The 57671-nt window shown below is 49.2% G+C and carries 41 protein-coding genes (1 of these 41 only partly in view); 18 read left to right on the top strand and 23 right to left on the bottom strand.

What is annotated here, in order from left to right:
• From BGO59_RS08365 to BGO59_RS08335, 7 genes are all read right to left on the bottom strand, one after another.
• Nucleotides 1-266: the 5' portion of a hypothetical protein gene (locus BGO59_RS08365; RefSeq protein WP_293683108.1), read on the bottom strand. 73 nt of this gene lie to the left of the window's left edge; 266 of the gene's 339 nt are visible here — the first part of the coding sequence; its start codon is at nt 264-266; its stop codon lies beyond the left edge, outside the window.
• Between the two features lie 53 nt (nt 267-319).
• A complete protein-coding gene (locus tag BGO59_RS08360) occupies nt 320-2464 on the bottom strand; it encodes an FAD-binding protein (protein WP_293683106.1) in 2145 nt (714 codons plus the stop codon).
• Nucleotides 2465-2571: 107 nt separating this feature from the next.
• On the bottom strand, nt 2572-3156 hold the full coding sequence (locus tag BGO59_RS08355; protein WP_293683104.1) for a Crp/Fnr family transcriptional regulator: 585 nt from the start codon (nt 3154-3156) through the stop codon (nt 2572-2574).
• Between the two features lie 33 nt (nt 3157-3189).
• Entirely contained in the window at nt 3190-4107 is a 918-nt protein-coding gene (locus BGO59_RS08350) for a helix-turn-helix transcriptional regulator (RefSeq protein WP_293683103.1), read from the bottom strand.
• Nucleotides 4108-4117: 10 nt separating this feature from the next.
• Entirely contained in the window at nt 4118-5398 is a 1281-nt protein-coding gene (ilvA, locus tag BGO59_RS08345; protein WP_293683102.1) for a threonine ammonia-lyase, read from the bottom strand.
• Between the two features lie 590 nt (nt 5399-5988).
• Nucleotides 5989-6762: an alpha/beta hydrolase gene (locus BGO59_RS08340; protein WP_293683101.1), complete on the bottom strand. Its 774-nt coding sequence runs from the start codon at nt 6760-6762 to the stop codon at nt 5989-5991.
• Nucleotides 6763-6925: 163 nt separating this feature from the next.
• Nucleotides 6926-7387, bottom strand: coding sequence for a GNAT family N-acetyltransferase (locus BGO59_RS08335; RefSeq protein WP_293683100.1), 462 nt, complete (start codon nt 7385-7387; stop codon nt 6926-6928).
• A gap of 230 nt (nt 7388-7617) precedes the next feature.
• Here BGO59_RS08335 and BGO59_RS08330 point away from each other — a divergent pair, with 230 nt between their 5' ends.
• Nucleotides 7618-9144, top strand: a complete 1527-nt coding sequence (locus BGO59_RS08330; protein ID WP_293683099.1) for an aldehyde dehydrogenase family protein — start codon at nt 7618-7620, stop codon at nt 9142-9144.
• Nucleotides 9145-9214: 70 nt separating this feature from the next.
• On the opposite strand, the gene BGO59_RS08325 is transcribed toward BGO59_RS08330, so the two are convergent.
• Nucleotides 9215-12754, bottom strand: a complete 3540-nt coding sequence (locus BGO59_RS08325) for an SdrD B-like domain-containing protein (protein ID WP_293683098.1) — start codon at nt 12752-12754, stop codon at nt 9215-9217.
• A gap of 388 nt (nt 12755-13142) precedes the next feature.
• Here BGO59_RS08325 and BGO59_RS08320 point away from each other — a divergent pair, with 388 nt between their 5' ends.
• Nucleotides 13143-13730, top strand: coding sequence for an outer membrane beta-barrel protein (locus BGO59_RS08320; protein WP_293683097.1), 588 nt, complete (start codon nt 13143-13145; stop codon nt 13728-13730).
• Between the two features lie 54 nt (nt 13731-13784).
• Here the strand turns inward: BGO59_RS08320 and BGO59_RS08315 are convergent, their stop codons facing one another.
• On the bottom strand, nt 13785-14396 hold the full coding sequence (locus BGO59_RS08315) for an outer membrane beta-barrel protein (protein WP_293683096.1): 612 nt from the start codon (nt 14394-14396) through the stop codon (nt 13785-13787).
• A 153-nt stretch (nt 14397-14549) separates the two neighbouring features.
• Here BGO59_RS08315 and BGO59_RS08310 point away from each other — a divergent pair, with 153 nt between their 5' ends.
• The gene (locus tag BGO59_RS08310; RefSeq protein WP_293683095.1) at nt 14550-15125 is read left to right on the top strand and encodes a hypothetical protein; all 576 of its coding nucleotides are present in this window, start codon (nt 14550-14552) and stop codon (nt 15123-15125) included.
• A gap of 44 nt (nt 15126-15169) precedes the next feature.
• On the opposite strand, the gene BGO59_RS08305 is transcribed toward BGO59_RS08310, so the two are convergent.
• Complete coding sequence (locus BGO59_RS08305) at nt 15170-16219, bottom strand: sensor histidine kinase (protein WP_293683094.1); 1050 nt, start codon at nt 16217-16219, stop codon at nt 15170-15172.
• Complete coding sequence (locus BGO59_RS08300; protein ID WP_293683092.1) at nt 16216-17265, bottom strand: sensor histidine kinase; 1050 nt, start codon at nt 17263-17265, stop codon at nt 16216-16218. The genes BGO59_RS08305 and BGO59_RS08300 overlap by 4 nt, the downstream gene beginning before the upstream one ends.
• 389 nt (nt 17266-17654) lie before the next feature.
• Here BGO59_RS08300 and BGO59_RS08295 point away from each other — a divergent pair, with 389 nt between their 5' ends.
• From BGO59_RS08295 to BGO59_RS08280, 4 genes are all read left to right on the top strand, one after another.
• A complete protein-coding gene (locus BGO59_RS08295; RefSeq protein ID WP_293683090.1) occupies nt 17655-18335 on the top strand; it encodes a response regulator transcription factor in 681 nt (226 codons plus the stop codon).
• A complete protein-coding gene (locus BGO59_RS08290) occupies nt 18335-19717 on the top strand; it encodes a HAMP domain-containing sensor histidine kinase (protein WP_293683088.1) in 1383 nt (460 codons plus the stop codon). Before BGO59_RS08295 ends, BGO59_RS08290 begins: the two co-directional genes overlap by 1 nt.
• A 101-nt stretch (nt 19718-19818) precedes the next feature.
• Nucleotides 19819-20763, top strand: a complete 945-nt coding sequence (locus BGO59_RS08285) for a hypothetical protein (protein WP_293683086.1) — start codon at nt 19819-19821, stop codon at nt 20761-20763.
• A gap of 44 nt (nt 20764-20807) precedes the next feature.
• On the top strand, nt 20808-21956 hold the full coding sequence (locus BGO59_RS08280) for an endonuclease/exonuclease/phosphatase family protein (protein WP_293683084.1): 1149 nt from the start codon (nt 20808-20810) through the stop codon (nt 21954-21956).
• A 52-nt stretch (nt 21957-22008) separates the two neighbouring features.
• On the opposite strand, the gene BGO59_RS08275 is transcribed toward BGO59_RS08280, so the two are convergent.
• Nucleotides 22009-22536: a CopD family protein gene (locus BGO59_RS08275; protein WP_293683082.1), complete on the bottom strand. Its 528-nt coding sequence runs from the start codon at nt 22534-22536 to the stop codon at nt 22009-22011.
• Nucleotides 22537-22717: 181 nt separating this feature from the next.
• On the opposite strand from BGO59_RS08275, the gene BGO59_RS08270 reads away from it, so the two are divergent.
• The 3 genes from BGO59_RS08270 (at nt 22718) to BGO59_RS08260 (ending at nt 25190) form a co-directional block, all read left to right on the top strand.
• On the top strand, nt 22718-23323 hold the full coding sequence (locus BGO59_RS08270; protein ID WP_293683080.1) for a hypothetical protein: 606 nt from the start codon (nt 22718-22720) through the stop codon (nt 23321-23323).
• A gap of 112 nt (nt 23324-23435) precedes the next feature.
• A complete protein-coding gene (locus BGO59_RS08265; RefSeq protein WP_293683078.1) occupies nt 23436-23924 on the top strand; it encodes a ferritin-like domain-containing protein in 489 nt (162 codons plus the stop codon).
• 309 nt (nt 23925-24233) lie between these two features.
• Nucleotides 24234-25190 (top strand): nitrilase family protein, encoded by a 957-nt coding sequence (locus BGO59_RS08260; RefSeq protein WP_293683076.1) that lies wholly within the window; start codon nt 24234-24236, stop codon nt 25188-25190.
• 141 nt (nt 25191-25331) lie between these two features.
• Here BGO59_RS08260 and BGO59_RS08255 read toward each other — a convergent pair whose 3' ends face one another.
• From BGO59_RS08255 to BGO59_RS08225, 7 genes are all read right to left on the bottom strand, one after another.
• Nucleotides 25332-26495 (bottom strand): Gfo/Idh/MocA family oxidoreductase, encoded by a 1164-nt coding sequence (locus tag BGO59_RS08255; protein ID WP_293683074.1) that lies wholly within the window; start codon nt 26493-26495, stop codon nt 25332-25334.
• Nucleotides 26496-26553: 58 nt separating this feature from the next.
• On the bottom strand, nt 26554-27585 hold the full coding sequence (locus BGO59_RS08250; RefSeq protein ID WP_293683072.1) for a TIM barrel protein: 1032 nt from the start codon (nt 27583-27585) through the stop codon (nt 26554-26556).
• Between the two features lie 133 nt (nt 27586-27718).
• Nucleotides 27719-28954 (bottom strand): hypothetical protein, encoded by a 1236-nt coding sequence (locus BGO59_RS08245; RefSeq protein ID WP_293683070.1) that lies wholly within the window; start codon nt 28952-28954, stop codon nt 27719-27721.
• Between the two features lie 95 nt (nt 28955-29049).
• Nucleotides 29050-29823: a DUF1080 domain-containing protein gene (locus BGO59_RS08240; protein WP_293683068.1), complete on the bottom strand. Its 774-nt coding sequence runs from the start codon at nt 29821-29823 to the stop codon at nt 29050-29052.
• Between the two features lie 148 nt (nt 29824-29971).
• Nucleotides 29972-32674: a c-type cytochrome gene (locus tag BGO59_RS08235; protein ID WP_293683066.1), complete on the bottom strand. Its 2703-nt coding sequence runs from the start codon at nt 32672-32674 to the stop codon at nt 29972-29974.
• A gap of 280 nt (nt 32675-32954) precedes the next feature.
• Nucleotides 32955-34481: a RagB/SusD family nutrient uptake outer membrane protein gene (locus tag BGO59_RS08230; protein ID WP_293683064.1), complete on the bottom strand. Its 1527-nt coding sequence runs from the start codon at nt 34479-34481 to the stop codon at nt 32955-32957.
• 66 nt (nt 34482-34547) lie between these two features.
• Nucleotides 34548-37763, bottom strand: a complete 3216-nt coding sequence (locus BGO59_RS08225; RefSeq protein ID WP_293683062.1) for a TonB-dependent receptor — start codon at nt 37761-37763, stop codon at nt 34548-34550.
• 245 nt (nt 37764-38008) lie between these two features.
• Here BGO59_RS08225 and BGO59_RS08220 point away from each other — a divergent pair, with 245 nt between their 5' ends.
• The gene (locus BGO59_RS08220; protein WP_293683060.1) at nt 38009-39025 is read left to right on the top strand and encodes a GntR family transcriptional regulator; all 1017 of its coding nucleotides are present in this window, start codon (nt 38009-38011) and stop codon (nt 39023-39025) included.
• A gap of 133 nt (nt 39026-39158) precedes the next feature.
• On the opposite strand, the gene murQ is transcribed toward BGO59_RS08220, so the two are convergent.
• On the bottom strand, nt 39159-39959 hold the full coding sequence (gene murQ, locus BGO59_RS08215) for an N-acetylmuramic acid 6-phosphate etherase (protein ID WP_293683058.1): 801 nt from the start codon (nt 39957-39959) through the stop codon (nt 39159-39161).
• A gap of 125 nt (nt 39960-40084) precedes the next feature.
• Here murQ and ilvD point away from each other — a divergent pair, with 125 nt between their 5' ends.
• From ilvD to ilvC, 4 genes are all read left to right on the top strand, one after another.
• Nucleotides 40085-41785, top strand: coding sequence for a dihydroxy-acid dehydratase (gene ilvD / locus BGO59_RS08210; RefSeq protein WP_293683056.1), 1701 nt, complete (start codon nt 40085-40087; stop codon nt 41783-41785).
• Nucleotides 41786-41864: 79 nt separating this feature from the next.
• Nucleotides 41865-43610, top strand: a complete 1746-nt coding sequence (ilvB, locus tag BGO59_RS08205) for a biosynthetic-type acetolactate synthase large subunit (protein WP_293683054.1) — start codon at nt 41865-41867, stop codon at nt 43608-43610.
• A 70-nt stretch (nt 43611-43680) separates the two neighbouring features.
• A complete protein-coding gene (gene ilvN / locus BGO59_RS08200; protein ID WP_080054284.1) occupies nt 43681-44214 on the top strand; it encodes an acetolactate synthase small subunit in 534 nt (177 codons plus the stop codon).
• Between the two features lie 75 nt (nt 44215-44289).
• Nucleotides 44290-45333 (top strand): ketol-acid reductoisomerase, encoded by a 1044-nt coding sequence (gene ilvC, locus BGO59_RS08195; RefSeq protein WP_293683049.1) that lies wholly within the window; start codon nt 44290-44292, stop codon nt 45331-45333.
• 79 nt (nt 45334-45412) lie between these two features.
• On the opposite strand, the gene BGO59_RS08190 is transcribed toward ilvC, so the two are convergent.
• Together BGO59_RS08190 and BGO59_RS08185 are read right to left on the bottom strand one after the other, a co-directional pair.
• Nucleotides 45413-46438: a YCF48-related protein gene (locus BGO59_RS08190; RefSeq protein WP_293683047.1), complete on the bottom strand. Its 1026-nt coding sequence runs from the start codon at nt 46436-46438 to the stop codon at nt 45413-45415.
• Complete coding sequence (locus tag BGO59_RS08185; RefSeq protein WP_293683045.1) at nt 46428-47237, bottom strand: Rossmann-like and DUF2520 domain-containing protein; 810 nt, start codon at nt 47235-47237, stop codon at nt 46428-46430. Before BGO59_RS08185 ends, BGO59_RS08190 begins: the two co-directional genes overlap by 11 nt.
• Before the next feature lie 317 nt (nt 47238-47554).
• On the opposite strand from BGO59_RS08185, the gene sprA reads away from it, so the two are divergent.
• The gene (gene sprA / locus BGO59_RS08180) at nt 47555-55210 is read left to right on the top strand and encodes a cell surface protein SprA (protein WP_293683043.1); all 7656 of its coding nucleotides are present in this window, start codon (nt 47555-47557) and stop codon (nt 55208-55210) included.
• 8 nt (nt 55211-55218) lie between these two features.
• Here sprA and BGO59_RS08175 read toward each other — a convergent pair whose 3' ends face one another.
• Nucleotides 55219-55563, bottom strand: a complete 345-nt coding sequence (locus tag BGO59_RS08175; RefSeq protein WP_293683041.1) for a MerR family transcriptional regulator — start codon at nt 55561-55563, stop codon at nt 55219-55221.
• Nucleotides 55564-55645: 82 nt separating this feature from the next.
• Here BGO59_RS08175 and BGO59_RS08170 point away from each other — a divergent pair, with 82 nt between their 5' ends.
• Both BGO59_RS08170 and BGO59_RS08165 read left to right on the top strand, forming a co-directional pair.
• A complete protein-coding gene (locus tag BGO59_RS08170) occupies nt 55646-56455 on the top strand; it encodes an SDR family oxidoreductase (RefSeq protein WP_293683039.1) in 810 nt (269 codons plus the stop codon).
• A 99-nt stretch (nt 56456-56554) separates the two neighbouring features.
• A complete protein-coding gene (locus tag BGO59_RS08165; RefSeq protein WP_293683037.1) occupies nt 56555-57610 on the top strand; it encodes an aldo/keto reductase in 1056 nt (351 codons plus the stop codon).
• Nucleotides 57611-57671 lie beyond the last annotated feature (61 nt).

Here is a 57671-nt window from a genome sequence, read left to right as displayed (position 1 = left end):
AGATACAGCTCGCAGTCGGCAGTTATGTCTTTTTTAGGGTTGTAAACGGTTCCTTTCCACAGCCCATCAACAAACTTTACATCCTTTAAAACGATTCGTTTGGCCGGATCAATACCCACAAACCCATTGCTGATTTTGCTAACGATAATCAGAACACCCTCATCATCGGTTTTATACGTTCCGGCAAAGTTATCGGTTGGTTTTTGGGCGAATAAACTGCCGGTCATGCCAAGCAGCAGACTGAAAATAAAAATGGCTTGTTTCATGAAATTCCTTTTTAACGGGTGAACAATAAATTAGGAAGGTTAGAGCTGATCGGTTATTGTATAGCCGGACGGCTGTGCCATTCATAGAAAAGGCCGTTTGGGTCGCGTTGAGCCCTGATTTCCTGTAGTTTTTTGAGGTGACTATCCGATAAAAACGGGGCTGTCCGTTTGTGTAACCCTTCGTCGGCCAATTGGATGCCGGTCGATAGGTGAGCCATTTGCCGCATCATAGTTGCTGCCCAATCGCCGTATTTAGCGGTGTCTTCGCCATGCTTCCAGTTGCCGTACAAAGCCAGATATGTATTGTCTTCGTTGGAGTACGCCATATCGATCGAGAGGCTACCCGGATGCCAGTTGAGCCACAGAAAATGCGACGGTGCTGGCGGCAATGTTCTCGCAATCTCTTTGATAAACGGCATCAAGTCATCAAGTGGGGCATGAGTCCACATGTTATCCACACCCCAGTAGCAATTTTCAGGATAATGCGTCATGGTCGTTTTATACAACATGTCGATCCCCGGATTGAAGGCTGGGGTAGCAATGATAGCTTTGCTTTTTATCGGACTGTTTTTCATAAAGGCCATCGCTTCTTCATATTCGTCCTCTGTATCGGCAAAGATGGGGGCTATGGCTTCGATACCCGGCCCCAGCAGACGGAGCATATTGTTACTCATAATCATTTGAAACTCTACCGCTTTCGGAATACTGGGCCCCACTTCATACGCCCAACTGTATACGTCTTCCAGATGCTTTATCGAAAAGTCGTGGGCAATGATGGCCCGGTATTGGGACAACGGATACAGTTTCAGGTGAAAGCAGATGACGATGCCGAAAAAGCCGGGGCCTGATCCGCGTGCTGCCCAGAACAAGTCGACGTTTTGTTCGGCATTGGCGTGTATGAGTTCGCCATCGGCCGTAATAATGTCGAGTCCAATTACGCTTTGGCAGGCAATACCCAGTTTGCGGCCGTTCCAGCCGTAGCCGCCCTGCAACAAGTAGCCGCCAATACAAACCCCTTTGCAGTGGCCTGCCGGAAAAAACAGGTTGTGTTTGTACAGTTCCTGCATCAGTACGCTACCACCCACACCTGGTCCGGCTTTAGCGATCATCGTATTGGGGTCGATCTCGTACTGGTTGAAGTGTTTCATCAGGATCAGTATACTGTTGTCGCGCAGGTGGTTGGCACTGAAACTATGACCGCCCGAACAAACCGTAACTTTTCTACCTACCGACCGGGCGTATTTTAATGTCGCTACGATATCCTGTACGCTTTTAGGCTCAACAACCAGATCAGGACGTTTGCCTGGATCGATTTTGTTGAATAACGTTCCTATAACCAGTTGGTCGAAGCCCGGCTCGAACCGCCGGGTAAGCGTACCAGCTACCTGCAACTCACTGTCCTCTTGATTGAGTTCGGCATAGAGTGTCGGCAGAAAAGCCGCCAGGTGCGTCATCTCTTCGGAGCAATGCTGAAGTAAGTCGGGAGCAAAGTTTTTGGGTAATGACCTGACCTTGCGGATAAAATCGGAAGCCAGATCGGCCAGTATTCCCGTTTTTCGAACGCTCACATAGTGACCGCCTACCCAGAACCGGGAACGCATTTCTGAACCGCCCTCAACCGCCCGAACCTGATGAACCAGATAGCCGTAATCGACCGGGAGGCTGGGATGACCCAGACGGGCGCAGATGTAAACGGCTTTGTCAGGATGATTGATGCTGTCGAATGAAAAGCCGAATTCGGTGGGCGATTTAAACTGGATGAGCGCATCCTGCAACTCATTGCCAATGTACTCCTTGATAATCGAATTGCGACCAATGTAAGCCGCGTCATTTTTCCCATCGTCCCACCGGGCACTCACATGGGCTTTCGGGTGCCAGAGCTTATACCGAGTATCCTGACAACCATGCCAGCCAAACCACCAATCCCACATGGGCGGAGTTACGTTTGGCATATAGGTGCAAACGGCTACATGAATACTGCCATCATCGTATTGGGTATACCCATTTTCACAATCGGTGTACCCTTCAGTTTCCAGATAGCGGGCGGCTGAAAAGACTGGTAATTGTTCAGGAGCTACAGGCGAACGGGTTAAGGCTTCCTGAGCCGAGGAAGCTAGGGGTAGAAATGCTTCGTCGTAAAATTTAGCGAATGAGGTGGCATAGTCGGTCGACTGGTAGCCAAGGTATTCTTTTGCCATTGGTTCGAGACGTTAAAATGATGGCTCAAACCTACCGGAATGCATCAGGAGCAACACTTGAATTAATTCAAGAAATGCATTGGCCGTGAAGAAACAGCCTGCTCTGGCTAATATCTAAACTTGTGTTTTAACTTGCTCAGCCATTCGGGCGAAATGCCCATAAACTCGGCTATGAAACGAGAGGGCACACGCTGGATAATCATGGGGAAGGTGCTAATCAGGTATTGGTAAAGCTGTTCCGACGTATAGGAAATGATCTTGAGTTTAAAGTCATTTTCCTCCTGCAAGGCGGTTGTAACTACCGAATGATAAAACCGAAACAAGTTAATATCGGTATTAATCAGTGATTCCAGCTTGTGTTTGTTCAGGGCTATTACAGTCGAATGCGCGATGGCCCGTAGCTCACATCGGGTTTTCTCACCCGAAAAGAAGCTGTCAACGCAGCTCATAAACGGGTGAAAATCGTCCATAAAGAAATTGATTGCTTTTTCGATCTCAAGGTCTTCATCGATGTAACGGCATACAAAACTCCCCGACATAATGAAGTAGATTTGGTCACATACCTGACCAGGACGGATGAGTTGGGCCTGATTTTTTATGTCCAAAAACGAAGCGTGCTGGAAAATAGCTTCCAGCGACTGCGGGGACACGTTCGCTTTGTTTAGTTCGGTAACCAGGTAGGGTGGCAGCATGAATGCCCGGTATGAGCTGTTTAGAATGAGTTGCTACATAGCTTGTACCGCTTTTGACGAGAAAGTAACTGGGGGTAACGTAGCAGGGTTTTGATGCGACTGCTTTGGGGTAAAACCGTATTGATTTTTGTAGGCTTTAATAAAATGTGACACACTCTCATAGCCAATTTCCAGGCTTACTTCCGATACATTCTGGGTCGTGTTTCGGAGGAGGAAGTGCGCATGTTCAAGGCGTTTTCGGCGAATCCATTGGCCCGGCGAAGTGCCAAAATGCGCTTCGAAGTCGCGTTTGAACGCCGAGAGACTGCGGCCCGATAGCCTGGCCAGTTCGTTCATCGACAGGGGTTTGAGCAGATAGGTGCCCATCAGGTAGTCCAGATCTGTTTTCTGGCCCTGATAGATGTGCCACAGAATGGATTGTAATTGGATTTTCGTATCTAGTTCCAACAGATGCAGCAGTAATTCCTGCGATTTAAGCCGCAGAAATTCGTTCAGAAAAGGAGTTTTTGACCCAAAATACGGCAACAACGAGTCAATAAACGTGGTGAAGGCGGGGGAGGAGGAGTAGGCCAGAATCAGGTCGGCAGGTACACTGACCGAAGTTCCCGTAAATAGAGCCAGATGCTGACTGACAAACTCTTTCAGAAGCCGCTCGTTTACAAAAAAAACCAGACTTCGGTAGCTGTTGTCGATGGATTCGTTCATGGAGTAGCACCCCCGCTGAAAAAACAGAATGTCGCCTTTTCGTACGTGCAACTCCTGCGTGGGTGAGCTGAATTTCTTTTCGCCTTCCAGCACGACAATTACAGCGGGTTCCTCAAAAAATACTTCGTTCCGTTCGGGATAGACATCGCTCCGATACGCCACAAAGGTCATTTCTGATCCGTCGGGGCGCTGGATGTTGAGGGACTGAAATTGATTGGGTAGTATGGATGAAGGAACACGAAGCATAGGCAAGGGACTACACTAAAAACTGAAACAGATCGGGCTGGTCGTTGAGGTATTCGTATACAATATTTTGGGCCTCCATCCGCTGGATAAGCGGTTCGAAATCCTCGCGATGTTTCAATTCGATACCTACTACGGCCGGGCCGGTTTCCCGGTTGGTTTTCTTGGTGTATTCAAACCGAGTGATATCATCCTCGGGGCCAAGTACGTTGAGGAAGTCGCGGAAGGCACCCGAACGCTGGGGAAACCGAATGATGAAGTAATGTTTCAGGCCTTCGTATAATAATGACCGTTCTTTTATCTCTTCGGTACGTGTGATGTCGTTGTTGCCACCACTGACCAGACAAACTACGTTCTTGCCCCGAATCTCGTCTTTAATCATGTCCAGTGCGGCAATCGTCAGGGCACCAGCGGGTTCGGCAACAATGGCATCTTCATCATACAGTTTCAGAATGGTCGTACACACTTTCCCTTCTGGAATCAGCAGAACGCGGTCCAGATTTTTGCGACAGACTTCAAAGGTTATGTCGCCAGGGCGTTTAACGGCGGCACCATCCACAAATTTGTCGATCTTGTCGAGGGCGATCACATGCCCTTCTTCAATCGATACTTTCATAGAAGGCGACCCAAGTGGCTCTACGCCGATCAGCTTTGTTTTTGGACTTAGCTGCTTGAATACTGTCGACACGCCAGCTGCCAAACCGCCCCCACCGATAGCCATCAGCAGGTAATCAATCTTGACGTTGGAATCTTTGAAGATTTCGAGCCCAACGGTTCCCTGCCCTTCCATTACCAGCACATCGTCGAAGGGATGCACAAAGGTACTGTCGTGGGTTTTGACGAATTCCATAGCCGCATAGAACGCGTCATCGTAGGTGTCGCCTACTAAAACCACTTCGACGAACTCCTTGCCGAACAGTTTTACTTGCTTAACTTTCTGGTTGGGTGTAGTGGTTGGCATGAAGATGGTACCGCGAACCGCCATCTTACGGCATGCATAGGCGAGGCCCTGCGCATGGTTGCCTGCGCTGGCGCATACGACACCTTTGTCGAGCGCTTCGGCTGGCAAACTCGCCATCTTGTTATAGGCTCCACGTATTTTATAGGAACGAACAACCTGCAAATCCTCGCGTTTGAGATAGATGCTGGCACCGTACCGATCGGAGAGGTTAATATTTTCCTGCAAAGGTGTATGTACCGCTACACCTTGTAGCCGTTTGGCCGCCAGGTAGATATTGTCAAGATCGGGAGTCAGACCATCAGTGATGGTCATTAAATGGTCATTCTGGCTCATTTGTTGATGAAAAGATGTTTCTCAGTCGATGTCCGGCATACTAACCTGATAAGCTATTTCAGGCTCGCCTGCCTTCTGTTCAGAGGAAATGTGTTTTGGCCAAGTGTTCGGTTCGAATAAAATGATTGAGCTTTATGCCCAGCATGTTTATTTCTTTCTCGACGTGAAGATATGCCTCTACTGTGATTAGACCACATCGTTTAGCTTTGTCGATTCATGTTCTGGTTGTAAGTACGGAGAATTGTGCGCTGAACAGTATCGGCAGGTTTTAGTCGAAGCGATGTGATTTAATACGCTCCTCAAAGATAATGCTGAACGAATTGATTCCCTCACTCCAATTGTAACTAGGCATTTCCCAACAGGCTGCCGTCGGGGTTGACCAAAACAACTTATGTTCTGTTTTTCAGGCTTTGCTATTGATTAAGAGCTTATTAGGTCGTTTTGAAGGCATTCGCCAGCTCTTTCAATAGGTTTACCAGGTGAACCGAGTTTTGGCTGGTAAACAGCTATATCTTCCTCTAACGTAGACGCTAAGAAGTGCTCTAGCCAACTCGCCAAGCATAGGTAACGGACCTGTCTTGCGATACTTTCTAGTTCAGCTTGTTTAGCCAATCCAGAATACTATCGGCGACTTCCTGCCATCCTTCTTCTCCACAAATAAAATGGCTCCGACCAGCGAACTCCTTGATGTCCACGATGCTATTGGCATCCTGATAGCTCAACGCAATTTTCCGGGTAAGCGTTGGCAGGAAAATGGTATCTTTTTCGCCTGCAATGAATAGCAAAGGACGGTGTGGCTTTTTAAGATTCACGCTTGAAAAGCTTTTCAATACCGTATCCCGACCGATTTTCCGACTTTCGGGAACGGCAATGGCCTCATAGGCTTTGGCCGCTTCTGGTTCGGACAACGTATTGAAAAAGGCCCGGTTGTACCAGTCACGCGTACCCAGATAAGGTGAATTACCCTTAAAGAAGTTAATGGCAGGCCATACGATTTTAATCGTGGAGAAAGGGGGCATTATATTTTTTGGCGGTGCACCATCGATGCTAACCCCCGCGTAAGCTTTGTCCATCTCAACCAACTTCTGCACCACCAGACCAGCCATCGAATGGCCAATCACAATTGGTTTTTCGGGCAGCGTGTCAATCAGTTTTACGATGTTCATGACTACATCTTCAAAACCCGTTTTGGTTAAATCGGGATGGATGTGCGTTCGCAGATCGGTGGGATTTCCCTCGTGTCCAGGATTGGCGGGCGTATAGACGGTATAGCCTTTTGCTTCAAAATAGGCTTTCCAGTCCTGCCAACTGGAGTTGTTCACAAACATGCCGTGAATGAGAACAATGGTTTTGGGCTTTTTCATTTTCGTGTTCGTTTTAATTACGACACAAAGGTTTAGGGAAAAGCCCGCAATAATTTTAACCCTGGTTAAAATCGAAACAATAGAACGCGGATTGTTATGATCGCTATGATTTACACAGATCTTAATAAATCATATAAATCATAATAATCCACGTTCTATTCATTTAGAGATGTTTTTCGAAATACACGACATCGGCTTCCGGGTTGTAGTTATACGGGGCTATTTCCGTGAAACCATACCGTACGTACAGCTTCAATGCAGGTGTCAACCGTCGTAAGCTGTCCAGCTTCATCCATTCATAGCCCAGATTTTGGGCAGTTGCCAGGGCAGTGTCCATCAATGAATCGGCCCAGCCCTGCCCCCGGTAGCCCGGTTGGATATACATCCGTTTCAGCTCACAGGTTTTCTCGTCCAGTTGCCGGAGCGCAGCACAGCCAACCCACCTATTGGCATCTCCCAGAAGCCATAGCTCGCCTTTGGGTGGACCATACATAGATGGAAGGATTTGCAGCTCTTTATCGAAGTTCTGAAACTGAAGATCAATGCCTAGTCCTAATGCGTATTCTTTAAAAAGCTCAATAGCAGCCAGGTACTGCTCTGGGGTTCGGGCAACGGTAATCTGCATATGAATGGATAATAAGTCGTTTCTGATATAGATAGAACACAGATTTTTATGATTAAAGCAAAGGTAGTGCAATTCGAAATTGGGCTAATTCTTTGGAGGAGACCTTACCAGATACGACTCCGTGAAAAGTTGATAGGATTGTTCAGTTTGACGATACGATTGCTCAACTCCTAATAGAATAATTCTCTCAAACTTTGTAACAAATCCTATTTATAACTTTTCTGCAGATTATGGAAGTACAAGAAGCGCCCAGCAAAATCTTACCCCGGCCCGTGTTTAAAACACAATACGAAAACTATATTGGTGGCAAATGGGTAGCCCCTGTTGATGGTGAATATTTTAATAATACGTCTCCTGTTGACGACAGCCTGATTGCCCGTGTTCCGCGTTCAAAAGCAGCCGATATTGACCTGGCCCTCGATGCAGCCCACAAAGCGTTCCCGTCGTGGGCCCGCACATCGGCCACCGAGCGTAGTAACATAATGCTGAAAATTGCCGATAAGATCGAACAGAATCTGGAGTTCCTGGCCCGCGTCGAAACCGTTGAAAACGGCAAAGCAGTTCGCGAAACCATGGCGGCCGACCTTCCGTTATGCGTCGATCACTTCCGGTATTTCGCGGGGGTGATCCGTGCCGAGGAAGGCTCCGTGGCCGAACTGGATGCCGATACGGTTTCGATGATCATCAAAGAACCTATCGGTGTAGTCGGTCAGATTATCCCCTGGAATTTTCCTTTACTGATGGCGACCTGGAAACTAGCTCCGGCGCTGGCGGCTGGCTGTTGCGTGGTGATGAAACCCGCCGAGCAAACGCCAACGTCTATTCTGGTATTAATGGAGCTGATCGAAGGGCTGATTCCACCGGGCGTTGTCAACATCGTCAACGGGTTCGGCCCGGAAGCAGGTAAGCCTCTGGCGCAAAGCAAGCGGGTAGCGAAAGTTGCTTTCACAGGAGAAACCACTACCGGCCGTCTGATTATGCAGTATGCTTCGGAAAACCTGATCCCGGTCACGATGGAACTGGGTGGCAAATCGCCCAACATCTTTATGGATTCGGTGGCCGACGCCGATGACGAGTTCCTGGACAAGTGTATTGAAGGGGCAGTGATGTTTGCTCTGAATCAAGGCGAAGTATGTACCTGTCCCTCACGGATGCTGGTTCACGAAAGAGTGTATGACCGATTTATTGAGCGGGTTATTCAGCGGACCGAAGCCATCAAACTCGGTCACCCGCTTGATCCTGAAACCATGATGGGTGCCCAGGCCAGCAACGATCAGTTTGAGAAAATCCTGTCGTATATCGATATCGGCAAGCAGGAAGGGGCTGAAGTACTTACGGGTGGTGGTCCTGCCGGGCTAGTCGGCAATGGGCTGGAATCGGGCTATTACATCAAGCCAACTATCTTCAAGGGAAACAACAAGATGCGCATTTTCCAGGAAGAAATCTTTGGCCCTGTGGTATCGGTAACGACCTTCAAAGATGCGAATGAAGCACTCTCGATTGCCAACGATACGCTGTACGGACTGGGAGCCGGTTTCTGGTCGCGGGATGCGCATGAGTTGTACCAGATTCCCCGTCAGATTCAGGCAGGCCGCGTGTGGGTCAACTGTTACCACCAATATCCAGCTCACGCACCGTTCGGCGGGTATAAGAAGTCGGGCTTTGGCCGCGAGAATCACCACATGATGCTCAACCACTACCGCCAGACCAAAAACCTGCTGATCTCGTACAGCAAAAATAAATTAGGGTTCTTTTAAGTAAGGAGTAAAGGAGGAAGGAAGGAAAGGGAGAAGGGAGATTCGTCATTTCCTTTCCTCCCTTTTCCTTTTATCTCGGATCCCCAATTCGGACTGGCCGTTTGTTTTGTGTGAGCACATAGGGTACGCAGATGTCGGCCGGGCAGCCGCAGGTTGTTCTCAACAGAATTACCTGCACATCCGTGTAACAACCCGACGCATTGTAGACGCGGACGGTATAGACCTGATCAGAAGCCGGATTTACCAGTGTATTTACAATAACGCCATTGGCCGGAATCACCTGGGGGGCACCTGACAAGGAGGCAGCCGCATTGAACGTTGCGCCCAGCGAGTATTGATACGTTAGTCCAGACTGAAACCCACTCAGCACAAGCTGTCCGTTGTTTTGGGCGACATTACCGATGCAACTGGCTGGCACGGCCGTTGCGACAAACGTAGGTAGCGAGTCTTCGACCACAATGAATGGACAGCAACTGAAATTCGGACACTGGCCTGAGCCTCCTCCGGCATCTATAGCCAAGCTATAACTACCCCGTCCGGTTACTTCCAGCGTATCGGTTGTCGCATTCGGAATAGCCTGGCCGTCTTTATACCACTGATATGATGTATGCCCTGCGGGTGCCGTCAGGACGAACGCGTAATCGTCTCCGACGCACATATGCACCGGGATAGACGTACAAATTCGGGCTGTATCACCGGGAATACTGGCCGTATTGTATAAAATACCCGTACTATCAGCTTTGGCCTGGAACGTCAGACTGAGGCTTTCACCCGGACTAAGGGCAGCTATTGTCCAGGTGCTGATCGGCGTTCCCTGCGTAAAGGTCGTTCCGGCTGGTGCCGATGCCGAATTGGGTAGATAGGTAAGCCCAACGGTAGCCGAATCGCGTACAGTTATATTCGTGGTTGGTAAGCTGCCTGTATTGGTCAATACCAGCGTATACATAAGGATTTCACCAAGCTCAGCCTTCGACTTATCCACCCGTTTTTCCAGATCGAGCAAAGCACAGGTCGTTGGAGCCGTGTAGGTACTACTGGCGGGCGAACAATCGGTACTCGAATAACTGGCCGTAATCGTGTGCGATCCGCTGCCCGTTGTCAAGCCACTTAGCGAATAGGCAACCGATGTTGTTCCGGCAGGTACGGCAATTGTTGTACTGACCGCGCCATCCGTTACCGTAAGCGTTCCGGTCGAAACGTTTGAGAAGCTAACTGTACCCGACACCGTGTACCGATTTGTTGTTCCATCACAGGACGATGGCGTTCCGGTTAAAGCCAGAGCGCAGGTCGCATAGGCCGCATCGAACGAAAAGTTATTTTGCCCAGCCTGCCCCAGCACGAACGCAATGATACCCGCCGAATTAGGGTCTGAATCAATGTTATCCGCATTGGGGCCGGTAGCCAGGTTTTGTCGGCTGCTGAGCATAACCATGCTGAAACTGGCCGGGAACGCTAATGAATAAGACCCTCCAGCCGTCAGTCCGGTCAAACTGTACACAAATCCGGGAGAGGGCGTTCCGGCAGCACTGGAAAAATAATACTCGCCGGCCGAATTGGTCGTAACACTGACCGGCGACGAAAGCCCAGTACCGCGTAAAGTCACTTCGACCCCAGCCAGGGGTGGTTCGCCGGGGTCCTGTATTCCGTTGTCGTTTTTATCGTACCAGACCCGGTTGCCAATTTCGATGGGCGCGGGCTGGCAGGCTAGTTCCAGATCACCCAACCCGTTGGCCTTCCCATAGCCAAAAGCATCTTCTTCATATAGAATGATGCCTGCTGCCGGATTTGGGTCGATCCCTGTTGGATTGCCGTCTTTAGCACCCGTTGCGTTGATCAATCGTTTGATGCCGCCTGTATTAAAAATTTCGGTAGGGTCTATGGCGGTCATAGCTACTTTAGCACTTCCTCCCAGTTGCGCCATACTCCCCTGCGAACTCAGGCCATGGTTGGCGCCATTCTGTACCCGGTCTCCCCAATAATACTTACCTGTTCCCGGTCCGGCCGTAGTCGTTTGGGTAGCCGATGTCGACGTTATGTCGCCACATAAACTCCCATCATTTTCTAGGGTCCACATGACATTCGTCGGGCTGCATTTGCGGGCACGCAGGATTTCGCCGGGGGCAATTCCACTGATCAGATCTGTATTGCTACCAGGCTTGTAATTTTTATAGCCCGTCTGGTCGCCAAAACGGTCCCGAAGGCCAATCAGCATATCGCCCGTTGTGGATTCAAATTCAATATCCGTCAGCCAGGCTTGCGGAAAGCTTACAACGCCTTCATTTCGATCAGCCTGATAAATTGAGGTCCAGGGTCGCCAGAATTCACTTCGGGCCGGATTTGTTGGCGAATTAGGAAGCACATCGGCCCCGGAAGCACCTTTCTGGTAGGTTAACGGAAACGACAATACGGTTGTAAATGAAGCTGGAACTGCCGGATCAAGCGCATACACTGTAGCACTTAGGCCGTCGGTAGGTCCATAGGGAACAGTTGTCGTACCCAGATCTTCGCGCGTACAAACCACTCCTACATAAATCTTCCCCCGGTAAAACTTGACGGCAAATGGTCGATAGCTCCCTTCTGTTGCCGTACTGCTTGTTGTACAGCCCGGATTCGGAATTGGCACACCCGTGGCAGCTTTCGTCGTTACGTCAATCGAATACAACGTTCGGTTTTTCAGGTTGACTACGTAGAGTGTTTTATCATCATCCGAAAGATCAATCCCACCCAGGCTGGTTTTTCCGACCGCATCGAAGGCAATGCTGTCATGGCTGGCCAGACTGGCCGTTGTCGTTGGCAAATCGTTGCCATGCGTTTCGGTAGTAGAGGATACGGCCGTGCCGCCAACAGTCGCGAAGTTGAAAAATTCGGTTGTATTCCCGCTGGTAGCCGACGTGGGCGAAGTTACATAAATCGCATTTGGGCCATTGGCCGAGAAACCCACATGTCGTTTGGTAAACGAAGATGAATAAAGCTGTCCGGTCGACTTATTGTAAGCAACTCCCCAGGTAGACCCCACTTCACCGATTGTCGCCAAATAGCTCACTACCTTATTATTATCCTCAACCGTGTAGGGTGTTCCCACCAAAGCTACTCGCTGCGTAATGGATGGGTTCCCTGCGCTGGGATCAGCCGCAATAAAACAGGTTGTTATGAGCAGGGGTGAAACCGATTGGCAATATTCGGCGGGATAATTTACGCCCAGATTTACGTTCGTTGCTCCTCCATTCACAAACTGGACCGACGTAGCGCTATTCCCCCCTCTGGATGCTTCGTAATCGCCCGACTGCAGATTCGTAAACTCAACCCGATAAGCCCCTGAATTCCCCACGGCCAGCGTATATGAGCCTAAAATAGCCGTTGCTGTACTACTAACTGTCGTTGCGATGGTTGCGCCCGATGCATCATAAGCGGTCACCGTTACGCCCCCGACCCCCGGTTCTCCATAGGTATAGGAAGCTGGATCAGTAATGGCTTCATATAGGCCATTGCTATTAAAATCCCGGAATACTGTACCCGTAATAGTCTGTCCAAATGCTGGCAACGTAATTGTTGCCAATATGACGAAAAGAAAAACATAGAAATGGATAGGTTTTATCGTAAAGTGGAGCATAGACGAAATACTTTAGGCATCAGTACATAATATAGGGAAATAGATAGCTTAATTAAATACTCTTTAATAAATATAGATTACAAATAGTAACCATTTGGGCACTCATATTCCAGCCAGAATTATGCCAAATGAATGATCGTCCTTATTACTATTTATTTATAGGAGAATTAAATTAAAGCGATTGTAATGCGGGTGGAAACCCGCGCTAATCAGTTTGAATCGCGGGTTTCCACCCGCATTACCTTAATGAGGTATAATACCAGGAAATTGAAAGCCAGCAGGAAGAGCTGCTTTTCGGCTGGGATGTTAAAAACACTTAAATGCCCTCACTCTTTACAACGCCAGCAGACTTAAACGTATCCCTTGTGGCAGATAAACTTCATTGATTATGAAACGGTATTTAGTTCTACTCTGCCTGATGCTGCCTTTCCTTGGCAATGCCCAATCTCTGACAAGTAACAAACAGCAGGATATCTTCGGTAAAGGACATTTCGACGTCGGGGTCCGTGTTGGGCAGGGCTACCGGGGAACCTATCCAACCACAACCTTTACATCGCCCCGTGTTCAGTATTTTATTACCAATGGCTGGTCGCTGGCTGTTGAAGGCCGTTATCTATCTAGTAACATCTACCCTCAAACCGTCGACAAGCCCGATTATAGGTTATGGAGTGGGGGGGTATCAACCCGTTACTACTTTCTGCGAGGGAAACGGCTGGCGACGTTTGTTCATCTGGGCACATACCACGGCCAGAGTACACTACGGATGAAGTCCGACGCACCAGCTACCGAGTCTCGTACCTGGCAAACCGAAGTAGGGCTGGGCGCTCATTACCGGGTAGCGAAGCGGTGGTCTGTTGAAGCGATGGCTGGTCGAAGCTGGTTGAAAAGTACGCCTACTAATTCTTATTTTCTTTTAACCCCCGACGAATTCAACCGATGGCAGGTGAGTATTGGCATTAATTACCACCTTCACTAATCCAGGAGCGAGCCGATCAGTGAAGGTGGGGGGACCTTCTTAGAACGAAGAACTCTATCGTCCGAAATAGAGCTGGAAGCCAAAATTCAGGGAAAAGAACTTTGTGTCGATGGGAGGAAAACTCTGTTGATTAGCTGGAATGTTATCCAGAAAACCTGTTTCAACATGCTGAATTGTGTAGTTCAGTTCAGCATTCAGGCCAATATTCCGACTAATAAAGTAGGCCACGCCAGCGTGCGGAGCGATAGCTGTGGAGTAGCCCGTTGCTTTCGATTCGCCATTCAGAAACGATCGATAGTAATTAACGGTACGATTATAACCATAAGCAGCTCCCAGGTAGGGTTTCAAAGGCCCTTTGCCAAAATAGTAATTAATAAACGGTGACAGGCCGTAACTTAACTGGTAGCTCTTAAAATCGGGCGACTTAAGGTAGCTGGTCGAATAGCTAACGGGTATCCCCGTTCCGATCAGCAGATTGGTAGCTACAAAATGACCCAGCGTTGGCATGATAGTTCCCGAAAAGCTCTTTTGCGCGTACTGGCCCTCATTCTGATACCTAAAATTACCAATCTGGCTACCGATCTGCCAGCGCCCTTTGTCTGTTTGCGCCCATGTGAGCGAACAGCAGGCAAGAAGAAATAGGCTCGTAAAAAGGTATGTTTTCATAACAAAACATGTTTTTTATACAATATGACACTAAATGATGTATTTTGGTTGTAATTATCTCGTATACAGTATTGTAAATATTTGTAATTCCATAAAAAAGTATACTGTCATTTAGCCGTTTAGCGTATCTTAAATTTTTAAACGCACTTCATTATGAAAAACGCATTCCTAACTCCGAGCCGATTGAAGGCACTTTTGCTACAGGCAATGATCATGTTAGGTCTATCAAGTTGCAAAGAGGCCGAAGTATTTCGTCCCTTAGCGTATTACGATCTAATTGGTAGCTGGACTACCAACGGTTTCGTGTTTGAATCAGGCGGTCCTTTACCCAAAGCAGACCAACTGGCCTGGTTTACGTATATGGAAGCCTCCTCATTCACCTTCCAATCGGATAGCACGTATCGTAAACGCTCAAAAGATTCATTCGTGAATTCAACGACAGTTCTGGTGAAGTTAGAAAGGGGGACGTTTAGCGTTTCCAATGGTATTCTCAAGCTATCAACTCGCGATACAATTACCGGAACAACCCGAAATACCTATTATCGATGTGATTTCACCCGGAAGCAGATCGGTAATTCCGAAATTCGGACGGTTTCGATGCATTCCACCAGAGATCTGCTGCTAAAATCACTAGCTGAACAAAATCAGACAACCGCAATGATTCAGCAGAACTTCCCTTACTTGCTCGACCGTAACCTGTTTACAATCAGCCAGGAACTTACCCGATAATTCGTCAGGAGCCAACCTATCAACAGCGGTAGCCGCTTTAATAACTATCCCATTTCGGCCAGTCGGCCCTCACTAACCAGGGGTAAGCTCACGACGAACCAACCGGGCGATTCTTCAATCAGCAAGCTTCCTTCGTTGAGGAGTTCGTAGCGTGTTGCCAGATTACTCAGTCCTGCCCCGGCCGTTTCGACCCGAAGGTTTTTGCGCTGGAGGGTATTGGCAACGTGCAGGCGCTGATCGAGGGTTGTGTATATGCGTATATGCAGAGGATTATCGGGTAAGATGACATTGTACCGCACAGCATTTTCAATCAGTACCTGCAGGGCTAACGGTGGAATCAGGCCATGCTTTTCTGCCAGATCGTCTGACAAGTCCAGTACCAACCCATCCTGATAACGCGTTTGGAGCAGATGGAAATAAGATCGGATAAACGCAATTTCGTCACTCAATGGAACCAGTTGATGCTCGCTGGCCTGCAACAGATACCGAAAAACGGCCGTCAGCTCGCCAAGAAACGTATCAGCCTGTACCGGATCATCACCAATCAGCGACGATAATGAATTTAAACTATTGAACAGAAAATGCGGATTAACCTGATGTTGTAACGACGCCAACTGGCTTTGCAACGACACTTTTTCCAGCGTACTGGTTTGTACCGTTTCGCGCTGCCATTGCTGCAAAATGTACCAGCCTTCGTAGATAGCGAAATAAATGAAGTGGTAAAAAATCTGAATCCCAATATTACGGCTCAGTTCAATGGCGGTGGTATAATAATCGAATGTACCTTCGATCAGGAACCGCAGGAAATGGCGCAATAGCCAGGCAAAACCAACCAGAACCGGCAGTACGGCTAGTAACCACAACAAGCGCTGACGGGTATTGTCCAGGCCAGGATAACGATGCTGAATGGTTAAAACCACCCATCGGGCAAGTTGCCAGCAGACAACACCAGCCGTTATGCCAATGACCACATTGATCAGCAACGTCCGCCACGTACTGGTCGCATACAGATCAAATCGAAAAAACAGACTCACGAAGGCATAAAGCCCCACCGGACCAAACCATCGAAGCCAACGATCATTCAAGGATTTCATAGCGTTGCTTCGGGTTCCGATTGAGTTACTACCAAAGGGAGCGCTATTACGAACAGGCCATTATCCTCCTGTATGGAAATTGCGCGCTGGCCCAGCAACCGATATTTAGCCGCTATGTGCGACAGCCCTACTTTATTCGACAATACGGCGGTCGTTTTCCGTTGCAGGTTATTCTGCACAATCAGCGTATTGCCCTGCGTTTGAATCCTAATAGCCAGCGGATGAGCGGGCAAAATAACGTTGTGCTTAACCGCATTTTCTACCAGCAGTTGCAGAGTCAGCGGAGGCAGACGATGCTCCAGTACATCATTATCAACTGCTATGGTTAGCTCAACGCCAGCCCCGTAGCGCGTTTTTAACAACTGAAAATACGACCGGATAAACTGCAGTTCCCGGTTTAGGGAAGTCAGTTCCTGATCGTTCGCCCGTAGCAGATACCGATATACGCTACTCAACTCATCCACAAAGGCTTCGGCCTGACGCGGGCTCTCGTAAATCAGCATCGACAGCGAATTAAGGCTATTGAACAAAAAGTGCGGATTGATCTGACTCTTCAGCGTATCGAGCTGATGCCGCAGTTTCGCTTTCTTTAGTCGTTCGTTATGCTCGTAGGCCTGCTGCCATTCGCGTAATACATAGCTTCCTTCGTAAATAATGAAGTAAACAAAATGATAAAAGATCTGAATACCAACTGAATAGGTATAGTTCGACAGCGTTTGGGTGAGGTATTGCAGATTGTTGAACGCCATGTGGGCAAGCTGCCGAATCAGCCAGGCAAAATTGACCAGCACAGGCAGCAAAACCGCCATCCAGATTAGCCTGCGACGGGTGTTATCCAGGCCAGGGTACCTTTTCTGCAAGCGCATTACGACCCACCTTGCCACATGCCAGCAGACATAACCGGCTGATAGAGCGATCAGGTCCGAACGAACCAACGTATCTGTCGATCGCTCAAGATACCAGTCGAGCCGAAAGAACAGAGTGCCCACCAGAAACAGGGCGAATGGGCCAAAGATTCGTAATTTCTTGTCAGTAAAGACGTTCACAGACAGCGTTGACGTATGCTAGATAGTATGTTATCAATGGAAAGAGCCCTATAGGTCATCAAGCGTTGCAAGTTGACTCCCTAAACATTGGTCGAATTCAACCGCTCCTGAGCTATAGCCAATACAGTTTGTTGAAATTAAACGCCTTTCGGTAGATAGCCAAGAAAAAAGGTAGATTTAGAGTTAGTTGACGGATGAACGGTACGTCATCATCCGTAATAGCCTCACTTGCCCAAGCTGAAACCCCCTCACTTGAACTTAAGTAATATCCAATTGTATCCTACATCGTTTATAGGTTATTCAGAGGCCGTGTACGAGAGGTTTGTTACTCAAATCGTCTATCCAATACGTTATTTCTATAAATTCGAGGGTCGTAAGAGCCGGACCCCATGAAAATTCTGCTAATTGAGGATGAAGTCAAAACGGTTCAGAGTATTAGACAGGGACTCGAAGAGCACCAGTGGGAAGTTGATGTAGCCTACGACGGTATCCTGGGCTTTCAACTGGCGACCCGGTCGCCCTATGCGCTTATCATTTCCGATATTATCCTGCCCGGCATGAATGGTCTGGAGCTTTGCCGAAAGTTGCGGGAAGCTAACGTGGCTACCCCAATACTGATGCTGACCGCGCTGGGAACAACCGACGATAAGATTGTTGGCCTCGACGCAGGAGCCGATGATTATCTGGTTAAACCGTTTGTATTTGGGGAACTCATGGCGCGGGTTCGGGCACTTACCCGTCGATCGCATCATACCATTCAACCCAGCAATGTATTGAAAATTGCTGATCTGGAGTTGAATACCGATACCAAAACGGTAACGCGGGCGGGCCGTGAGATTTCCCTGACAGCCAAAGAGTTTCAGTTACTCGAATATTTCCTGCGCCATCAGGGACGGGTGATTTCTAAGGTCGAACTGGCCGAGCGGCTCTGGGATCTGACGTTCGATACGGGTACCAACGTCATTGAAGTATACATAAATTTTCTCCGCAAAAAGATCGATAAGGACTTCAATCCCAAATTATTGCACACGCAGATTGGTATGGGATATGTAGTAAAGCTCGTGTCGTGATGACCAATATTCGCACCCGACTTACGGTTCAATTTGCGCTACTGGTAACGGTGATTCTGCTGTTGTTTTCGCTCGGGGTTTATTTCTTCAGCAAACTCTACCTCGAAAAACGCTTTTTCAAACGGCTTCAGGACCGGGCCATCACGACCACTACGCTCCTGTTCGACTTACAGCAAACCGATAGTACGGTACTGCGCGTGATTGATGCGGGCAATAAAGAGCCACTGCTCAACGAAAATATTTCGATCTATAACGCCAAAACCAAACAGGTACTTTTTTCCAACAATCCGGCCAACACCCGATTTCACGAGCAGTTCATTCCGCAACTCGACTCGACTGCCCAAACGCTCTATATGCGCCAGCACGAATATCAGGTGGTAGCCATTCATCTGGCCAAAACCAACAGCAGCGACTGGGTGATTGTCAGTGGTATTGATCAGACGGGGCACGAAGCGCTCGACGATCTGAAAAAGATTCTGATTGTGATGGTTCTGGCGGCTCTCCTGCTCCTGGGTATTTCGGGCTGGTTTTTTGCCGACCGGGCGCTGGCTCCCATGTCGGGCATTGTGCAGCAGGTGAATACGATTTTTCCAGCTGATGTATCGAAACGGGTGGAACACCCTAACCGCTCCGACGAAATAGGGGTGTTGGTAGCCACCTTCAATCAGTTACTCGACCGCGTTGAGCAAGCCATCAACAAGCAGAAGATGTTCATCGCCAATGTGTCGCACGAATTGAAAAACCCACTCACCAAAATCAATTCGCAAATTGACGTCGCTTTAATCCAGAAACGAAACCCCGACGCGTACGAACGCACGCTGCAATCATTACAGGAGGATACCCGCCATCTGGCCCAACTGACCAACACCTTACTGGACTTAGCCAATACCTCCATGCGGGCCGATACCCTGGCCGTTGAACCCGTTCGTATGGATGAGCTGCTCTGGGAATCAAAAACGCAGTTGCAGAGCTGGCATGAGAACTACCAGATTCAGCTTACTTTTTCTGATTTCCCGGATGAGGAAGAAGCGCTGATAACACAGGGGAACAGGGCTGCGCTTAAAGTACTGCTGATGAATCTGCTGGATAACGCCTGCAAGTTTTCGCCCGGCAAAACGGCCCAGGTAACCTTTCAAGCAAAGGCTAACACAATCATCATCACCGTATTTAACGAAGGCCCTCAAATACCGGAGGCCGATCTGCCTTACATTTTCCAACCCTTCTTTCGCAGTAATGCCACGGCTCCATCGAGCAAAGGGCACGGGGTCGGTCTGGCCGTTGTGGCCCAGGTTGTCGAGATTCATAAGGGCTCCATTTCTGTTAAATCGACCCAGGAGGGCACTACGTTTACCCTCACACTCCCCAGTAGTGCATCATTTTAAGGTAATTTTAAACTCAGATTAAGTCCTGATTAAGTTCGGCATCGTTGCTTTGTAGCTCCCTATCTCTGAGGGCGAGGGAGCTACAAAGCAACGATGTACCTATGGAAATCCAAACAGCGAATCATAAACAGGGCGTTCTGAACATGACCATCGGGGCACTGGTGGGCGTAATGGCGCTGCTGGCCTATTTATTTGTGGGCTCCCGCAACGAAACGCTGGAGGTTCAGAAACTGCTAACAGCTAAAGTGGAGCAATTTGCCTCTACCCAACAAAAGCTCGATTCCATTTCGTCGGTGCTGGACAATAAGATCATCGAAGTCCGCAAGTTAGGCGGTAGCGTGAGCGAACTGGAACGGATTAAGCGGCAACTGGAAAGCGATAAGAAAAAACTGAAGTACGACCTTTCGTTCTCCATTCAGCAATACAACCTGAAAATCAACGACTACAAAGCTTTTCTGGCCCAGAATGACGTTAACCTCCGCCAGTTAAAAACCGAAAATGGTTCTTTGCTCAATCGGGCGCGAGTACTTGAAGAAGAAAAGCAAACGATTCTCACCGAAAATGAAGGGTTAAAGCACGAAAAAGCCGCCCTGACCCAAACGGTTGACGATTACTCCCTCCAGAACGCCGAATTAAAAAACAAAGTATCGCTGGCGTCGGCCATGAAAGCGGTCAACGTAGAAGTAGCCGCCGTGGCAGCCAACGGTAAAGAGCGCCGGGGTGGTATGTACAAAGCGTCGCGTATCGACCGACTGAAAATCACCTTTATTATGCCGTCGAATCCCGTGGCTGTAAAGAACAACAAAGACATATATGCCCGTATTCTGGACGTCAACGGGGCCGTTGTTGGCGACAATGGTGGGGTTATATGGGCAGAGGGCCACGAAATCGGTTACAGCACCCGACAAACGGTACTGTTTGAAAACAGCGACCAGCAGGTCGACATTCTGTTTCGGCGAGACGCTCCTTATAAACCAGGCCCTTATACGGTGGAGTTATATGCCGAAGGCTTCCGCATTGGCAGTGGCCGTTTCGACGTCAAATAATTGGCCTGTTCAGAGGCTCTTATAGCTAACTCAACGGTTAATCTATGGCAACTTTTCACAACCTGATACGATCTCTTTTGACTAGTATACAACCTTACTTGAAAACGCTGGGCAAGCTGGCAACGTATTTAGTGCATACATACCGCCAGTTTCCGATTGCTTATACAGCACTCGGTTATTTGTTTTTCAGCATGGCCTTTTGCTATTACCCAGTCATCAATCATTGGCTGGGTGGCTTTATCATGATGAGCCTGCCACTTGCTATTCTGGGTGGTTTTATAGCCTGCATCTATCTGTTCCGAAAGCACCAGACCGCCGTAGCCATGGCCGGTATGATCTGGGTGCTGTTCTCGTTTGTTGTGGTCAAGCGATTGCTGGGCACCGACAGTGGCGATACCGACATGAGCCACGCCCGCACTTTAAATGTACTGAGTTTCAACAGTGAAACATTTCAGAACGGTGTCGATCTATCATCCTTGAAGGCTGATATTGCCTGTTTTCAGGAATATTCGCCCAATAGCCAGATCGAGCGGCAATACACGGCAAAAATGGAGAAGCTTACCTGCTTCGATAAAGATCGGGAAATAGGACTAGCGTTGTTTTCGCAGTATCCGATCGTTAATCGGTACGGTCATATCTGGGATCGGTCGAACGGCCCCGACATCAATGGATTTCTGTGTGCCGATATTGCCTACGGTGCCGACACTATCCGGGTTGTCAACGTACATTTATGGTCGATGGGGGTACGAACCAATCAGGCGGTCGATGCGCTGAAATCGGGGCACCTCATTCAGTTTACCACATCACTGATTGATACCTTCCAGAAATTGAAAGAAGGCTTTGAACACCGAAATGAACAGTTTTTGGAAGTAGAATCGTACGTAGCAGGCAGCCGATACCCCGTTATTATTTGTGGCGATTTCAACGAAACACCTATCGGCTATTCGTACGGCAAGCTCCGGCAAAACTTCAAAAACGCGTTCGAAGAAGCCGGACAGGGGCTTGGCTTTACGCTGAACCGCCATCCATATTGTGTTCGAATTGATCAGCAGTTCGTCAGTAGCGACTGGGCGATCAAAACCTGTCAAACCTTATCGGGCATCTCGTTTTCTGACCATTTCCCTGTACTGGCGCAATATGTACTGAAGAAGTCCCTGCATACTCCCAACGAGTTACTGGCTCAACAGAAGTAAATACACCGAAAGACATTTGATTCCATCATGGGCCTACCTTAAAGCCCACACATTAGTCTTTCCGCAGCCGCTTGTAGACGCGGATGCCCATCATCAGGGCGATCATCAGACCGAAAATCCCCAACAAGCCCCACAGCATATTCAGGGCGTCTTTCAGCACGACCAGAAACACAATGGCGAAAAGAAACAGGGTCGATACTTCATTCCAGACGCGAAGCTGTGTGGATGTATACCGAAATTCGCCCCGCTGCTGCTGTCGGTAAAGGATATGACACAGTATGTGGTAGACGTACAGACCTGCCACCAGCACCAGTTTATAGATCAGCCAATCGGGCGTCGACCCATAGTTGTACCAGGTTGTGAGGCCCATAATCAGCGTGATAATTGCCGATGGCCAAGCGATAATAAACCAGAGCCGATTCTGCATCAGCAGCAGTTGCTTTTGCACAGCGCTACGGCCTGGCTCGTCCAGTTGCTCGGCTTCGGTGGCATAAATGAACAATCTGGGCATATAAAATAACCCAGCAAACCAGGTTACCACAAAAATGATATGAAGGGCTTTGCTATAAAAGAACGTCATGGCCAACTATTGTTGCGGCAAATATACATTAATGCGTTTTAGCGAGGTCACTGTCCATTTAGTACTCAGCGACCATAACCTAGCAAATTTTACCAGATTCAGGATCACATAATCGGCAGACAAACAGATAAAAGGCTTACACGTTTTATTGACGGTCATAAACTGTTAACGACTAAGTCCTATGGAACGGAAGCCTATTATCGATCGAATCGAACATGAAGTACAGGCACTACAGGGCGATGCGACTAAAGATGTTAGCTATTCCAGTGAGCGCACATTCGCCAGCGAAGCCGAAGCGCAGGTAGCCTTCAGGCTGGCAGTCAGTAAATTGCTAAACGTAAACGGATGGTCAGGACTGTCCAGCCTTACGGCCGATTTCCAGCTTTACGATACCAACGGCCAGCCCAAACCAAATGGCCATCCACAAGTCGGAGACTATATCCGGGTAGCGTTGCCAGGCCCTATGCCCGAAAACTGGGTACATGTCCGTGATTTTAGCAGCACTGAGAACCGAGTAGAGTTTACCGTAAACCCCAGCCACGACCCGCACGAATCGACAGGGCAGATCGAACATTTTTTCCATAAGGAAGCCCAGAGTACGTTCCGGGTTGAGCTAACGGGCAAAACGATTACAGCGTCAGAAATTGGCCGCCAGGAAGGCATCAATAATCAGCAGCCCGAAGCAGGCAATCGCGCAGCTATCAATACAGTTATTGCTGAAACAGGCTGGTTGTTTTATCAGAAATTCCAGTGGAAGCAATTGACAGACTATCTGGTAGGGCTCTGAGCGTATTCGAGTTCAGCTCCCCGAACCGTAGCCTTACTTCCTGACCTGTTTTACCTGAACGTATTGTCCTTTTGTCGTTCTGCCGGGTTAATTCCTAAAAAGCGAATACGTCATGAAAAACATGCAGGATTTAATGGAGCACACCATCCAGGATTTGTACTCCGCCGAAAACCAGATTCTTGAAGCACTGCCTCAACTGATCAGCAAGGCACAAAGTAGTCAGCTACGTCAGGCGTTCGAACAGCACCAGCGTCAAACCGAAAAACACGTTCAGCGCCTTGAGCAGGTGGCCAAACAGTTGGACATTGATCCCGACGGCGAAACCTGTATGGCCATGCAGGGACTCATTGAAGAAGCGCAGGATTTGCTGGACCAACTGGATGGTGACGAGATCACCGATGCGGCCCTTATCGGCGCTGCCCAGAAAGTGGAGCATTACGAAATTGCCTCTTATGGCACCGCCCGGACGCTGGCACAACAGGCAGGTCAGGGCCAGATAGCCGATTTGCTGCAACAAACGCTGGATGAGGAAAAACAAACCGACGAAAAGCTAACGGAAATAGCAACGACGAAGGCCAATCAAAAAGCGGTTAAGGCGTAGTAACTCGTTAGGCGTTTATAGCTGAACCCGTTTAGACGCTGTTTGAGTTAGGCAGAGCGGCCAGTTAGTGAGGGCAGATTCTCAAATCTGCCCTCACTAACTGGCCGCTCTAATTACCTATTTTCGGGATTCGGCGGGCATCATAAACTGGATAGGTAGCAAACTGGTCGATTCAGAATACAGCGTAACAAAAAAAGATCAATTCACTCGATTCGGCTGATTCAACTTCGGGCTTTTCATCGAATAGCTTTTTGATTTATTGAGCACTAAATTCCGACTACCTTTGGTGTTCATTACCACAGAACAGCCATGCAAAACCTGAAAATCGCGACGGCCCAATTCGAGAATGCCAGTGGCGACAAAGCGTACAATTTACAGGTTATCAGCAACCTGTCGGCAAAGGCGGCTCAGCAGAGCGCTCAGGTCATTGCCTTCCACGAATGTTCAATCACCGGCTACACTTTCGCCCGACACCTATCGCGCGAACAGATGCTGGATTTAGCCGAGTACATTCCCGATGGAGAGAGTATTGAGGCACTTATTCAGATTGCGAAGGCGAACGATATCGTTATTCTGGCGGGTCTGTTCGAAAAAGATCAGCAGGATCAGCTATTTAAAGCCTACGTCTGTGTCGATAAGAATGGCCTGGTTGCCAAATACCGAAAGTTGCATCCGTTTATCAACCCCCATCTTCTGCCCGGCGATTCGTACGTTGTCTTTGATTTGCTCGGTTGGAAATGTGGTATTCTGATCTGTTACGATAACAACATTGTCGAAAATGTACGCGCGACGGCTTTGCTTGGAGCCGACATTATTTTCATGCCCCATGTAACGATGCTGACTCCCTCTACCCGACCGGGTGCGGGTTTTGCCGACCCGGCTCTCTGGGCAAACCGGGCCAACGACCCAACCTCGCTCCGGCTGGAATTCGACGGTATGAAAGGGCGGGCCTGGCTCATGAAGTGGCTTCCCGCACGGGCATACGACAATGGCATTTATGTGGTCTTCTCCAACCCCATCGGTATGGACGACGATCAGCTAAAAAATGGTTGTTCAATGATTATCGACCCTTTTGGCGACGTTATTGCCGAATGCCGGGAGTTAGGCAACGATGTTGTGGTAGCCAACTGTACACCCGAAAAATTACAGCAGGCAGGCGGCTATCGCTACCGAAAAGCCCGTCGTCCTGATTTGTATAAAGATGTTCTGGGGCAGGAGCACACACCCGAACAAAAAGTAGTCTGGCTAAACCCTGATACAAACTAAGTATGAATCAAATGCCCGGCCAAGATTGTATTGGGATTGAGGTATAATCAAGATGCCCTATTCCTACCAATAAAAAGTGGCTTAACCCAAATCTGAGTTAAGCCACTTTTTAGAAAACAACGATAGGGAGAAACGAGTGCGTTATCCTTCAAAGGATTCAACGCCGGTGTCTTTCCAGCTTCTGGAAGAAGCTGATTCCAGCACTGCTTCGCAGACTTTCTGGGTTTCCAGCGCATCCAGGAAGGTAGGATGGCAGGGCTCTCCATTCTCCAGGCTCTTCAGAAAATCGGCTACCTGATGGATGAAGCTGTGCTCATAACCAATCCCTAAACCGGGGACCCACCACTTGCTCATGTACGGCTGATCGCCATCCGTCACATGGATGGAACGCCAGCCCCGCACAATTCCTTCATCGCCATGGTCGAAATACTCAAGCCGGTTCAGATCGTGCAAATCCCATCGAATGGAGGCATGTTCACCATTGATTTCGAAGGTGTATAACGCCTTATGACCACGAGCGTACCGCGTCGATTCGAATAAGCCTAACGAGCCATTGGCAAAATGGCAATGGAAAATACAGGCATCATCGATTCCTACGGGCTGCACTTTTCCGGTTAGGGCGTGCATCCGCTCTTTCACGAACGTCTCGGTCACGGCCGATACATCGGTAATAGCTCCATTGAGCCACATAGCCGTATCGATGCAGTGCGCCAGCAAATCGCCGGTTACGCCCGAGCCCGCAGCCTCCACATCCATACGCCAGGTACCCGCACCTCCCTGAGGCACATCGGCACTGATCGTCCAGTCTTGCAGGAAGTTGGCCCGGTAATGGAAAATCTTACCCAGCTTGCCCGATTCCACCAGTTGTTTAGCCAGTGAAACGGCAGGTAGCCGACGGTAATTATACCATACCGTGTTGGCAACCCCGGCCTGCTCAATGGCATCGACCATCTGCTGGGCTTCAGCTACCGTACGGGCCAGTGGTTTTTCGCACAGTACCATCTTTCCAGCCGCTGCCGCTGCCAGCGCGATTTCGGCATGAGAATCATTGGGAGTACAGATGTCCACAGCATCAATGTCGTCGCGGGCGATGAGGGCTTTCCAGTCTGTTTCAATGGATTGGTAACCCCATTGATCGGCAAATGCCTGGACTTTTTCAGCGTTACGGGAGCAGACGGCTTTTAAAACAGGCTTGTACGCTAACTCAGGAAAAAAATGACTGACCTGGCTATAGCCATTGGAATGGGTGCGGCCCATAAAGCCAGTGCCAATTAAGCCAATACGTAATTCTTTTTTGGTTGACATAAATGATTAAAGGTTTTTAGGTAGAGACGCCAGGTATAACGTCTCCTGACCGGATGGTTTATGCTTCGTACCAACCATGAGCCTGACGCACTTTGATCATCGTCGCCAGCACATCATTCCAGGTTTGTTGTTTGAGCATCACATCGTTGGGGAACATACAGCCGTCCCAGCAAATATGTCGGAAAGCTTTGGTCAACTCACCATTTTCGTTTCGTAGCCAGTATCCGGCATCATGGACAATATCGAGTTTACCATTGGGGTCCAGCGCCTGACAGTGACGGCCCGTTTTATCATGCGAACCCGAGCCGAACACTGTTCCATCGTTCTGAGCGACGTGAAAGTCGATTGTCCAGGGGCGCAGTGCGGCTGTCACTTTTTTCAGGGCTTCTGACAGAGCCTCGCGGTCACTCCAGTCGAAATCTGGGGGTAGAATACGGTCTTCGGGACTATTGTAGCCTAGGGTATAGAGCAGCGTATGCGCCATGTCGGCCTGGAAGCCCATGTTGGGGCGGTTCACTGCTACCAGCGTATCGACCATGGCTTTCCAACTGTGCATGCCACCCCAGCAGATTTCACCTTCGGCGGCCAGTTTCTCTCCATAGTCGGCTGCTACATCACAGGCCTGCTGGAAAGTACTCACAATAAGTTTGCTGTTGCCCACCGGATCTACTGCCCAGTCGTGGGGCGAACTGGCGGAGTCGATGCGCACGACGCCACTGGGCCGAACACCCAGTTCCGTCAGTCGCTGACCGATGTGGCAGGATTTACGCACCATTTCGACAAATTGAGCCCGTTGTTCTGGATTACCCATGGCTGGCCCTCCCCAGATGGGGGCTACCAACGAGCCAATCTTAAGGTTATAGCCGCCCACTTTATCGGCCAGCCGCTTGATATCATCGTCGGAGAGGTTGACATCAATGTGCTCAAACAAGGCCAGGTCGACTCCATCGAATTTAACCCCATCGACTTCGGCATTAGCTGTCAGTTGGAGCATGGTATCGAAGTCGATGACGGGCTCAGAGTCGGGACCCTTGCCGACTACACCGGGCCACATGGCATTGTGGAGTTTGGGATAGTTATTCTGGTTCATGTAAAGAGAACTGATTTAAGGTTTTAGGTAAACGGATAACACAGAGATCGTCGAAGAACTACAAAGATTCACAGAGAATTCAGAAAAACTGCGTGTGTCTTCCAGCATCTTTGTGAATCCCTGTGTTATTTTTTTACACTGCGCTTAGGTCTAAATCAGGATTAGCCGGGCCAAAGTGCTTAAGCATCACAATCGGGTCGGTAGACGATGGGTTAACAATCGTAACTCCTGCTAAGGCTGCCTGCTCACTCACAAAGAATTCGTCGTTTGTCAGTTGGCCATACCGAATCATGGTTGGGGTCTCAATGTCCCACACACCCAGCTTTCCATGCCCTTGCATCATAATCAGCCCGTAGGCTGCGCTGTCCTTAATGGTTACCGTCTGACCAGGAAGCACGGTGAGTTCTTTGGCGCTGAACGCTTCATTTTTATAGCAAACCCATACTTCCCGATAGCCCGCAGCAGCCATCTCTTCTTCATCACGAACAGGCTTTGGACGCATAAAGCGGTTCGCCATCATTTGTGGGTCGGTATTCAAGTCCCAGTCGATGGCTTCCATGAGCTGGTCGTAATCGCCAATCCGGTCTTTCGGCGTACCATTCCAGAGCAATTCTTCGGGTATGATGGCTTCGTTTACCAGCGACTGGTACATGGCGAATACATCGGAAGCTTTCTGTGGCTCATAGGTACACAGGCTACCCGGTGCATGCAACAAGCCAGGTGGTACATCCCAGCCCGTACCGGGTTCGAGTCGGTACGCCGACGAATAATTGGTGATCTTGTTATCGCCCTTCGTGAAGTTCTTTAGGCATTCTTTGATCTGCTCTTTGGTCGTACCGGGAGCGATACCAATGAAGGTGTAGGGAAAATCGCCACCGTGGTTGTTTACCTGTGGAGGGAAATAATACGCTTCGGGTTTACCCAACTGACCGATTAAGGCAGCCTGCTCATCGTTGTGATGGAGGTGATGCGGCAGTGGCCCCATGTTGTCGAAGAACTTAGAATACATAGGCCAGCTTTGGTACTGATCCCAGAGCCGATCACCGATCAGTTCACCCTTAAGTTCATCGACGGCGTCTTTGAGCAAAAACTGAACTTCCGTTCCATCTTCATCGGTGAAAACGATATGGCTCAACCCTTCATTCTCGCCAGTAAGAGGGCCATTTTTGGCGGGAGTTGTAGAAGAGAACCAACGTTCATCGATGCCTCCCCGCTCACCTCCCAGCACATAATAATCGTCGGGATGGAGTTTGATACGTCGACCAGGTACGCAGAAGGATCGGGGTACCCAGGTGGGGGTGAGTCGCAGAATGCCTTTTCCTTGTTCCAGAGCTTTTTTCGCTACACTGACTGCTGAGGTTGTTTCCATTAATAAATAAGCAATTGTTTTTATTATAACCGGGCAGGGGTTATGCCTGTATGACGCAACTTAAACGACTAGCCCCCCTATCCATTTCTATACACTTATAACTGTTTGATCATCAGGTTTCGGTATTGCACCTTCATCGGCGGCCCCACGTGTACCTGAACGCCAAGCAATCCTTTGGCTTTTCGGTTAACGGTATCATCGTCTATCACTTCACTCATCAGCACATCATTGATGTAGTGTTGTAAACGATTGCCTTTGATCACTAAGTGGAATGTGTTCCAATCTTCGCTTTTGATAAATGTTTTGAGCGAATCGGAACTCCCCAACGACCCCGTGACCGTCATACCGGTCCAGGCATTGGCTTTTACATTGGCCCGGATCGCTTCCGGTGTATTTTCACCTGTGTAAGGGGCGATGGTCGTCTTCTGCCCGCGATAGGCCAGTGTGGTTCGTTTCCGTTCCTCATAATTTTGGCCGGTATACCGTATTTTCCCGTCAATATCGGCCTGATAGCCTTTCAGGGCAAACGGAATATCGGGTAATCGATCACTGCGATAATTGATGCCTGAGTTCCCGGCTTCGGTAATCTTGAATTCTCCTTTCAGCTCGAAATCGGCAGGTTCGCCCCCCTGCCAAATGATGAACGAATTCGTTTTTAGTAGTTTTTCGGGTGTTATTTCTCCGGTCAGACAGCCATCTTCAACCCGCCAGTAGTTTGGGTCGCCATCCCAGCCTTTCAGCGTCTTCCCGTCGAAGATGGAGACAAACCCGTCTTTCTTTTTCTGCGCTATGCAGGATGTGCTGGTACCCGCGATTCCTAAAGCTGCCACGAGAAGTAGGATAGCGCTGAGATTTCTTTTTCTTACCATATCAAAATTTTGTTAAAACCAGGTAGCTTTTTTGTCATGCTGATGAACGAAGCATCTTCGGAATTGTGCGATAATAGGCGAAGATGCTTCGTTCATCAGCATGACAAACCATGCCAATTTTCGGTCTAATTATGAAAATAACAGCTTATCACTTACCCTTCGAGCCACCTGCTTTGTAGACGTCACTGTCCTGCTTGCCGCCCGACTTCAGATAGGCGATCAGATCGGTTAACTCGCCCGGATTCAGGCTGTTGATTAGCCCAGGCAACATAATCGAAACGGTCGAATTCTTTTTCGACACGACATCTTTTTTCGGAATTTTCCGAAGGAAATCAGGGGCAAATGGGTTCTGCGAGATCGAATAGTTCACCTTATCCTCACTCACAAGCCGACCCAGCACCGACTGCCCATTTTTCAGTGTAAAAATGGTTGATGCATACTGGTCTGAAATAGCCTTGTCGGGGTTGATGATCGCATCCAGAATGTCCTTGTTCGAGAAGCGGGTTCCCAGTTGAGTCAGATCGGGGCCAATATCTCCTCCCTGACCACCCATTGAGTGGCAACGGCTACACAAAATAGCAGAGTAGATTTTCCGGCCTCTATCGAAGTCGAGCGAAGCTACAAGACCTGTGTCGACGGCTGCCACTGCATTGTCCAGTTTCCACTGCCGTCCGGGCCCTTTGGGTGAATAATCGCTGACAATATCGTTGCCGGATGTGGTCAACAAATCGGCACCCGATAGCTTGTTGTATTTCTCAAACTGGTCCTTCGGCACATGCGCCAGTGCCAGTTTACGGGCTCTGTCGATAAAGCCGATATAACTCCGGCCACCCTGGAATTTGAATCCATTGGCAAACCAGGTAAAGTACTTATTCCGTAACTCCGGTGTCCAGCCAGCATCAGCACGGCTCAGCATAACAGCATAGAATGTCTGTTGAAGGGGCGGAACTTTCTCCAGCATTTTGGCAATATCCAGGCCATACTGTGGGTTTCGCAGGATCAGATCGGAAGAGGCTGTAGCGGTTTCGAGTCCAAGATCGTGACTACCGGGTTCATCTTTTATATCCATCAAAGCCAGCGTTTTGTTCACTACACCTGGGGCGTCGAGAGAAATAAGAACGCGGCTAAGCCCCCGGTTCATCAGGGCCGTTTTGGCAGGATAATGCGGATTCAGGTACGCAATAACCCGATCTTTATCGGCCCCTTCGGGCATCCCCATACGTAGGCATATTAATTCAAAGGCCCGGCATAAATCAAACTGCTGCGATTCGGGCAGTTGACCATAGTTGATCTTTAGCAATGCGTTAAGAAGCTTGCTTTTTTGCGAAGCATCACCCTGTCTGGCTAGGGCAACCGCCGATTGTATCAGTCGCTGTGGATCGGTTTCCGTAAGTACTTTATCCTGCCACTGAGCAACGGGCTGATGTTCTACAGCAATACGGGCTGCATACCGCACAAATCGGTCGGGGCTGTTCAGATTAGGCCAGGCCGCAGCAATAGCCGCTGGATTGGCGCCATGATGGTACTGCTCCAGTTGAGTCCGAAGCTGATGCTCTTTTGTCAGAACAGGTGCCTTCGCTACAGGGGCTACCGATTCCGTTCCAGTATAGGTGATTCGGTAAAGGTCCGACTCTAAACGGCGACCTCCCGTCAGGAAATACAGCGCGCCATCTGGTCCGAACATACCGTCTGTCAGCGGCAGTGGTGAACCCGAAATAAACTCTTCCCGTTCGGCTTCGTACGTTGCCCCTTTCGGCTTCAGGTAAATCGAATAGATAATTCCGAAACTCCAGTCGAAGGCAAACAATGACTGGCGATACCGTTGTGGGAATCGGGCATTATCGCCATAAACCAGGTTCGTAGGCGATCCTTGTCCAATGTTCAATACAGGTGGCAGGTTGTCAGGGTTGCTGGGCAGCCACTTGCCATTTCCTGTACGCCAGCCAAACTCCGCTCCACTGGTAACGTGACAAATACGAGTAGGACGATACCAGGGAAGGCCGAAATCCCATTCCATATCCGAATCATAGGCAAACATATCACCTGCTTCGTTGAACGCAATGTCGAAGGCATTTCTGAAGCCAGCCGCCATTAGCTCCCATCGCTTTCCTTCCGGATCAACATTGGCAATCCAGCCACCTGGAGCCATCCGGTCGTTGGCGTGACCACGCGGGTCTTTTATCTGCGGAAACAGGTTATCCTCTTTCCAATTAGAAGGCAACCGATACGCATCCATTTGGGGAACATCAGTATGGTTACCCGAAATAACATATAACGATTTCTTATCGGGCGACAGCTTTATACTATGTGGACCGTGTTCACCTTCGCCTTTCAGCGATTTCAGCAAGGTTACGGTTTCGAATTGGTCGTCGCCATTGGTATCCTGAAGCCGGTACAAGCCACTTCCTTTTCCGAAGTTCTTGTTCTCCCGGTTATTTACCATCACATAAAGGCTGTTGAACGCATAAAGTAAGCCCTGCGCATAACCCATACCGATGGTGGTATCGCCCGGCTGAACAGTACCCACTTTAAGTTTCTCGATTTTGGGTTGCGACGAGCCGGAGCCAATCGGCGGCAACTCCAATCGATACAAGGAGCCGTATTGATCGGAAGTAATCATCCGACCTTTGTCGTCGAACGTCATGGCAACCCACGACCCCATCTTATTCTCAGAAGGACTGTATAAATGTTCGGCTTTGAAACCGGGCAATAGTTTCAGTTTGTCGATTTTAGGGTTCTGTGGATCGACCGTTGTAATGGCTGCTTCCTGCATGGTAATCCAGGATGTCCCAAGCAGGACAATCGCAGCAACCACCATGGCTAATCGAACAGGTCTGTACGTCAAAAACATAATTATATTGAGTAATTAAGTGTCAATACGTCTATTGTGTGGCTGTCATTTTGCGGATCAATGATGTGTCCCAGGCTTACAAAAGCACAGGCCGTTGAGGTTTTACCGCCCTTACTGGCTGAATAAATACATGAAAAAAGAAGCAGAGCCGATACGAGTCTGCTTCTATGTACTCCATTACCAACCTATATTAATGCTTGAAATCTGCCCAAATGGGCTACTATGCTTAAGGATAAATTTACCGCTCCTCCCAACTGGATGCGGGAGGAGCGGGGTACAGTTAGAAATAAGGTGTCAACGCCGATTCAACCGCTGGCAACGGATAATAATCGTCAAGATTTGTAAAGGCGTTTGGTGGCGGTACAGCTCCTGCAGGGAAGTAGTAATCGGCCGGACTGGCTTTCACACGAGCACCATAAGCCGTAATAATTTCCTTCACGCGGCCTGTCCGTGTCAGGTCGAACCAACGCTTGTTTTCGAAGGCCAGCTCAACGCGTCTTTCTTTGAAAATAGCCTCCCGCATATCGGCCTGCGACGACGCTTTCGTAGCGGCCAGCCCCGCACGCGCCCGTACCTGATTCAGGTAAGTAGCGGCATCGGCCGTTTTGCCCTGCTCGTTAAGCGCTTCGGCCAGGAACAACAACACTTCAGCATAGCGGTAAACCGGCCAGTTCTGCCCTGTATTGTTGTGTAACGCATGGGTGCGAGCGTATTTTTTAATATACGGATACACTTTATTCGCACGTAGGCTAGTGCTCAGCGTGACGGTTCCGATCGAAATATCTTTCCGTTTATCACCCGCTTCGTAAGCCGCGATCAGATCAGGCGTAGGAATGTTGTTGCTTTCCTGCGATGTTGGCTGCGGGTTCGACGTTCCTGTGATGGGCTTAATTTCGTCGGCCGTAATCGGCGAAGGCAGGAATCGATAAATCTGGTTGCCGTTGTAGCCCGCCGATCCTTCCATATACTGGATCTCAAATACCGACTCAGGATTATTCTTGTTCGTGTTGGTATAGGAGAACGCATCATTATAATCAGGCATCAGGCTATACCCGTCGTTGGTCACCACATCTTTCATGAGCGTTTCTACCTGCGACCATTTTTTCTGCGTCAGGTACAAATTAGCCAGTAGCGTTTTGGCAGCTCCTGATGTAACCCGGCCAGGTTCCTGGCTTTTTTTGTTCAGCAGGTTCTTGCTGGCATCGGTCGCATCTTTTTCAATCTGCGCATAGAGTTGATCGGTTGTGGCTAGTTCGGCTGGTGCATCCTGTCGGCCCGTAACAGGGGTTAAGTGCAGAGGGACTTTCCCGAATAAACGTACCAGATCGAAATAGGCAAATGCACGTAGAAACTGAGCCTGGCCTTTCAGATTGTTTTTGACAGCATCGCTACTAAACGTAATTCCATCGATCAGGCTCAGTATCTGGTTTGCCCGGGCAATGACCACATAATTTAACCGATACTGTACCAGCACGTTATCATTGGCGGTCACCTTAGCGCCACCATCACCTGTTCCGACAGGAATGGCGAAATCAGCCACGTTTTCGGTTGCGTCTACCGCTCCATACAGCGTGTTACGTGCATAGTAGGTGTTGTCCGAGTGCATTTCTTCCAGTACCCACGCCCGTTCGTTGTACATCTGCCGAAAAGGCACGTAGGCACCATTGACGGCCTGTACAAAATCGGCCTCTGTTTTGAAGAATGTAGCCGAACTTAAAGCGGTTTCAGGTACTGCGGTCAGGAAGTCATCTTTGCAGCCGATCGATGCCAGGGTCAATAGCGCGACTGCGATATATTTTATTTTCATTGGAAACAAGGTTTTTAGGATTGATCGCGGACGGTTTAGTTTCCAGCGATGTAGTAAGTAGTGTTTTTAGAAATTCAGCGTTACCCCGGCTGTGTAGGTACGAGGAACGGGATAGTTCGAAAAATCAACACCCTGACTCAGGTTTCCGCCGTCGCCGTTGCCGGCACCATTTCCGCTCGTTTCCGGGTTCGGTCCACCCCAGTACTTCGTGAAGATGTACACTTGCTGACAGGAGGCATACACGCGGGCCGACTTAAACAGTTTATTAACAGCCCCGATGTTGTAGCCCAATGTGATGTTTTTGATCGTGAAAAACGATGCATCGGCCAGGAACTGCGTGCTGTTCCAGTCGCGCTCGATACCCGTGTAGTTACCACCGTTGTTAGTAGCACCGAACTGGCCAGCTCCCTGCGTGATCACATTAGTAGCCACAGCAGCCCCGTTGACAATAGTATTCTGTACGCGGAAACGGTCTTTTACGCCTTCAACCATGTTGAATACACCATCCAGGTTGGCCGTGCTATACAGGTGACGAACCCACAACTGGTTTCCATAAGACCCTGAACCGGTGATCGAGAAATCGAAGTTGCCGTATTTCAAATCGTTGGTAATCCCGTAGGTGAACTTGGGGAATGGGCTACCGATGATGGTCCGGTCGTCGGCATCGCCACCATACGTAATAACGCCGTCACCATTCACATCTTTCATTTTGATCGTTCCAATTGCCGAACGTCCTGGGATAATCGGCGAATTTTTAAGGTCTTCTGCACTGGTGTAATACCCCTGTTTAACCAATCCATAGAACTGGCCAAAGGGTTGACCTACCTGCGTAATGTGGAAGGTTCCATATACCCGGTCGATACCTGGTGCCAGTGATACAACCTGATTGCGGTTGAACGAAATATTGGCGTTGGTGGTCCACTTCAGCTTACCCATTGTGTTTTTGGTCGTCAGCGAGAATTCATGACCCCAGAATTTAATTTCGCCAATGTTATCGTTGAAATTGGTGAAACCTGATTCCTGTGGCACCTGTACGGCATACAACAGATTGGTGGTCCGCTTGGTATAGAAATCATAGATGAACTGGATACGGTCGTTGAACAGACCCAGGTCAAGCCCCATGTCAAACTGCTTCGTCGTTTCCCAGCCCAGGTTAGGGTTTGCCAGTGACGTCACTACAGCGCCCGTTGCTACGGTACTGCCAAATACAGCATTGGTTGTGTTGTTTACCAGAGCATATTGCGTGTAGTTACCGATGTTGTTGTTGCCAATCACTCCATAACTAGCCCGTAGCTTGGCAAACGAAACCTGTGGTACGGTTTTCAGGAAGTTTTCGTCCGACACAATCCAGCCAACCGAAGCCGATGGGAATGTACCCCAGCGATTGTTCAAACCGAATCGCGAGGAGCCATCCGCACGAACAGCCGCCGTTAGCAGGTATTTGCCTTTGTAGTTATAGGTTAACCGCGAGAGGTATGAGGTCAAGGTCCATTGGTTAGCACCGTTTTGCGAGTTGGTGCGATCAATGTTTAGTGCACCCTGAATAGTTGGTAGCCGGTCATCGGCATAGGTATTGGCCTGCACCTGCGTAAACTCCGACCGGAACTTCTGATTCGTGAAACCAGCCAGCAGTTCAAAGTTATGATCGTTAAAGCTCTTTGCATACGTGGCCAGGTTCTCGTTCAGCCAGGACATGCTTTCCAGTCCCTGCCGAATAGACACCGCCGTGGTCGGAATCGGTACGTTGATCGCACTCGTGGCCGTCGATGGGTTGAAGAAGAAGAACTTCGTATTCGTATATTCTATATTCATCGTCGATTTCAACGTCAGCCCTGTAATCGGCCGAAACTGAATATAAGCGTTTCCTAGCAGGTTGGTATTCTTCGTTTCGTTCACCAGTTCGTTAGCGGCTCGTACCCAGTTCGGATAGTTAAAGATGTTACCCGTGCTACTTGGCAGCGTATTGTACTTCGTCAGCTCCCCATTCGCATCATAAATCGGCATGATTGGCCAGGTATGCAGGGCGTTGAACAAAATCCCGGTGCCCCGGTCGCCGTCGGTACGAGGTGTATTATCAAACACATACGAAGGCGCGACATTGAACCCGACCGCAACCTTATTGGAGAGGTTGTAGTTTGAGTTCATCCGCAGGGAGTACCGCTTGTATTTGTTATTGAGTACGACACCGTCCTGATTGAAAATACCGGCTACCAGCGATGTATTCGACTTTTCGGTATTGTGCGAAATGCTCAGGTTATAGCTTTGAAGGGGTGCTACACGGAGTAAGGCATCATACCAGTCGTTATTTTTCCCTTCATACTGCGATGGATTCTGGAAAATGTCGGGTACAGGCAGCAACTGATCTTCGTAGAATTCTTTCTTAAACTGGGCAAACTGTACAGCATTCAGCATTTTTACTCGACCTTTTACAGGCACTTTTTGTAAACCTGTGTAGGCGGTGAAGCTAATATTTGTCTGGCCAGGTTTGCCTTTTTTCGTGGTAATAAGCACAACGCCATTGGCCGCCCGTGATCCATACAAGGACGTCGAAGCCGCATCTTTCAGAATCGAAAGGTCTTCGATTTCGTCGGGGTTCAACTGCGCGATATTGCCCGTAATCGGGAAGCCGTCAATGACATACAGCGGATCGCTACCTGCCGACACCGAAACCTGCCCCCGAATCCGAATGCTAATTCCCTGTCCGGGCTTACCCGTTGCCTGGTTGATCTGAACACCTGCCAGTCGGCCCTGTAATTTCTGCCCAATCTGCGAAACGGGCAAGTCTTTAATTTCCTGAGAGCTGATGGTCTGAACGGCCCCCGTCACTTCTTTCTTCAACTGACTACCATATCCCACTACCACCACTTCATTGAGGGTCTGATCGTCGGGTGTCAGGGCCACAGCCAGGGAAGTCTGGCTACCTACCACGACTTCTTTTTTCGCATAACCCACAAAACTAAACACCAGTGTAGCGCGGGTATCGGGCACGGCAATCCGAAAGCTACCCGTGCCATCGGTTGTTGTTCCCTGGGTGGTCCCTTTTACAATCACACTGACACCTGCCAGCAAATCACCTTTCTCATCCGTTACCTTCCCCGAAATGGTTATGTCCGCTGTCGGAGCGATTTCATAGGATAAGTCCGGTCTGGGAACATGCAGTGCCAGCAACTGCCCTGCCATCAAATCACTTCGTTTCGACTCAATTTGCTGCATCGTCTGAGCGAAGCCGGGTACGATTCCTGCTATCAAACTCAGCGTAGCTAGTTGATAAATTTTTTTCATGGAGGTTTAGATCGAATAGGGTTACCAGAAATAGATATAGAAAAAACATAAGCGAATACTCAAATATTGATAAACATGTAGGGGCAACTTTCCTATACCTTCCCAGTTTTAGTATTATTTGATTAAGATTTTAAGAATTTTCAATATATCAGGCGGTATTCGTGCTTTTTAGTAGATACTTGCCTTTACTATACATCCCTAAAAGCAAGTCTGCAGTGATGCTGTCTGGACATTTGACATCAGAGATGATCGATCACATTAAAATCAACGACTATTCGAATACCCCCAAATACCAGCAGATTTATAACTCAATCGTAGAAGGTATTGAAAATCGGGATATTCTACCGGGCGATAAACTGCCGTCGATTCATGAGCTATGTGCCTCATTCGACGTGTCGAAGGGCACCATTGAGCGAGCGTATGAACTACTGAAAGAGAAAGAGATTATTGGCGGTGTAAAAGGCAAGGGCTTTTACATTAACTATACGCCAACAGGAAATAACCTGAAAATATTCCTGTTATTCAATAAGTTAAGCGCCCATAAAAAAATCATCTACGACTCTTTTGTCGAGATGCTGGGCGATACTGTAGCGATTGATTTCTTTATTTATAACAATGATTTTCGACTGTTCCGGGATTTGATTCAGCGTCAGGCCCATAATCATACGCATTATGTTATCATCGGCCATTTTTTCGACGGGGAGGAGAAGGCTGCTGAGCTAATCAACAGTTTACCCAAACATAAACTGGTAATTCTTGACAAACTGCTCGACGGCATAACCGGCAACTATGCGGCTGTATTTCAGAACTTCGAAAAAGACCTCTACCAGGCGTTGATTGAAGCGTTGCCTTTATTGAGGAAATACAGAACCATCAGTATTCTTGTGCCCTCCTACACCTATCACCCCAAGGCCATACTGAACGGCTACTATAAATTCTGTTATGAATATGGGTTCCAAACCAGGGTTATTCATGATATTCAGCAGGAGCCTATCCTATCTCAGCAGGCCTATATTAATTTAATGGAGGAAGATTTGGTCGAACTGATTAAGAAGATAAAACAAACGGCCTATGGCATCGGGCAGGAAGTAGGGATACTTTCCTATAATGACACCCCCCTTAAAGAGTTTCTTCTGGAAGGCATCACGGTAATCTCAACTGATTTTGCTCAGATGGGGCGATCAGCCGCGCAACTTATATTGAATGGTAGTCAGGAGCATATTGAAAATCCCTTCCGTTTGATCGTACGAAAATCACTATAGCAACGAACAAATTGAGTTTCATTCGACAATGGAATTTGTATGACCCCGATGGGGTCAAATGTCTATAGAAACTATGTCGGCTATAAACGTTTGAGCCCATCGGGGTCATACAAAAGGTCATTGTATAAGCTGCTTATTGTATATAGCCTTCGATGGCCCCCCGGACATTGCCAAATTGTGCTAATAATGCTTCTGCTTTTTCACGGTCGACGCTCAACTCGTCCATGACCATACGAGCGGCCCGGTCCTGCAACTTAATATTCGACAATTGCATATCGACCATTTTGTTGCCTTTCACCCGGCCCAAACGTATCATAACCGACGTCGAAAGCATGTTCAGAACCAATTTCTGGGCTGTTCCCGCTTTCATACGTGTGCTGCCCGTCACAAACTCGGGGCCTACAACCACTTCAACCGGATATTCGGCCGCTTTGGCTACAGCCGATCCTTCATTACAAACAATACACCCGGTTAGTAGGCCAGCTTTCCGGGCTTCCTCCAGGCCACCGATTACATAGGGCGTTCTACCTGAAGCGGCAATCCCGATAACGGTATCCAGGGAGTCAGGATGATAGGGAGCCATGTCTTTCCAGGCTTGCTCGGGATCATCTTCAGCAAATTCTACAGCTTTCCGAATGGCACCATCCCCTCCAGCAATAAGACCAATGACTAAATCGTGTGGAACTCCATAGGTGGGAGGGCACTCCGACGCATCGACGATGCCCAGACGGCCACTCGTACCTGCTCCAATATAAAAGAGCCGTCCGCCTTCTTTCATACGTTTAGCCGTTTCATTTACCAGCGCTTCAATCTGCGGAATAGCCTTCTCCACGGCTAGCGGAACCGTTTGATCTTCCTTATTTATTGTAACGAGCAAGTCGTGAACCGACATCTGCTCCAGATGATCGTAATGCGATGTGCTTTCTGTTGTCATACCCCAAAAGTAATACTCACGTATTTTAACCGACAAATAATCATTTTTTTCTTGCCTTTTCGAAAAACATAATTTTTCTTTACAGCGTTATTACACCAGCAGCGAAATTTCGCTAATTGCAAAATATGCTTACCGAATCGACTCCTACTGAACTAAATCGCTTTAGTCGTACCCTTACCCAGGAAATTAGTAACCCAGCCGCCAAAGCCATGCTCTATGGAGTAGGCCTTACGGAAGACGATATGCAAAAGCCTCAGATTGGCATTGCCAGTACGGGCTATGAAGGCAACACCTGCAATATGCACCTGAACGGCCTTTCGGTGTACGTTAAGCAGGGGATTCAGGCGAATGGGCTGGTAGGTCTTATTTTCAATACAATCGGTGTATCGGATGGCATGACCAACGGTAACGACGGCATGCGGTATTCACTGCCCAGCCGCGACCTTATTGCCGATTCCATTGAATCGGTAGTAGCCGCACAGTGGTATGATGGTGTAGTAACGGTAGTAGGCTGCGACAAAAATATGCCGGGTGCCATAATGGCCATGGCCAGGCTCGATCGACCTGGTATTATGGTTTATGGGGGCACCATTCGTTCGGGCCATTATAAAGGTCAGAAACTGGATATTGTGTCGGCCTTCGAAGCGCTGGGTAAAAAATACGCAGGTAACATTTCCGACGAAGATTACGAAGGCGTTATCAAAAACTCGATTCCGGGTGCTGGTGCCTGTGGTGGTATGTACACCGCCAATACTATGGCTAGCAGTATCGAAGCGATGGGACTAAGCCTACCGTTTAGCAGTACGTATCCAGCTACTCACGAAGGCAAACAGGAAGAGTGTAAAAAAATCGGGGCTGCCATGCGGCTATTACTCGAACGGAACATCACACCGCAAGAGATCATTACCCGCAAATCGCTCGAAAACGCCCTAACGATTGTAATGGCTCTGGGCGGTTCTACCAATGCGGTTCTGCATTACCTGGCTATTGCACGAGCAGCCGGTATCGAACTGACCCTCGACGAAATTCAGGCGATTAGCGACCGGACACCCTTAATTGCTGATCTGAAGCCAAGTGGCAAGTACTATATGGAGGATATGCTCGCTATTGGGGGCGTTCCGGCCGTCATGAAATACTTGTATCAGAACGGCTATATCCACGGCGATTGCCTGACTGTAACCGGAAAAACGGTAGCTGAAAATCTGGAAGATGCCGCTGATCTGAATTTCGAAACGCAAAAGATTGTATTCCCGCTAAACCAGCCTATCAAGCCAACCGGACATATTCAGATTTTGCGCGGTAACCTCGCCCCAACGGGAGGTGTCGCTAAGATTACAGGAAAGGAAGGGTTAAAATTTGAAGGGCCTGCGAAGGTTTGCGAACACGAGAGTGAGGTAATTGAAGCGCTATCGAAAGGCCAAATTCTACCGGGTCAGGTAATCGTGATTCGGAACGCAGGCCCTAAAGGTGGCCCTGGTATGAGCGAAATGCTGAAACCCACCTCGGCTATTATGGGCGCTGGTCTTGGCGATAAAGTAGCCCTGATCACTGACGGCCGCTTCTCAGGCGGCACCCACGGATTCGTGGTTGGTCACGTAACGCCCGAAGCGTATGAAGGTGGCCCGATTGCCCTTGTTAAAGACGGTGATCGTATTACCATCGATGCAACCACACGCGAAATCATTTTGCATATCTCGGACGAAGAAATGGCGTATCGGAAGAGTGAATGGAAACAACCCGCTCCACGATTCACTAAAGGCGTCCTGGGCAAATACATTCGAAACGTAAAATCAGCTAGTGAGGGATGCGTAACCGATGAAGCGTAGCTGAAATCGTTCCCTCGCTAAATAGCATAACGAGTCAATACAACAAACTGAATACGACCTTAAAACCGCTACAAGCATCATGGAAGCTATCGCCAACGTTATGCCGGAAGCCATTGAAACTGCCCCGGCTCCTACCTACATCAACGGTTCGCATGCCCTCATGCAGGCACTTGTGGCAGAGGGTGTCGATACAATTTTCGGTTATCCTGGCGGGGCCATTATGCCCGTTTATGATGCCTTATACGATTTTCAGGAGCGTATTAACCATATTCTGGTTCGTCATGAACAGGGAGCTGGTCATGCTGCCGAAGGGTATGCTCGCGTAACGGGTCGGGCGGGGGTTTGTCTGGTAACCTCTGGCCCCGGAGCAACCAATCTGGTTACGGCCATTGCCGATGCGCTGATCGATTCAACCCCGCTGGTCTGTGTGGTAGGGCAGGTAGCCAAAAAGCTGCTGGGTACTGATGCATTCCAGGAAGCCGACGTGATGGGTGTAACCATGCCTATTACCAAATGGAATTACCAGATCACCAGCGCCGATGAAGTTCCTGAGGTTATTTCAAAAGCATTTTACATTGCTCAGTCCGGTCGCCCCGGCCCCGTCCTGATCGATATTACCAAAAGTGCACAACTGGAATTGATGACGAAGCCCTTTGCCTATGAGCGTTGTCAGAGCATCATTAGCTACAAACCCCGTCGTGTACCGAAGCAGGAACAGGTAGAAGCTGCTGCTAAACTGATCAATAGTGCGAAGAAGCCTTATATTCTGGTCGGTCACGGTGTTCAGATTGCCAAAGCCGAAGATGAGCTTCGGGAATTTGTTGAAAAAACGGGGATTCCAGTCGCTACCACCTTACTAGGCCAATCAACGATCTCGACGGCTCATCCACTGTATGTAGGCTGGCTGGGTATGCATGGCAATTACGGTCCGAATGTGATGACCGATCAGGCCGATGTGATTATTGCCATCGGTATGCGTTTCGACGACCGCGTAACGGGTGATGCCAGCAAGTATATCAAACAGGCGAAGGTTGTTCATATCGAAATCGATCCGGCCGAAATCGACAAAATTATTCGTGCCGATGCCCCGGTTGTTGGTGATGCGAAAGAAGTGCTGAAAGCGCTGATTCCGCTGGTCAATCCAAATGACCATACGGTCTGGCGGAACGAGTTCAGGAAATATGATGCGATCGAAAAAGAAACCATAACCGTACCTGAACTGACGAGCCAGACGGGTAAAATCAAAATGGCGGAAGTGATTGACCTGCTTTCCAAAAAAACGAAGGGCGAGTCGATTCTGGTCACCGATGTAGGTCAGCATCAGATGATGGCTTCCCGCTATTATCAATTCCGTCGGCCTAACAGTCTGGTTACATCGGGGGGTATGGGTACCATGGGCTTTGCGCTCCCGGCTGCCTTTGGAGCGCAGGTCGGTGCTCCCGATCGCCAGGTGGTAGCGATCATCGGTGATGGCTGTTTCCAGATGACGCTGCAGGAACTGGGTACTATCGTTCAGAACAAGCAGCCTGTAAAAGCCATCATACTGAACAACAACTTCCTGGGCATGGTCCGTCAGTGGCAGCAGTTGTTTCACGAGCGCCGGTATTCGTTTGTCGAGTTACAAAATCCTGATTTCGTGACCATCGCCAAAGGATTCGGAATGGCTGGCCATACCTGTAACGAACGGGAAAGTTTATCCGACTCGCTCGATAACCTGCTGAATTCCGATGGCCCTTATCTGCTGGAAGTTATCGTCGAAAAAGAAGAGAACGTATTCCCGATGGTGCCCGCAGGTGCCAGTGTCGCGCAAATCAGATTGAAATAACGTGGTGTCGGGTTCTCAAACCCGATACACTTAAAACCGTGTCGGGTTTGAGAATCCGACACCACAAACGATGACAACATACACCATCTGCATATTTACGGAAAATACCATCGGGCTGCTCAATCGCATCACGATCATTTTTACCCGTCGCCGGATCAATATCGAAAGCCTGACCGTGTCTGAAACGGAGCGCAAAGGCGTATCGCGTTTTACCATCGTCATCAAACACGAATCCCGTGAGGAGGTCGAAAAACTCGTCCGGCAGATTCGTAAGATCGTTGAAGTGCTGGCCGTATTTGGTTATCTCAACGATGAGATCGTTTACAATGAAATTGCCCTGTTTAAAGTATCAACCGGACTGGGTAGCAAACCCCTCGATGTTGAAACCATTAACCAGCAATATAAGGCCTGGGTCGTTTACTGGGGCTTAGATTATGTGGTAATCGAAAAGACAGGAAACGATACCGAGATTTTTGACTTTTTCAATTACATCAAACGACACGAAATTCTGGAGTTTGTTCGCTCAGGTCGCGTAGCCGTCGGCAAAACCGAGAAAGGGCTCGTTGAGTACCTTCCCGAAGCCGACTGGGCGTATTATATGTAAACAAAGTCATTCCGGTTCAGGCATGACACTAACCAAGTAGTAACCCCCAAATCAGAGTACAAAACCAATTAAACAATGGCAACGATTAATTTCGGAGGAGTTGAGGAGCAAGTAGTGACTCGTGAAGAGTTCCCGCTGGAAAAAGCCCGCGAGGTGCTGGCAAATGAAGTGATCGCCGTGATTGGCTATGGCGTACAAGGCCCAGGTCAGTCGCTCAACATGCGCGACAATGGTTTCAACGTAATTGTTGGTCAGCGGAAAGGCAAAACCTACGACAAAGCCGTAGCGGATGGCTGGGTTCCCGGCGAAACACTGTTTGAAATCGAAGAAGCTCTTGAAAAAGGCACCATCATCTGCTTCCTGCTTTCCGATGCTGCTCAGATCGAACTCTGGCCAACCGTAAAAAAATACCTGGTTCCTGGTAAATCACTGTATTTCTCGCACGGCTTCGGCGTAACTTACAAAGAGAAAACCGGCATCGTTCCACCTGCCGACGTTGATGTATTCCTGGTTGCTCCAAAAGGATCGGGTACCTCACTGCGTCGTTTGTTTGTAGAAGGCAAAGGACTGAACTCGTCGTTTGCTGTGTATCAGGATGCATCGGGCAATGCTCGTACCAAAGCCATCGCTATGGGTATCGGTGTTGGGTCAGGCTATCTGTTCGAAACCGATTTCTACAAAGAAGTAACCTCCGACCTGACTGGTGAACGTGGTACGCTGATGGGCGCTATTCAGGGTATTTTTGCCGCTCAGTATGAAGTATTGCGCGCTAACGGACACAGCCCTTCTGAAGCGTTCAACGAAACGGTTGAAGAACTGACCCAATCGCTGATGCCACTGGTAGCCGAAAACGGTATGGACTGGATGTACGCCAACTGCTCGACCACAGCCCAGCGCGGTGCCCTCGACTGGTGGAAGCCCTTCCGCGATGCGACCAAACCTGTGTTCGAACAACTATACAACTCAGTAAAATCGCAGGAGCAGGCCGAAATCAGCATCACGCGCAATTCGCAGCCCGACTACCGCGAAAAACTTGAAGTAGAACTGGCCGAACTACGTGAATCGGAAATGTGGCAGGCTGGTGCTGCTGTACGTTCACTACGCCCAGAACGGAGCTAGACGTAGTTCAATACTGTACTAAAATGGCTCGACATAGTTTGTGTCGAGCCATTTTAGTATAGTATTGAATCACTTCAGTCTATTTAAAGACCTGTTTGCTGACTTTCCCCTTCGCTCCAACGGCATAGCAGGTACCTTTTACACAGGCCATAGAATGAAACCCTTCGGTGTCGAGCTTTTGCCAGGTCTGACCCTGATCGGCTGATAAGCTGGTGCCCGATGGGCCAATTGTTAGCAGTCGATCGCCGGGGAGCAGCGCAACGGCCTCTTTCAATCCTGCTGGATCGGTCTGTGCAACAGTCTGCCAGGTTTGACCACCATCGCGGCTGATGGCCACGTTCGGGCCAGGCTGACTTTCCTGTTTATAGTTACCGCCGACAACCACACCCACTTTATCGCTGAAAAATCGCATGCCAAACAGGCCGGTTGCTTCACCACCTGGCAACGGCGTATTGCTGACGGTCCAGGTTTTCCCCCGATCGCGGGAGTGGAAAACACGTCCGGCCAAACCACCACCCGACGCAATCCAGACATTTCGTTTGCCTTCAACAACCAGGCTGGTACCACTGGCGGCAAACGCAGCTTCGTTGGGCTGCATGAGCGGTAATGCTGCTGGCGGAACGGCTTGCCAGGTTTTACCTCCATCGTCGGTTGTCAGAATAGCCCAACGCCCGTCAATGGGATCGCTGAACACGATACCGTGCTGGTTATCCCAGAAGTCGATGCCATCGAAGAAGATACCCTTCTGGTCTGTTTTATAAAGTAACGCCCAGGTTTGCCCGGCATCGGTGGTTTTATAGATACAGGCCTGGCCATTTTCGGCGGGTCCGGCACTCATGAAGTAAGCTGTTTGGGCATCCACCGCGTGTACATCCCGGAAATCACAGGTTTGAGCATCGGGAACTGTACCTGTTTGCCAAGTTCGGCCGCCATCGGCCGTTCGAACAAAGGTGCCTTTGGTGCCACCGATCCAGACGACCTCGGCATTGGCTGCACTAACCGCCCGGAAACTAGCATCAGTACCCACCGATTGAGGCTGCCATTGAGCGATGCTGTACAAGGGAGTCAGTAACGTAATGAATAAAATGAAGTGCTTACGATTCATGGGTTGTATAATACTGTTGAATGCTTTCGGTAAGTACCTGATAAATTTCCGAAAGCCGGGGTTGTGATTGCAGGTACATTAAGTGCTTGTCGAGGGTACTCAGATCGGCCCGACGAGCGGGGCCAGTTTGTACATCGGCTGGATTGCCGACCCCTAATCCTTTTCGAACTGTTTCAGAAATGAGTGGTTTGAGCAGATCAAACTCAAGCCCTTTCTGCACGGTTAAATCATGGGCCAGTGCCATCAGGTGATTGGTAAAGTTACAGGCAAACACAGCCGAAACGTGCAGGGTTAGTCGCTCTTCGGACGAAACGATGTACACAATATCACTAATATCCTGCCCTAGCTGAACCAGCGACTCTTCGGTAGTGGTGTCGGAGGCTTCGATGCATAAAGGAATCCCCTCAAAAGCCATGAACGACCGCCCCCGGGTAAATGTTTGAAGGGGATAAAAAACACCCGTCCGAACCGGAACGTCGCTGTAAATAGTCATCCAGCGTTCCAGCTCCTTAAGCGGTTGACCGCCGGACGTATGAACCAGCATGGCATTTTCGGGAAGAACGAGCTGGGAACAAACCGTTTCGAGCGCCTGATCTGAAACGGCCAGAACAAACAGTTGTGATGGACTGTCGGCAAAATTCAGATCAGAGTGGGTACGGGCATCATACAGATTGCTCACCAGTTGACGAGCATGCTGGAGCTGTCGACTATAGACCTCATTGATGTGATGGCCCGCATTTTCGAGGGCTGGAGCAAGGTGCCAGGCCAGGTTACCCGCACCGATAAACGAAATTTCCATCTTCAAGTATAGGCATTTTGCTTGAATCAAGGCTTCTGTCGGCCATTTCTCTTTCGACCAATAGCCGATCAGTCATGTAGACGGAATATGGCCCGGTAATTGTATAGCAGTTTAACGTTATGGATTAATTAATCGATAATCATAATAAACCATTCGTATGACATCGCCTTAATGCTTACTTTTGGGGCTTATCTTTAGCGATTCAAAGTATAGCCTATTAAAAAATCTATTAATCTGTTAGACGAATGGGCCGTTTTTGGCCGTTTGATAGAAAGACATTCCATACGCTACTAATTCTGAACCCGAAAGTACCCTCAATGGTGAACCCTTACTTTGTTCACATCCCTGTTATCCATCACACTTTTTCCGTTGTCAGCCGTTTCTCATTTGCGACAAATGGGTGGCTGACGCTGGGATGCTGGGTATTGCTTGGGCTGGGTATAACAGTCGGTCAGAACCAACCTACACCAGCCCGACGCGGTGCCGCTGCCCGAAGGCAACAGGCCACCAACGACTCCGCACGGGCCGAAGCGCGCCGGAAAGCAATTATGCGGGCCGATTCGGTTAAGCAGGCTATTCAGGACCGAAACGATAGTATTCGTGCGGCACGCAGTGCCAATCGTCGGCCAACGGTAAACTGGCCCGATCGTCGGGCAACGCGTTTCTCTGAACGGCCATCCCGATCTCCATTTATTTTACGAGATCCCAAAGGGGTTTCGACCGATTTCCGGCTTAGCCCGACAGGGGGTATTGGCGTAACGGAACGAGTGCGTTCGGGTGTATCGCTGTCGGGAGCTCCTCCGGCTAATAATACGCCGGGACGTAATGAACCTATTACGCCCGCTGCCTCTACGACAACAGCTTCTGGGCAACCGATTCCTGGTCTGTCATTGCCGCCGTCGCAGTTTGGCTTGCCCTATCGTCCGGCCGAGACAATTCCTTACTCGACTTATAATCAGATTCAGAACCAGACGCTTGAACAGAATCTCTGGCGCGAATACGGAGCTAAACGCGATGGACAGAGCGCCATCAGCGGCCGAGGCCTGGTACCTAAACTAGAACTTCCACCCGTCATTGATCGATTATTTGGCGGTAGCCAGGTCGACTTTAAGCCGAACGGTTTTGTTACACTCGACTTTGGGTACCTCTATCAGTTCAACGATAACCCCGCCTATCCTGTTCGTCAGCGTCGGACGGGTAATTTCCTGTTCAATGAACAGATCAGTATCAACTTCAATGGTAAAATTGGTGAAAAGCTAGGTGTACTGGCCAATTTCGACACGAAGGCTAGCTTCAATTTTGAGAACGCCCTGAAACTGAATTATCGGCCGGGTGGAGGTTTGCCTGCTTTCGGTACGGGGCAGGGTATGCCGAGTTTACCAGGGTTACCGAATGCGCCAAATCTGCCAAATGCGCCCAACCTGCCGAATGTTCCTGGAGTGAACGGGTCAATGCCCGGAATGCCAAACTTTACCCCTCAGAACGAGAGCATTATTCAGGGTCTGGAGGTCGGTAATATTAGCTGGGCTGTTAATAGTCAGCTCATTCCGGGGGTGCAAAACCTGTTTGGGATCAAAACGCAGCTACGGTTTGGGAAGTTGAATGCTACGCTCGTCGCTTCACAACAACGGTCCCGGAAGAATGAGATCGTGCTACGTGGAGGCACCTCGAACCGCCCGTTCGAAATTCGGGCTGATAATTACGATGAGAACCAGCACTTTTTCCTGTCCCAGTTTTTCAGGTCTCTTTACGAGTCATCGCTGAAAACGTTGCCGCAAGTTACCTCGGGTGTGAACGTAACGCGGGTAGAAATCTACGTAACCAACCGGACCAACACCACCGAAACCCTTCGTAACATTGTCGGTTTTCAGGATCTGGGCGAAGGCAATCCCTACAACCAGACCAATGGTAATCTGACACCATTTTCGCGAAACAACCGTACGCCAACGGATAACTCATCCAATGGTTTATTTACGAAGCTAACTGCCCAGCCAAACCAGCCATTCCGGCAAATCGATCAGACAAACGATCAGTTGGTCAACTCGTTCCAGCTCGCCAAAGGAACGGACTACGATTTGCTTCGGGGGGCTAAACGACTGACCGATAAAGAATTCAGATTACAACCCGATCTAGGCTATATTTCCTTAGTAACACCACTTCGGAACGACGAAATTCTGGCCGTGGCCTACGAGTACACCTATCAGGGCCGTCGGTATAAAGTGGGGGAACTGACCGAAGATTATCAGTCACGACGAGCCGATGAAGTACTGGTGCTGAAACTGTTGAAGTCGTCAACCCTGCGCAATAATCTTCAGTTGCCGATGTGGAACCTGATGATGAAAAACATCTATTCACTCAGCACATCCCAAATCACACGTCAGGGTTTCCAGTTGCGGGTTATTTACAAAGACGACCTGACGGGGATCGACAACCCGAACTTGCAGGAAGGCCGTCGGACGCAGAACCGGCCTCTGGTTCAGCTTTTTGGTATGGACCGATTGAACCAACAGTTGGATGCCCAGCCCGACGGTAATTTCGACTATGTTGAAAACTACACGATCGACAGTCGATACGGCAAAATCATTTTCCCGGTATTGGAGCCGTTTGGGTCCTATCTGGAGAAGCAGTTCGATGCCGATGAAGATGCGTTGAAGGCGAAATATGTGTTCAAGCAACTCTACACAACCACAAAAGCTGATGCCGCTCAGCTTGCTGCCTTAGATAAATTTTTCCTGAAAGGGTCATTCCAGTCAGGCAATGGAGCCGATGTGCAGTTGCCATACGGCGTCAATGAGCAGTCGGTTCAAGTAACAGCAGGAGGGGTTCCTTTGACGCCGGGGCAGGATTATGTGTTGGATGGGCAGTCGGGCCGATTGCGGATCATCAATGAAAGCGTAACCAATTCCGGGCGTGAAATCAGGATTAGCTACGAACAACCTGATTTATTCCAGAACCAGATTCGGACACTGATCGGAACCCGGCTGGATTATGCCATCAATCGTGACATCAGCATTGGCTTAACGGCCATGCACATGAAAGAAACACCGGCTGGTTTTCTGACGCGTGTAGCGCTTGGAAATGAGCCGGTTAATAACACGATTGTCGGTCTGAATGCCAATATTCGGAAAGATGCACCCGGGCTGACGCGCCTGCTCGATGCCTTGCCCGGTGTACAGACTAAGGAATTATCGACCGTTCAGTTTACGGGCGAAGTAGCCCAACTGTTTCCAGGCACAAACCCAAGAGCGCGTAACGAGAGCTATCTGGACGATTTTGAAGCGGCCCGTACCATTTACGATCTGACTCGTCAGCCCACTCGCTGGCGGTTGGGCGCTACACCACAACAGTTCCCACAAGGGTCCTTTGCCGATCCACTGCCGTATGCCTACAACCGGGCGCTGGTTTCGGTCTATACGGTCGATCCTAGTATTTTCGGTTCAACAGGTGTGTTGGGTGTATCGTCCAATATTGATGTGGACGACGCCAATTCCCACGTATATGAACGCCCATTTCTGCCACAGGAATTATTTCCGGGGCGGTCGGCGCGGCCGGTTCAGTTACCTGAGAATATTCTGGACGTAGCCTACTTCCCCAGCGAGCGGGGTATGTACAACTATAACCCCAATCTCGACCAGAACGGGCACCTTCCTAACCCAAGGGGCAATTTTGGTTCGGTTACCCGAGCCATTGCCTCAGACATCGACTTCGATAATGCCAATATCGAAAACATCACGTTCTGGCTTATGGACCCGTTCGTGCCCGGAGAATCCGGCAAGATTCGGGGTGGACCCGATGCGAGCCAGTTCTTTGATAATACGGGCCGTGTACGCGGTGGGAAGCTGGTATTTAACCTGGGCGATATTTCGGAAGACGTTATTAAAGACAGTCGCTACGAATTTGAAAATGGCTTCCCGCTCGATTCGGCCATCAGCGCCCGAAATCCGGGTACGGAGACTACCGCCTGGGGACGGGCACCAACCCGCCAATTTGTGACGAATGCCTTCCAGAGTGGCTCTCGGGAGCAACAGGACATTGGACTGGACGGGCTGAGTAGCCAGCCTACCATTCCGGCTGGTGTAGTCGCTGAGAAAGATTTCTACAGAAATTACCTGAACACAGTTCTACCCAAAATAACCAATAATCCTGACGCCAGGGCTGCCATTGAAGATGACCCATCGGGCGATGATTTTAAATTTTATCTGGGTGAAGAAGCCGACCGGCAGAAATACATCATTGCCCGGTACAAGCGGTATATGGGTATGGAGAACAATTCTCCCGAAAATACGAGTGCTAACCAATACCTGACCCCAGCTTCATCGACCCTGCCCGATATTGAAGATCTGAACATCGACAACACCATTAATGATAATGAAGCCTATTACGAATACGAACTGGATCTGCAACCCGGAAAAATCGAAGTAGGGCAGAATAAATACATTGTCGATAAGGTATCTGTGCCCACAAAAGGCGCTCCGGGTGGTATTGTAAACTGGTATCAGTTCCGAATTCCAGTGCGGGAATACCTGCGGAAGGTGGGGAGTATCAACGGCTTTAAATCCATCCGGTTTATGCGGATGTATCTGACGGATTTTGATAATCCGGTAGTACTTCGCTTTGCTGAGTTGCAAATGGAGGCCAACCAGTACCGTAAGTATACAGGAGACCTGAATCAGCACGGTTTGCAGGAAGTCCCCGAACCATACGATGCGAACTTTACAGTATCGACGGTTAATATTGAAGAAAACAGCAGTACACAGGTTACGTCGCAGGGCGGTGATAAATACGTCTATTCGGTTCCACCCGGCTACGTTCGTGACCGCGATTATACCCAGCCAAACGTGGTTGAACTGAACGAGCAGTCGATGCGTCTGAGCGTAACAAACCTGCGTGATGGTGACTCACGGGGGGCGTTCAAAAACACGAATTTCAATCTGTTGTTCCGGGAGCGGCTCAAAATGTTCGTGCACATGCACAACCCCGACAACGAAAGTGGGCAAGTTTCGGCGTTTGTACGGATTGGAACCGATTATACCGACAACTACTACGAAATCGAAATTCCCCGCCTGATTGCTACGCTCCCAAGCGTGACCGATGCCGATGCTATCTGGCCAGCGGCTAATCAACTGGACATTGCTTTAGCCGAACTGATCAACCTGAAAGCAAACCGCAACCGCGAATTTGGCCGCCGGACCTCGTTGCCCTACACACAGACGTCTTCAAATGGCGTTTATCAGATAACGATAGTCGGTAACCCCGATTTGAGTTCGGTACAGTCGATCATGATTGGGGTACGTAATCCTAAAATTGTGGGCGATGGTGAACGGCCGAAAACGTTTACCGTCTGGGTAGATGAACTACGAGCCAATGGCTACGATCAACATGCTGGAACGGCAGCCGTAGCGGCTTTAAGCATGAAGCTGGCGGATTTAGGTACGTTAACTGCTTCCGGCCGAATTACGACCTTTGGCTTTGGTGGCGTACAAAGTCGAATCGGAGACCGGGCCCTTGAAACAACCACGGAGTTTGGTTTGTCGTCGGCCCTGGCAATCGACAAATTCCTGCCAGCCACCTGGGGCTTGAAGATTCCGTTCTATGTCAACTACGACCATCGGAACGTCGATCCGCATTTCGATCCGCTTGATCCCGATATGCCGCTGGAAACGTCGCTTTCGACAAAAGCGAATGACGCCGAGCGTAATAGTTATCGGCAGCTAGTACAGGATAATACGACCCGACGGGGCTACAATTTCTCGAATGTCAGGAAGGTAAAGACAAACCCGAATGCCAAATCGCACTTCTGGGATATTGAGAACTTTGCCTTTACCTACGCCTTCAACGACATGAAACGCACGAACATTCTGACACAGGAGTACCTGCAACGACAGAATAAAGGCGGCATTTCGTATACCTATAGCGCTCAGCCACGGGCATTCGAACCATTCAAAAATGTTCGGTCATTCGAGGCTCCTTACCTGCGCTGGCTGAAGGATTTTAACCTGACTCTGGTGCCATCGCTGGTTTCGATCCGAACCGACATGGACCGGAGTTACATCAAAACGCAGCTTCGTTCGTCGGACCTGACGACCAATGGGATTCTGCCGCAGTTTGAAAAATACTTCCTGTTCAACCGCTACTACGATCTGACCTGGAACCTGACGCGCAGCCTGGTATTGACGTACCACGCCCAGGCCAATGCGATTATCGACGAACCAGCGGGTGACATCAACACTCAGGCTAAACGTGACTCGATCTGGAATAGCATTAAGCATTTAGGACGGATCAAAAACTTTGTGCAGGATATTCGGGCCACGTATCGATTACCGCTCGACAAAATTCCACTGCTCGACTGGATTGCGGCCGATGCTACCTATGGCGTAGGGTATCAGTTTCAGGCCAACTCATTTGGTATTGCTGATTCTTTGGGTGTGCCGTTTGGCAATATTATTCGTAACAACCGCGAGCGTGGTGTAACAGGGCGGGTTGATCTGATCCGGTTGTATAACAAAATCCGGTACCTACGTTTTGCCAATACACCAGCTCCCGTTCGGAAAAATTTCGCCCGGAACCCAGGCGATATTGAAGAGATTGAGCGTGGTGACAGTAAAGTGCTGAAAAACTTTACACGGGCTTTGCTGACCGTTCGCGGGATTAACTTCTCGTATAATCTACAGGAGTCGACTATCTTGCCGGGCTTCTTACCATCGCCCAAATTATTTGGATTAAGTGCCGAGAATGCACCGGGGCTTGCTTTCGTATTGGGTGGACAGGATCGGAACATTGCCTACAAAGCGGCTCAGAAAGGTTGGCTGACGCCTAGCACGGTATTGAATACACCTTTCCAGCAGAACATCACCAAGAAGTTTACAGCCAGTACTACCCTCGAACCGTTCAAAGATTTTCGAATGCAGATAAACTGGCGTCTCGACCGGACAGATGCCTATCAGGAATACTTCCGGCCGGGTTCGCAGGGTGGGCCATTTGAAACGCAATCGCCAGTGCGGAGTGGTCAATTCAGTATGTCGTTCTGGTCGTTCCGTACGGCCTTCAAAGGGCTGCGGAGCGATAACACCTCGGTACTCTTCGACAGTCTGGAGAGTTATCGAGCGTACTTTGCGGGTAAGCTTAATCAACAGGCCCGAGAAGGTGGCCGTGCCGGTACTTACGATCTGAATGCGCAGGATGTATTGATTCCATCGTTTTTTGCAGCGTATAGTGGGCAGCAGAAAGAAAAAGCAAAGTTCTCGCCTTTTTATAATTTCCCACTGCCCAACTGGCAGGTCACGTACAATGGCTTATCAGGTTTAGGGTTTATTAAAAAAGCGTTTAGTGCATTTACGATCAACCATAGCTATACATCGACCTATAGTGTCGGTAATTACATCTCCAATCTGGATTATGGAGCGGCCTACGTAAATCTGGCTGTGCAGGACTTTGGCGTCGGTACGCTGACAAACCAGCTAGGCCAGTTTATGCCTATCGTCGCCATGAGCACCATTACCATGTCGGAGAAGTTTGCGCCGATGATTGGTGTTCAGGTTCAGACAAAGAATCGGATTAGCGGACAACTGTCATACAATCAGAGTCGGGATGTAGCCCTGAGTTTATCAAATGCTCAGGTGGCTGAGTTGAGCAATAAGGATTTGACCGCGTCGCTGGGCTTTACCCGGCAAAACGTCAGGATACCGTTCCGTATTAACGGGGCCTACAAAAAACTGAAAAACGACCTGACGTTCTCCTGTGCGCTGACCTTCCGGGATACACGCACGATTCAGCGAAAACTGGATGCTGAACAGACTGTTACGGCCGGTAACGTGAACTTCCAGTTACGCCCGCAGATCAGTTACATTGTCAGTCGCCGATTGAATTTCAATCTTTATTTCGACCGTACGTTCAACGACCCACTCGTATCGAATTCGTTCAAGCGGGCTACCACGTCGGGCGGGGTACAATTGAAGTTTAATCTGGCTGAATAGGCGCTGACTTAATCAGGAAACAGACCAATTTTATGGATCAGGTATCGCCTGACCTGCTCAATTTGGGAGGCTGCTTCATCCATCTTCTGAAGTTGAGTTTCCAGAATCGCCCTCTTTTCGGCGTTGGTTAAGCGACCTGCCTGCCAATCCATAAATTTTTCCTGAATATCTTTAAGTGAGAACCCCATAGCCTTGATGAACTTGATCTGTAATAACGCAGTCACATGGGATTCATCGTATTGCCGGCGCCCTCGGCGGCTAGTTCTCAAGCTTTGCACAATATGTAACTTTTCATAAAAACGGATTGTATCGACGGTAAAACCTGTTCGATCGGCTAGCTCACGGATATACATATTTCTAAAAAATTCAGCGTAGTGGGAATTCTGGAGTTAACTCCACTTTGTTAACTATGCGAATATGAAACCATTCAGACCCATGTCAAAAACAATTTTTATTACTGGTGCTTCGAGCGGTTTGGGCAAGGCCGCAGCGATTTTGTTTGCCAATAAAGGGTGGAATGTAATTGCCACTATGCGCAAACCTGAACAGGATGCAGAATTGGCTCAACTGGAAAGCGTTCAGTTACTTCCATTAGACGTTACAAACCTGGACCAGATCCAGACTGTAGCCCAGCAGGTAATTGGTATGGGCGATATAGATGTCGTTTTCAATAATGCAGGTTATGGGTTGTTTGGTCCACTGGAAGGTACAACCGACGAACAAATAGTTCGGGAAATCGAAACCAATCTACTTGGTGTCATTCGGGTTACGCAAGCCTTCATCCCCCATTTTCGGGAAAAAGGATCGGGCTTGTTTATTACTACTACCTCAATAGGTGGCCTGGTTACTTTTCCGTTCAACTCAGTATATCATGCTACAAAGTGGGCTTTAGAGGGCTGGAGCGAAAGTTTGTCGTATGAGCTGTCGACAGTTGGTATCGGCGTCAAAACTGTCTCTCCGGGTGGTATAAAAACCGATTTTGCCGGTCGTTCGCTGGTAGTGGCTCAGCATGAAGCCTATACTGACTCGGTAGCAAACGTATCCGCTGTATTTTCGGACCCTCAACGGTTAGAAAAGTATTCAACACCTGAACAAATCGCCGAAGTCGTGTATGAAGCCGCTACAGATGGTAAAAGCCAGTTACGCTATGTAGCCGGTGAGGATGCCCAGGCTACCTATGCCCTGCGCCTGCAAGTAGGTGACGAATCATTCCGGCAAGGTATAAGCCAGCGATTTTTTCAATAGCTACAGTGAAGCCATTATTTTATACAGTTCGACCGCAATGCATCCGACCAACAATTCGGTTGTTTAGAGGTTGGATAATTAAACCCAATTAACAAACAGATGAAATACAACCAGCTTGGAAATACCGGCGTACTCGTCTCCGAACTATGCCTGGGAACAATGACGTTTGGTGGAAATGGCTACTGGAAAGCCATGGGCGAACTTCAACAGAACGCCGTCAATGATATTGTGAAAACGGCAGTCGATAACGGCATTAATTTTATTGATACCGCCAATGTGTATTCGTTTGGTGAATCCGAACGGCTGCTAGGGCAGGCCATTAAGTCGCTCGGTTTATCGCGGGATGAACTCGTCATTGCGACCAAAGTACGTGGCCGCATGGGCGAAGGCAAAAATCAGGTTGGCTTGGGTCGCTATCAGATTATGCAGCAGATTGAAGGGAGCCTGAAGCGCCTTCAGACGGACCACGTTGATCTGTACCAGATTCACGGCTTCGACCCCATTACGCCATTGGAAGAAACCATGCGCGGGCTGGAAGATGTGGTGCGGAGTGGCAAGGTTCGGTACATAGGCTGTTCGAATCTGGCGGCCTGGCAGGTAATGAAAGCCAACGGAATTGCCGAAAAATATGGCTGGACGAAGTTTATCTCCACCCAGAACTACTACTCCATTGCGGGTCGAGATATTGAAAACGAAATTGTTCCAATGGTGCAGGATCAGCATATGGCTATTTTGCCCTGGAGTCCACTGGCGGGCGGTTTCCTGTCAGGAAAATATACCCGTGACAACAAGCCCGAAGGCGACTCGCGACGACTGGAGTTTAATTTCCCACCTGTCAATCAGGAGCGTGCGTACGACATAATCGAAGTGATGCAGGCTATTGGTGAGTCGCATGGGGTTTCGGTCGCCCGTATTGCGCTGGCCTGGGTGCTGGCTCAGCCAGCTGTTACAAGCGTAATCATCGGCGCTAAAAATACCGATCAACTTCTGGACAATATTAAAGCCGTAGAAGTGAGCCTGACGAATGAGCAGCTCGAACAACTCGACGAGGTGAGCGGCAACCCCAAACCCTACCCACAGTGGATGATTCAACGGCAAAGTAGCGATCGGCTGGGAGCGTATAATTTTACACCGCCCTCCATCGTCGTGAAGTAACGCGGCTGGAAATCCGCACATACTAGCGACTGTGAATGTGAGGCTTTCCAGCCGCATTACT

The sequence above is a fragment of the Spirosoma sp. 48-14 genome, from assembly GCF_001898575.1.
In the GTDB taxonomy this organism is placed as follows: domain Bacteria; phylum Bacteroidota; class Bacteroidia; order Cytophagales; family Spirosomataceae; genus Spirosoma.
Note: the sequence above shows the minus strand (reverse complement) of the source record. Positions and strands in the feature narration are given on the sequence as shown.

Excerpts from the sequence above, each read along its gene's own strand:
- BGO59_RS08190 (WP_293683047.1), bottom strand. The coding sequence starts at position 46,438 with ATGAATCGTAAGCACTTCATTTTATTCATTACGTTACTGACTCCCTTG.
- BGO59_RS08320 (WP_293683097.1), top strand. The coding sequence starts at position 13,143 with ATGAAACGGTATTTAGTTCTACTCTGCCTGATGCTGCCTTTCCTTGGC.
- BGO59_RS08170 (WP_293683039.1), top strand. The coding sequence starts at position 55,646 with ATGTCAAAAACAATTTTTATTACTGGTGCTTCGAGCGGTTTGGGCAAG.
- BGO59_RS08165 (WP_293683037.1), top strand. The coding sequence starts at position 56,555 with ATGAAATACAACCAGCTTGGAAATACCGGCGTACTCGTCTCCGAACTA.
- BGO59_RS08315 (WP_293683096.1), bottom strand. The coding sequence starts at position 14,396 with ATGAAAACATACCTTTTTACGAGCCTATTTCTTCTTGCCTGCTGTTCG.
- ilvN (WP_080054284.1), top strand. The coding sequence starts at position 43,681 with ATGACAACATACACCATCTGCATATTTACGGAAAATACCATCGGGCTG.
- BGO59_RS08290 (WP_293683088.1), top strand. The coding sequence starts at position 18,335 with ATGACCAATATTCGCACCCGACTTACGGTTCAATTTGCGCTACTGGTA.
- BGO59_RS08235 (WP_293683066.1), bottom strand. The coding sequence starts at position 32,674 with ATGTTTTTGACGTACAGACCTGTTCGATTAGCCATGGTGGTTGCTGCG.
- BGO59_RS08175 (WP_293683041.1), bottom strand. The coding sequence starts at position 55,563 with ATGTATATCCGTGAGCTAGCCGATCGAACAGGTTTTACCGTCGATACA.
- sprA (WP_293683043.1), top strand. The coding sequence starts at position 47,555 with ATGGTGAACCCTTACTTTGTTCACATCCCTGTTATCCATCACACTTTT.
- BGO59_RS08310 (WP_293683095.1), top strand. The coding sequence starts at position 14,550 with ATGAAAAACGCATTCCTAACTCCGAGCCGATTGAAGGCACTTTTGCTA.
- BGO59_RS08230 (WP_293683064.1), bottom strand. The coding sequence starts at position 34,481 with ATGAAAATAAAATATATCGCAGTCGCGCTATTGACCCTGGCATCGATC.
- BGO59_RS08350 (WP_293683103.1), bottom strand. The coding sequence starts at position 4,107 with ATGCTTCGTGTTCCTTCATCCATACTACCCAATCAATTTCAGTCCCTC.
- BGO59_RS08295 (WP_293683090.1), top strand. The coding sequence starts at position 17,655 with ATGAAAATTCTGCTAATTGAGGATGAAGTCAAAACGGTTCAGAGTATT.
- ilvB (WP_293683054.1), top strand. The coding sequence starts at position 41,865 with ATGGAAGCTATCGCCAACGTTATGCCGGAAGCCATTGAAACTGCCCCG.
- BGO59_RS08265 (WP_293683078.1), top strand. The coding sequence starts at position 23,436 with ATGAAAAACATGCAGGATTTAATGGAGCACACCATCCAGGATTTGTAC.
- BGO59_RS08335 (WP_293683100.1), bottom strand. The coding sequence starts at position 7,387 with ATGCAGATTACCGTTGCCCGAACCCCAGAGCAGTACCTGGCTGCTATT.
- ilvA (WP_293683102.1), bottom strand. The coding sequence starts at position 5,398 with ATGAGCCAGAATGACCATTTAATGACCATCACTGATGGTCTGACTCCC.
- BGO59_RS08275 (WP_293683082.1), bottom strand. The coding sequence starts at position 22,536 with ATGACGTTCTTTTATAGCAAAGCCCTTCATATCATTTTTGTGGTAACC.
- BGO59_RS08330 (WP_293683099.1), top strand. The coding sequence starts at position 7,618 with ATGGAAGTACAAGAAGCGCCCAGCAAAATCTTACCCCGGCCCGTGTTT.
- BGO59_RS08260 (WP_293683076.1), top strand. The coding sequence starts at position 24,234 with ATGCAAAACCTGAAAATCGCGACGGCCCAATTCGAGAATGCCAGTGGC.
- BGO59_RS08255 (WP_293683074.1), bottom strand. The coding sequence starts at position 26,495 with ATGTCAACCAAAAAAGAATTACGTATTGGCTTAATTGGCACTGGCTTT.
- BGO59_RS08245 (WP_293683070.1), bottom strand. The coding sequence starts at position 28,954 with ATGGAAACAACCTCAGCAGTCAGTGTAGCGAAAAAAGCTCTGGAACAA.
- BGO59_RS08240 (WP_293683068.1), bottom strand. The coding sequence starts at position 29,823 with ATGGTAAGAAAAAGAAATCTCAGCGCTATCCTACTTCTCGTGGCAGCT.
- BGO59_RS08250 (WP_293683072.1), bottom strand. The coding sequence starts at position 27,585 with ATGAACCAGAATAACTATCCCAAACTCCACAATGCCATGTGGCCCGGT.
- ilvD (WP_293683056.1), top strand. The coding sequence starts at position 40,085 with ATGCTTACCGAATCGACTCCTACTGAACTAAATCGCTTTAGTCGTACC.
- BGO59_RS08225 (WP_293683062.1), bottom strand. The coding sequence starts at position 37,763 with ATGAAAAAAATTTATCAACTAGCTACGCTGAGTTTGATAGCAGGAATC.
- BGO59_RS08360 (WP_293683106.1), bottom strand. The coding sequence starts at position 2,464 with ATGGCAAAAGAATACCTTGGCTACCAGTCGACCGACTATGCCACCTCA.
- BGO59_RS08185 (WP_293683045.1), bottom strand. The coding sequence starts at position 47,237 with ATGGAAATTTCGTTTATCGGTGCGGGTAACCTGGCCTGGCACCTTGCT.
- BGO59_RS08305 (WP_293683094.1), bottom strand. The coding sequence starts at position 16,219 with ATGAAATCCTTGAATGATCGTTGGCTTCGATGGTTTGGTCCGGTGGGG.
- BGO59_RS08340 (WP_293683101.1), bottom strand. The coding sequence starts at position 6,762 with ATGAAAAAGCCCAAAACCATTGTTCTCATTCACGGCATGTTTGTGAAC.
- BGO59_RS08270 (WP_293683080.1), top strand. The coding sequence starts at position 22,718 with ATGGAACGGAAGCCTATTATCGATCGAATCGAACATGAAGTACAGGCA.
- BGO59_RS08220 (WP_293683060.1), top strand. The coding sequence starts at position 38,009 with ATGATCGATCACATTAAAATCAACGACTATTCGAATACCCCCAAATAC.
- BGO59_RS08325 (WP_293683098.1), bottom strand. The coding sequence starts at position 12,754 with ATGCTCCACTTTACGATAAAACCTATCCATTTCTATGTTTTTCTTTTC.
- BGO59_RS08285 (WP_293683086.1), top strand. The coding sequence starts at position 19,819 with ATGGAAATCCAAACAGCGAATCATAAACAGGGCGTTCTGAACATGACC.
- BGO59_RS08355 (WP_293683104.1), bottom strand. The coding sequence starts at position 3,156 with ATGCTGCCACCCTACCTGGTTACCGAACTAAACAAAGCGAACGTGTCC.
- ilvC (WP_293683049.1), top strand. The coding sequence starts at position 44,290 with ATGGCAACGATTAATTTCGGAGGAGTTGAGGAGCAAGTAGTGACTCGT.
- BGO59_RS08280 (WP_293683084.1), top strand. The coding sequence starts at position 20,808 with ATGGCAACTTTTCACAACCTGATACGATCTCTTTTGACTAGTATACAA.
- murQ (WP_293683058.1), bottom strand. The coding sequence starts at position 39,959 with ATGACAACAGAAAGCACATCGCATTACGATCATCTGGAGCAGATGTCG.